This is a genomic window from Priestia aryabhattai B8W22 (genome assembly GCF_000956595.1).
Taxonomy (GTDB): domain Bacteria; phylum Bacillota; class Bacilli; order Bacillales; family Bacillaceae_H; genus Priestia; species Priestia aryabhattai.
Map to the genome: position 1 here is coordinate 1 of NZ_JYOO01000024.1, position 57,671 is coordinate 57,671.

The 57,671-nt window shown below is 38.1% G+C and carries 53 protein-coding genes and 1 pseudogene (1 of these 54 running past the window's edge); 25 read left to right on the forward strand and 29 right to left on the reverse strand.

Features of this window, described 5'->3' with window-relative positions; all coding sequences use genetic code 11:
* Positions 1-18: 18 nt before the first annotated feature.
* On the reverse strand, positions 19-531 hold the full coding sequence (locus N178_RS17870; protein ID WP_045293872.1) for a YwhD family protein: 513 nt from the start codon (positions 529-531) through the stop codon (positions 19-21).
* A 19-nt stretch (positions 532-550) separates the two neighbouring features.
* Entirely contained in the window at positions 551-1,195 is a 645-nt protein-coding gene (locus tag N178_RS17875; RefSeq protein ID WP_045293873.1) for a site-2 protease family protein, read from the reverse strand.
* A 274-nt stretch (positions 1,196-1,469) separates the two neighbouring features.
* Here N178_RS17875 and N178_RS17880 point away from each other — a divergent pair, with 274 nt between their 5' ends.
* On the forward strand, positions 1,470-1,655 hold the full coding sequence (locus tag N178_RS17880; RefSeq protein ID WP_045293874.1) for a 2-hydroxymuconate tautomerase: 186 nt from the start codon (positions 1,470-1,472) through the stop codon (positions 1,653-1,655).
* A gap of 46 nt (positions 1,656-1,701) precedes the next feature.
* On the opposite strand, the gene N178_RS17885 is transcribed toward N178_RS17880, so the two are convergent.
* From N178_RS17885 to N178_RS17895, 3 genes are all read right to left on the reverse strand, one after another.
* Positions 1,702-2,211, reverse strand: coding sequence for a YwgA family protein (locus N178_RS17885; RefSeq protein ID WP_013085498.1), 510 nt, complete (start codon positions 2,209-2,211; stop codon positions 1,702-1,704).
* Between the two features lie 23 nt (positions 2,212-2,234).
* On the reverse strand, positions 2,235-3,542 hold the full coding sequence (locus tag N178_RS17890; RefSeq protein ID WP_013059849.1) for an HD domain-containing protein: 1,308 nt from the start codon (positions 3,540-3,542) through the stop codon (positions 2,235-2,237).
* Between the two features lie 193 nt (positions 3,543-3,735).
* Positions 3,736-3,960 (reverse strand): YuzB family protein, encoded by a 225-nt coding sequence (locus tag N178_RS17895; protein ID WP_013059850.1) that lies wholly within the window; start codon positions 3,958-3,960, stop codon positions 3,736-3,738.
* Positions 3,961-4,161: 201 nt separating this feature from the next.
* Between N178_RS17895 and N178_RS17900 the strand changes: the two genes are divergently transcribed.
* Together N178_RS17900 and lipL are read left to right on the forward strand one after the other, a co-directional pair.
* Entirely contained in the window at positions 4,162-4,836 is a 675-nt protein-coding gene (locus N178_RS17900; protein WP_013085499.1) for an RsfA family transcriptional regulator, read from the forward strand.
* 128 nt (positions 4,837-4,964) lie between these two features.
* Positions 4,965-5,816 carry an octanoyl-[GcvH]:protein N-octanoyltransferase gene (gene lipL, locus N178_RS17905; protein WP_045293875.1) on the forward strand — a complete coding sequence of 284 codons (852 nt, stop codon included), beginning with the start codon at positions 4,965-4,967 and terminating at the stop codon, positions 5,814-5,816.
* A 31-nt stretch (positions 5,817-5,847) separates the two neighbouring features.
* On the opposite strand, the gene pta is transcribed toward lipL, so the two are convergent.
* Positions 5,848-6,819 carry a phosphate acetyltransferase gene (gene pta / locus N178_RS17910; RefSeq protein WP_045293876.1) on the reverse strand — a complete coding sequence of 324 codons (972 nt, stop codon included), beginning with the start codon at positions 6,817-6,819 and terminating at the stop codon, positions 5,848-5,850.
* Between the two features lie 276 nt (positions 6,820-7,095).
* Between pta and hemQ the strand changes: the two genes are divergently transcribed.
* The 3 genes from hemQ to gerQ all read left to right on the forward strand — a co-directional run bounded on the left by hemQ (position 7,096) and on the right by gerQ (position 8,950).
* A complete protein-coding gene (gene hemQ, locus N178_RS17915; protein WP_045293877.1) occupies positions 7,096-7,839 on the forward strand; it encodes a hydrogen peroxide-dependent heme synthase in 744 nt (247 codons plus the stop codon).
* Positions 7,840-8,018: 179 nt separating this feature from the next.
* Positions 8,019-8,441 carry a cell wall hydrolase gene (locus N178_RS17920; RefSeq protein WP_045293878.1) on the forward strand — a complete coding sequence of 141 codons (423 nt, stop codon included), beginning with the start codon at positions 8,019-8,021 and terminating at the stop codon, positions 8,439-8,441.
* 26 nt (positions 8,442-8,467) lie between these two features.
* Positions 8,468-8,950 carry a spore coat protein GerQ gene (gene gerQ, locus N178_RS17925; RefSeq protein WP_045293879.1) on the forward strand — a complete coding sequence of 161 codons (483 nt, stop codon included), beginning with the start codon at positions 8,468-8,470 and terminating at the stop codon, positions 8,948-8,950.
* Positions 8,951-8,974: 24 nt separating this feature from the next.
* On the opposite strand, the gene N178_RS17930 is transcribed toward gerQ, so the two are convergent.
* The 3 genes from N178_RS17930 to N178_RS17940 form a co-directional block, all read right to left on the reverse strand.
* Positions 8,975-9,346, reverse strand: coding sequence for a DUF423 domain-containing protein (locus N178_RS17930; RefSeq protein ID WP_013059856.1), 372 nt, complete (start codon positions 9,344-9,346; stop codon positions 8,975-8,977).
* A gap of 15 nt (positions 9,347-9,361) precedes the next feature.
* Positions 9,362-9,667: a YwdI family protein gene (locus tag N178_RS17935; RefSeq protein ID WP_237758522.1), complete on the reverse strand. Its 306-nt coding sequence runs from the start codon at positions 9,665-9,667 to the stop codon at positions 9,362-9,364.
* 115 nt (positions 9,668-9,782) lie between these two features.
* On the reverse strand, positions 9,783-10,457 hold the full coding sequence (locus tag N178_RS17940; RefSeq protein ID WP_013085506.1) for a uracil-DNA glycosylase: 675 nt from the start codon (positions 10,455-10,457) through the stop codon (positions 9,783-9,785).
* A 177-nt stretch (positions 10,458-10,634) separates the two neighbouring features.
* Between N178_RS17940 and N178_RS17945 the strand changes: the two genes are divergently transcribed.
* Positions 10,635-11,024, forward strand: a complete 390-nt coding sequence (locus N178_RS17945; RefSeq protein WP_237758523.1) for a staygreen family protein — start codon at positions 10,635-10,637, stop codon at positions 11,022-11,024.
* Between the two features lie 363 nt (positions 11,025-11,387).
* Positions 11,388-12,890 (forward strand): glucose-6-phosphate dehydrogenase, encoded by a 1,503-nt coding sequence (gene zwf, locus N178_RS17950; protein ID WP_013085508.1) that lies wholly within the window; start codon positions 11,388-11,390, stop codon positions 12,888-12,890.
* A gap of 43 nt (positions 12,891-12,933) precedes the next feature.
* Here the strand turns inward: zwf and gndA are convergent, their stop codons facing one another.
* Positions 12,934-14,346: an NADP-dependent phosphogluconate dehydrogenase gene (gene gndA / locus N178_RS17955; RefSeq protein ID WP_013059861.1), complete on the reverse strand. Its 1,413-nt coding sequence runs from the start codon at positions 14,344-14,346 to the stop codon at positions 12,934-12,936.
* 396 nt (positions 14,347-14,742) lie between these two features.
* Here gndA and N178_RS17960 point away from each other — a divergent pair, with 396 nt between their 5' ends.
* A complete protein-coding gene (locus N178_RS17960) occupies positions 14,743-15,978 on the forward strand; it encodes a PucR family transcriptional regulator (RefSeq protein ID WP_025752458.1) in 1,236 nt (411 codons plus the stop codon).
* Between the two features lie 251 nt (positions 15,979-16,229).
* A complete protein-coding gene (gene ald, locus N178_RS17965; RefSeq protein ID WP_045293883.1) occupies positions 16,230-17,363 on the forward strand; it encodes an alanine dehydrogenase in 1,134 nt (377 codons plus the stop codon).
* 62 nt (positions 17,364-17,425) lie between these two features.
* On the opposite strand, the gene N178_RS17970 is transcribed toward ald, so the two are convergent.
* Positions 17,426-18,217, reverse strand: a complete 792-nt coding sequence (locus tag N178_RS17970) for a hypothetical protein (protein WP_045293884.1) — start codon at positions 18,215-18,217, stop codon at positions 17,426-17,428.
* Positions 18,218-18,605: 388 nt separating this feature from the next.
* On the opposite strand from N178_RS17970, the gene pdxK reads away from it, so the two are divergent.
* A complete protein-coding gene (pdxK, locus tag N178_RS17975; protein ID WP_045293885.1) occupies positions 18,606-19,430 on the forward strand; it encodes a pyridoxine/pyridoxal/pyridoxamine kinase in 825 nt (274 codons plus the stop codon).
* A gap of 33 nt (positions 19,431-19,463) precedes the next feature.
* Here the strand turns inward: pdxK and N178_RS17980 are convergent, their stop codons facing one another.
* Together N178_RS17980 and pgmB are read right to left on the reverse strand one after the other, a co-directional pair.
* A complete protein-coding gene (locus N178_RS17980) occupies positions 19,464-20,333 on the reverse strand; it encodes a Cof-type HAD-IIB family hydrolase (RefSeq protein ID WP_045293886.1) in 870 nt (289 codons plus the stop codon).
* A gap of 88 nt (positions 20,334-20,421) precedes the next feature.
* Positions 20,422-21,129 carry a beta-phosphoglucomutase gene (gene pgmB / locus N178_RS17985; RefSeq protein WP_045293887.1) on the reverse strand — a complete coding sequence of 236 codons (708 nt, stop codon included), beginning with the start codon at positions 21,127-21,129 and terminating at the stop codon, positions 20,422-20,424.
* Between the two features lie 275 nt (positions 21,130-21,404).
* On the opposite strand from pgmB, the gene N178_RS17990 reads away from it, so the two are divergent.
* The 9 genes from N178_RS17990 to N178_RS18030 all read left to right on the forward strand — a co-directional run bounded on the left by N178_RS17990 (position 21,405) and on the right by N178_RS18030 (position 31,474).
* The gene (locus N178_RS17990) at positions 21,405-23,042 is read left to right on the forward strand and encodes a PTS transporter subunit IIBC (RefSeq protein WP_045293888.1); all 1,638 of its coding nucleotides are present in this window, start codon (positions 21,405-21,407) and stop codon (positions 23,040-23,042) included.
* A 4-nt stretch (positions 23,043-23,046) separates the two neighbouring features.
* Positions 23,047-23,832: an endonuclease/exonuclease/phosphatase family protein gene (locus N178_RS17995; RefSeq protein ID WP_045293889.1), complete on the forward strand. Its 786-nt coding sequence runs from the start codon at positions 23,047-23,049 to the stop codon at positions 23,830-23,832.
* Between the two features lie 290 nt (positions 23,833-24,122).
* A complete protein-coding gene (locus N178_RS18000) occupies positions 24,123-25,223 on the forward strand; it encodes a glycosyltransferase family 4 protein (protein ID WP_045293890.1) in 1,101 nt (366 codons plus the stop codon).
* Positions 25,220-26,158 (forward strand): glycosyltransferase family 2 protein, encoded by a 939-nt coding sequence (locus N178_RS18005; protein ID WP_013059871.1) that lies wholly within the window; start codon positions 25,220-25,222, stop codon positions 26,156-26,158. The genes N178_RS18000 and N178_RS18005 overlap by 4 nt, the downstream gene beginning before the upstream one ends.
* Before the next feature lie 2 nt (positions 26,159-26,160).
* Positions 26,161-27,879 (forward strand): DUF6020 family protein, encoded by a 1,719-nt coding sequence (locus tag N178_RS18010; protein WP_045293891.1) that lies wholly within the window; start codon positions 26,161-26,163, stop codon positions 27,877-27,879.
* On the forward strand, positions 27,879-28,214 hold the full coding sequence (locus N178_RS18015; protein ID WP_045293892.1) for a DMT family transporter: 336 nt from the start codon (positions 27,879-27,881) through the stop codon (positions 28,212-28,214). Before N178_RS18010 ends, N178_RS18015 begins: the two co-directional genes overlap by 1 nt.
* Complete coding sequence (locus N178_RS18020) at positions 28,207-28,539, forward strand: EamA family transporter (protein WP_014457712.1); 333 nt, start codon at positions 28,207-28,209, stop codon at positions 28,537-28,539. Before N178_RS18015 ends, N178_RS18020 begins: the two co-directional genes overlap by 8 nt.
* Before the next feature lie 30 nt (positions 28,540-28,569).
* Positions 28,570-30,072 carry a murein biosynthesis integral membrane protein MurJ gene (gene murJ, locus N178_RS18025; protein ID WP_045293893.1) on the forward strand — a complete coding sequence of 501 codons (1,503 nt, stop codon included), beginning with the start codon at positions 28,570-28,572 and terminating at the stop codon, positions 30,070-30,072.
* Between the two features lie 25 nt (positions 30,073-30,097).
* Positions 30,098-31,474: an O-antigen ligase family protein gene (locus N178_RS18030; protein ID WP_045293894.1), complete on the forward strand. Its 1,377-nt coding sequence runs from the start codon at positions 30,098-30,100 to the stop codon at positions 31,472-31,474.
* A 27-nt stretch (positions 31,475-31,501) separates the two neighbouring features.
* Here N178_RS18030 and N178_RS18035 read toward each other — a convergent pair whose 3' ends face one another.
* The 9 genes from N178_RS18035 to N178_RS18075 all read right to left on the reverse strand — a co-directional run bounded on the left by N178_RS18035 (position 31,502) and on the right by N178_RS18075 (position 42,952).
* Positions 31,502-33,301 carry a cation:proton antiporter gene (locus tag N178_RS18035; protein WP_045293895.1) on the reverse strand — a complete coding sequence of 600 codons (1,800 nt, stop codon included), beginning with the start codon at positions 33,299-33,301 and terminating at the stop codon, positions 31,502-31,504.
* 225 nt (positions 33,302-33,526) lie between these two features.
* A complete protein-coding gene (gene cydC / locus N178_RS18040; RefSeq protein ID WP_052942415.1) occupies positions 33,527-35,275 on the reverse strand; it encodes a thiol reductant ABC exporter subunit CydC in 1,749 nt (582 codons plus the stop codon).
* Positions 35,272-36,984 (reverse strand): thiol reductant ABC exporter subunit CydD, encoded by a 1,713-nt coding sequence (cydD, locus tag N178_RS18045; RefSeq protein WP_045293897.1) that lies wholly within the window; start codon positions 36,982-36,984, stop codon positions 35,272-35,274. The genes cydC and cydD overlap by 4 nt, the downstream gene beginning before the upstream one ends.
* Entirely contained in the window at positions 36,984-38,000 is a 1,017-nt protein-coding gene (gene cydB, locus N178_RS18050; protein ID WP_045293898.1) for a cytochrome d ubiquinol oxidase subunit II, read from the reverse strand. Before cydB ends, cydD begins: the two co-directional genes overlap by 1 nt.
* Positions 37,987-39,393 carry a cytochrome ubiquinol oxidase subunit I gene (locus N178_RS18055; RefSeq protein ID WP_045293899.1) on the reverse strand — a complete coding sequence of 469 codons (1,407 nt, stop codon included), beginning with the start codon at positions 39,391-39,393 and terminating at the stop codon, positions 37,987-37,989. The genes cydB and N178_RS18055 overlap by 14 nt, the downstream gene beginning before the upstream one ends.
* A 300-nt stretch (positions 39,394-39,693) precedes the next feature.
* Positions 39,694-40,149, reverse strand: a complete 456-nt coding sequence (locus N178_RS18060) for a threonine/serine exporter family protein (protein WP_013059882.1) — start codon at positions 40,147-40,149, stop codon at positions 39,694-39,696.
* Positions 40,150-40,163: 14 nt separating this feature from the next.
* Positions 40,164-40,925 (reverse strand): threonine/serine exporter family protein, encoded by a 762-nt coding sequence (locus tag N178_RS18065; RefSeq protein ID WP_013085528.1) that lies wholly within the window; start codon positions 40,923-40,925, stop codon positions 40,164-40,166.
* A 144-nt stretch (positions 40,926-41,069) separates the two neighbouring features.
* On the reverse strand, positions 41,070-42,080 hold the full coding sequence (locus N178_RS18070) for a LacI family DNA-binding transcriptional regulator (protein WP_045293900.1): 1,011 nt from the start codon (positions 42,078-42,080) through the stop codon (positions 41,070-41,072).
* Positions 42,081-42,175: 95 nt separating this feature from the next.
* The gene (locus N178_RS18075) at positions 42,176-42,952 is read right to left on the reverse strand and encodes an alpha/beta hydrolase (protein ID WP_045293901.1); all 777 of its coding nucleotides are present in this window, start codon (positions 42,950-42,952) and stop codon (positions 42,176-42,178) included.
* Positions 42,953-43,142: 190 nt separating this feature from the next.
* Between N178_RS18075 and N178_RS18080 the strand changes: the two genes are divergently transcribed.
* Positions 43,143-44,528, forward strand: coding sequence for a sugar porter family MFS transporter (locus N178_RS18080; protein ID WP_045293902.1), 1,386 nt, complete (start codon positions 43,143-43,145; stop codon positions 44,526-44,528).
* A 63-nt stretch (positions 44,529-44,591) separates the two neighbouring features.
* On the opposite strand, the gene N178_RS27185 is transcribed toward N178_RS18080, so the two are convergent.
* The 3 genes from N178_RS27185 to proB all read right to left on the reverse strand — a co-directional run bounded on the left by N178_RS27185 (position 44,592) and on the right by proB (position 46,941).
* The gene (locus N178_RS27185) at positions 44,592-44,738 is read right to left on the reverse strand and encodes a hypothetical protein (protein WP_169746690.1); all 147 of its coding nucleotides are present in this window, start codon (positions 44,736-44,738) and stop codon (positions 44,592-44,594) included.
* A 128-nt stretch (positions 44,739-44,866) separates the two neighbouring features.
* Complete coding sequence (locus tag N178_RS18085) at positions 44,867-46,111, reverse strand: glutamate-5-semialdehyde dehydrogenase (protein WP_045293903.1); 1,245 nt, start codon at positions 46,109-46,111, stop codon at positions 44,867-44,869.
* Complete coding sequence (proB, locus tag N178_RS18090) at positions 46,108-46,941, reverse strand: glutamate 5-kinase (RefSeq protein ID WP_014457700.1); 834 nt, start codon at positions 46,939-46,941, stop codon at positions 46,108-46,110. The genes N178_RS18085 and proB overlap by 4 nt, the downstream gene beginning before the upstream one ends.
* A 244-nt stretch (positions 46,942-47,185) precedes the next feature.
* Here proB and cstA point away from each other — a divergent pair, with 244 nt between their 5' ends.
* On the forward strand, positions 47,186-48,994 hold the full coding sequence (gene cstA, locus N178_RS18095; protein ID WP_045293904.1) for a carbon starvation protein CstA: 1,809 nt from the start codon (positions 47,186-47,188) through the stop codon (positions 48,992-48,994).
* Between the two features lie 274 nt (positions 48,995-49,268).
* The gene (gene katA / locus N178_RS18100; RefSeq protein WP_045293905.1) at positions 49,269-50,729 is read left to right on the forward strand and encodes a catalase KatA; all 1,461 of its coding nucleotides are present in this window, start codon (positions 49,269-49,271) and stop codon (positions 50,727-50,729) included.
* A 324-nt stretch (positions 50,730-51,053) separates the two neighbouring features.
* Here katA and N178_RS18105 read toward each other — a convergent pair.
* A pseudogene (locus tag N178_RS18105) lies at positions 51,054-51,200 on the reverse strand (ATP-binding protein); the annotation flags it as partial.
* A 283-nt stretch (positions 51,201-51,483) separates the two neighbouring features.
* On the opposite strand from N178_RS18105, the gene N178_RS18110 reads away from it, so the two are divergent.
* Positions 51,484-52,935, forward strand: coding sequence for an alpha-amylase (locus tag N178_RS18110; protein WP_045293907.1), 1,452 nt, complete (start codon positions 51,484-51,486; stop codon positions 52,933-52,935).
* A 27-nt stretch (positions 52,936-52,962) separates the two neighbouring features.
* Here N178_RS18110 and N178_RS18115 read toward each other — a convergent pair whose 3' ends face one another.
* The 3 genes from N178_RS18115 to N178_RS18125 form a co-directional block, all read right to left on the reverse strand.
* Complete coding sequence (locus N178_RS18115; RefSeq protein WP_045293908.1) at positions 52,963-54,396, reverse strand: anion permease; 1,434 nt, start codon at positions 54,394-54,396, stop codon at positions 52,963-52,965.
* A gap of 277 nt (positions 54,397-54,673) precedes the next feature.
* Complete coding sequence (locus tag N178_RS18120; protein ID WP_045293909.1) at positions 54,674-55,873, reverse strand: class I SAM-dependent rRNA methyltransferase; 1,200 nt, start codon at positions 55,871-55,873, stop codon at positions 54,674-54,676.
* A 186-nt stretch (positions 55,874-56,059) separates the two neighbouring features.
* Complete coding sequence (locus N178_RS18125; RefSeq protein WP_045293910.1) at positions 56,060-57,097, reverse strand: PepSY domain-containing protein; 1,038 nt, start codon at positions 57,095-57,097, stop codon at positions 56,060-56,062.
* A gap of 233 nt (positions 57,098-57,330) precedes the next feature.
* Between N178_RS18125 and N178_RS18130 the strand changes: the two genes are divergently transcribed.
* Positions 57,331-57,671 carry the 5' end (the start) of a response regulator transcription factor gene (locus N178_RS18130; RefSeq protein WP_045293923.1) on the forward strand. It continues 343 nt past the right edge of the window, so the window shows 341 of its 684 coding nt (coding positions 1-341); the start codon lies at positions 57,331-57,333; its stop codon lies beyond the right edge, outside the window.

A 57,671-nucleotide genomic window follows, 5' to 3' on the forward strand; every position in this document is an offset into this window, starting at 1 on the left:
CTTAAGCTTTTTTTAGCATTACGATGTTTGAAGCGCTTCTTTTAAGTCATCATTAGATAACGTCCAAACTTCTTCATTATGAGACTTCAAAAACTCGCGAAGCAAAGCCTTAGACTTGTTATCCATCTCTTCTACCATAATGCGTCGTTTTAAAGATTTATCCATTTTGTTCACATGTTCAGGAAGTGACTTATAGCCGCGGCGAATTTCACGATCAACGGTCATTTCACATGCTGTCATACCTGCGTAGTAAGGTCCTTCTTGCTTGCGATCAATCGTTACCCATACGAGCCAATATAACTTGCCGTTTGGCACCTCGTCTTTATTCGGTAAGAACTTAATCCCTTTTTCTACTACACTTCTTGCATGCATCGCACCGATATCCACAAATACTTCTTCGTCGCTCGGACAAACAAAAACGGGTGAAATGTTTTCTAAACTTAACGCTCCAACTCCGTAGCCACCGTGGCCGTCGGTTGAATCGTCTTTTATGATATTAAATCCTATACTTTTCTTTTTTGGCTGAGTCATAGTAAGCCTCCTCTATTCATTAAATCAGTGGTGCTAATATCTGCTGAAAGATATTCATAACAAACGTTGCTGCTCCGTTTAGAAGCGGCCAGATCACAATTCGATCCAGAGGTGTAATCACAAGAATCAAAAACACAAAAATACCCCAAGACTCATACTGCGTCATTTTAGCTCGCGTAGACGGCGGAACGAGATCCTCAATCACGCGGTAGCCGTCTAAAGGCGGAAAAGGCAACAAGTTAAATACACCTAGTGTTAGGTTTATTTGAATAAATAATGTAACAAAACGATAAAGCGCATCGTTGTCCACTGCGGCATTATTCATCGAATAGTAAATAAGCAAGCCGATAAATGCCAATACCAAGTTGCTAAACGGTCCCGCTATCGATACTAGAATACCAGCTAAACGAGGCTTTTTAAAGAAATAGCGATTAACAGGAACCGGCTTTGCCCACCCAAAACCTGCAATAATTAACAAAAGCGTTCCAAATGGATCTAAATGAGCCAGCGGAGAAAGCGTTAGCCTTCCTTGCTTTTTAGCCGTGTGGTCTCCAAATAAATAAGCTACATATGCATGTGCAAACTCATGCAGTGTGAATGCAACAATAAGGGTCATCACCACGTAAGGAAGATCTTGCAATGAAAAAGCTAAAAAATGTTCCACTCTTTATCTCCTTTATTTTAAAATAATTTCTACACATCATATCTACTAAATAAAACGTTTGCTTACGCTAAAAAGGATACAAGGCTTCTTTAATATGGCCTCAAAGGTCTCAAAAACCAAACATGGGCTCCCTTTGGCCACACCTGGTTTTCTGCATCGATGTTATGATAAAAGTATACTACAGATTATGACCTGCATCACTACCTCATACTGTCATTTTATTCAGAAAACGGGTACACTAATCATATACTGACCAAAAAGGAGTGTACACATTATGCCAGTTGTAACTGTTAAGATGCTTGAGGGGCGTACAGATGATCAAAAAAGAGCTCTTGTTGAAAAAGTAACGGATGCTGTTGTAGAAACAACAGGTGCATCACCTGAAAAAGTATCCATTATCATCGAAGAAATGTCTAAAAGCCATTATGCTGTAGCAGGCAAGCGCATGAGTGATCAATAACGCCTACATAAAAAAGATGCCATAGGAGTTGACCTATGGCACCTTTTTAATGCACAGACAGAGTTGCCTGAAGTTTTTCAATATATTCGTATGCTTCTGCAATGTCTTCTTCTGTATAATTTTGCTTACGCTTTAACGTAAACACTTTTTCTTTTACTTCTTCTTTAGGTAAATTATCAAAATATAAAATCGTAGAGACGAGCTCCAAAAATTTAGAGCTTTGTTCGTTCATATCCTTCATACATTCCTGCAAGTGAGGAAGCTCCAAGTCATAATGACTTAAAAATCCTTCTCCCGCTTCTGTTAATACGTAGCGATACTGCATATACCCGCCTTTTTTCTCTTTAATTTCACTTAAAAAGCCTAAGTTACACAGCTCTTCAATTCGAAGCGTTAATTCCTCAGAATAAGGCCCAAAAAAGTGAAAATTATACTTTTCATAAAAAGGAAACTTCAGTTTTTTTCCGATAAATATCATCTTTTGTAACTTTTTTCTGCCAACAACTTCTCCCGCCGCGGAAAATACTTTCACAATCTTTGCGTGATCGTTTAACACAGCCCCTTCAACTCCTATACTATTTAACTCTGATCTCCTTTTAGTAAGTTTATAATCTGATCTTTAACTTTTCGCTTAGACGACAATTGATCAATGAGATCTTGTGGAAAATATAATTTATGATCGGTTCTCTTTTTCCCTGAAATTGCTTCAACAATCTCCGACTGACGTGATAATTCACGCACTTCATTATTTGGCATCAACAGATGAATCGGCAAACGTTCTTCTTCTTCACCCGGTCGATAAAAATCGTATGGTAAGTCGCTTGAAGAATCGACGACTAAATAATAATCTGGGTTAATGCCCGCTTTTTTAAAAAGTGTTGTAAGCTCCATCCACATTTTCATTTGTGAATTTGGATTAAACTCAATGTATTTAAAAAGCTGACGATTCATAAATCTTCGGCATAGATCAGATAAAATTTCATCCTCTTCTTCTTCCCATGCTTGAAAATAAAATAAAATAACAGATTCATCTAATTTCAAATACTCTTTTAGCGATATCTCTTCTTCAAAAATCGAATAAAAATGAGTGGGCTCCTGCTTGAATTCATAGTAATGATGATGGAGCTCTTTCGCACGATGTAAAATTTTTGTCAAAATAACTTCAGCACTTCTCGTAACAGGATGAAAATACACTTGCCAGTACATTTGATAGCGGCTCATAATATAATCTTCAACCGCATGCATACCGCTGTGTTTAATCACGGCTTGATCTTCCCGAGGACGCATAACACGAAGAATTCGTTCCATATCAAAGTGACCGTAGCTTACTCCTGTGTAATACGCATCACGCTGCAAATAATCCATGCGATCTGCATCAATTTGACTGGAAATTAAACTAACGACAAGCTTATTTTCATATGTTTTCGCGATTACTTCGGCCACTTTTTTAGGAAAATCCTTTCCTACTTTCGTTAACACTTGATTTACCTCCGTGTCACCTACGATAATGGCTTGTGTAAATTCTTCATGATCTAAGTGGAAAACCTTCTCAAACGAATGTGAAAACGGACCGTGACCTAAATCGTGCAGTAAAGCAGCACAAAGACAAAGAAGACGCTCATCTTCATTCCATTCAGGGCGTCCTTGAAAGCCGTCATCAATAATACGGCGCACAATTTCATAAACACCTAAGGAATGACTAAAACGGCTGTGCTCAGCCCCATGAAACGTTAAGTATGTCGTTCCTAGCTGTCTAATACGACGGAGCCTTTGAAATTCGGCTGTCCCAATTAGCTCCCAAATAACACGATCTCTTACATGGATATAGCGGTGAACAGGATCTTTAAATACTTTTTCTTCACTGAGTTTTTCATTAGGATATGTCATTTACATACCTCTCTATCTTCACTTTGTTGTTGCTATAATTTTTCGACACTCACTTCCTATTTTCCTATTCAGAATAAAAAATCACCTTGTCAAGCAACCAAGGTGATTTACCTAACAAACAAGGCGATTCTGTTTGTAAGAAGCTCGTTCGACAAATAAGTAGCAGAAAAGCAGCTATTTATTGTTTCACTATCTATTTTTTTACTTTTTTCTCAATCTTCTCGATTAGTTCATCCTCTGTTGGCGCTGCTACAGGACGGTTGTTTACAAATGCAAATGACTTTTTACGTCCGGGCCCACAGTAAGACTGGCAACCGATTTGTACTTCAGCTTGTTCATCTATTTTTTTAAGTCGAGGTAACAACGTTTTGACGTTTGTTGCCTGACAATCATCACAAATTCTAAATTCATTTGCCATGTTGACACAATCCTTTCAAAATTGGTTCATCATTTTGTCTAAGGGGTATTTTACCCCTATTTGAAGTCCGATGCAAGTTAAAGAAAGAAGCAAAATCTATCATACTCCTAGAAGAAATGGTATAAAGTATGGATTTTTTGTACATGATGATACTACAAAACATGATTACTATGAGTCATGGAAAATAGAGGAGTGAACAAAGTGAAAGATAGACAAGATGCTTGGACAGAAGAAAACGACTTATTATTAGCTGAAACAGTATTGCGCCATGTCCGCGAAGGAAGTACGCAGCTGAATGCGTTTGAAGAAGTTGGAGATGAATTAAATCGAACGTCAGCAGCATGTGGATTCAGATGGAATGCTGTGGTACGCCATCAGTATGAAAAAGCACTGCAGCTGGCTAAAAAACAGCGAAAACAGCGCATGCGTGCACTTGGACAAGAGCAAGGCAAAAAGAAATTATTATATACGCCACCAGCATCTGTAGAGCATGTGGAACAAATGATGTCTGCACCTACAGCAACATATAGCTTATCTGAAACACAAGTAGAAAAAAGCAGCAGTGAAGAGCTTTCAATGGCTGACGTTATTCGCTTTTTGCAAACAATGCCAAATCAAGCGAGCAATTTACAGGCATTGCAAAGTGAAAACAAACGCTTGATGCAAGAAAATGCAGAGTTAGCTAAGAAAAACACAGAGTTGGAAAAACAAATTAAACATCTCGAAGCTAATGCTACTACTATTCAAGAAGACTATGAAACATTAATGCAAATCATGAACCGTGCGCGGAAGTTAGCTCTATTTGATGAAGAAGAACGTTCTTCTACTACGTTTAAAATGGATCGTAACGGAAATCTTGAGAAAATGGCTGAATAAGCTATACGAACGAAGAAAGAGAGATGCCAAACTTGGCTCTTCTTTCTTCTTTTTCTATTTTACAGACAATGATATGACGCCTTTATGCTATAATATGTTCGTTTACTGTTTATAAAGGGGTTTGAGATATGCAGCAGAATAGTTTAAAACTTTTAGCACAGCCCGCTTGGCGTATTATTGATCAATCCAGTCTAGGTCCTCATTTTGATGCCCGTCATTCTTTTGCCATCGATGACACGCTTTGTACAACCGTTGGAAGAGGTGAATCTCCAGCTGTCATGCGCTCATGGGTTCATCACGATACGATTGTATTAGGCATTCAAGATACAAAGCTCCCTCACCTAGCTGAAGGTGCAGCTTATTTAAATGAACAAGGGTATAAAACAATCGTCCGCAATTCAGGCGGCCTCGCTGTCGTACTTGATCAGGATGTTCTAAACATTTCTTTAATTTTTCCAGATGCCGAAAAAGGAATTGATATTGATCGTGGCTATGAAGCCATGTTTGATTTGATTAAGGCCATGTTTGCATCTTACGGTACCGCAATTGAAGCGAAGGAAATCGTAGGCTCCTATTGCCCTGGCAGCTTTGATTTAAGCATTCGCAATCAAAAGTTTGCAGGCATTTCACAGCGACGCGTTCGCGGCGGAGTGGCTGTACAAATTTACTTATGCGTTAACGGAAGCGGCTCTAAACGCGCTTCTCTCATTCGAGAGTTTTACAAAAAAGGTCTCCAAAACACAGAAACTAAATTTTCATACCCAGATATCCAGCCTCATACAATGGCTTCTCTATCTGAGCTATTACAGATTGATTTAACCGTTTCTGATGTCATGCTGCTTTTATTGCAAACACTAAATAGCATGAGCTCTTCTCTTGTAAATATGCCTTTAAATGCTACCGAACAAGAGCTGTTTGAGACGCAGCTGCAGCGCATGTATGACCGCAACGAAAAAGCATTGGGTTCATTAGCCGAATAAAAAAACTCCGCCCTAGGACGGAGTTTTTTTATTAAAGTGCTTGAGCTGCTGTGATTAAAGCAAGCTTGTACACATCTTCTTCGTTACAACCGCGAGATAGATCGTTTACCGGTTTGTTTAGACCTTGTAAGATTGGACCTACTGCTTCGAAGTTTCCTAAGCGCTGTGCAATTTTGTAACCAATGTTACCTGCTTCAAGGCTTGGGAATACAAATACATTTGCATCTCCTTTGATCACTGAACCTGGTGCTTTCTTTTCAGCTACAGAAGGAACAAATGCTGCATCGAATTGGAATTCGCCGTCTAATGTTACGCTTGGTGCTAATTCTTTTGCAATTTCTACTGCGTTTGCTACCTTTTCTGTTTCCGGAGATTTTGCTGATCCTTTTGTTGAGAAGCTTAGCATAGCAACACGAGGATCGATATCGAACATTTCAGCTGTACGAGCACTTTCGATAGCAATTTCAGCTAAATCTTGGCTGTCAGGTGAAATATTGATTGCACAGTCAGCAAATACGTATTTTTGGTCGCCGCGAACCATGATAAATACGCCAGATGTTTTCTTAACACCTTGTCTTGTTTTGATAATTTGTAGAGCAGGTCGCACTGTGTCTGCTGTAGAATGCGCAGCTCCGCTTACAAGACCGTCAGCTTTGTTCATGTGAACAAGCATTGTGCCAAAATAATTTTCATCTAATAAAATTTTGCGAGCATCTTCTTCTGTTGCCTTGCCTTTACGACGCTCAACAAATGCTGCAACCATTTCATCAAATTCAGAGTAGCTTTGAGGATCCAAAACCTCAACACCGTCTAATTTTACATTTAGTTCTGCTGCTTTTGATGCTACAGCTTCTTTATTTCCAACAACGATAGGCTTTAAGATATTGTCGGCAGCTAAACGAGAAACAGCACCTAATACGCGCTCATCTAATCCCTCTGGGAATACGATTGATACATCGCTAGCTGATACTTTTTGTTTTAAACCTGTAAATAAATCACTCAAAGTAAATCCTCCTCGATATGTAAAAAACTTTTCTCATAATAGGATACTCCACTTTTTTTAAAAATCAAAGGCATGTCCTTCAAGAATCCATGATTACGAAAAAGTCTTTTAATTCTTAATTTTCCACTAACACCTAAAATAAAACCTGTTTTTACTTTGTGACAATTGTTTAAAGTTTAGTCACAAAATCACAGGTTTTTCATTCCAGATCTTCGGACAAACTATGATATAGTAGAATTGGAATTTATCATAATCGGACAATAGGAGTGAAACGAAATGGCAGAAGCAGCACAAACATTAGACGGTTGGTATGCACTTCATGATTTCCGTTCAATCGATTGGGGCGCTTGGAAGCAGTTATCAAGCGATGATCGTCAAGCGGCTATCCATGAATTTTTAGGATTGATTGAGAAATGGAAAGGAACTGAAGCTGAGCAGCAAGGCAGTCATGCTTTATATACCATTGTCGGTCAAAAAGCAGATTTTATGCTAATGCTTGTTCGTCCTACTATGGAAGAACTAAATGAAATTGAAACAGAATTTAATAAAACAAAGCTTGCTGAGTTTACCATTCCTACTTATTCATATGTATCAGTAGTTGAATTAAGCAACTACTTACCTGCCGGTGAGGATCCTTATGAAAATCCTCAAATCCAAGCTAGACTATATCCAACTTTACCAAAAGCTGGTCATGTTTGCTTTTATCCAATGGATAAACGTCGTCAAGGAAATGACAATTGGTACATGCTTCCTATGGAAGAACGACGCAGCTTAATGCGCAGTCATGGAATGATTGGACGTCAATACGCTGGAAAAGTAAAGCAAATCATCACGGGTTCTGTTGGTTTTGATGATTACGAGTGGGGCGTTACTCTTTTTGCAGATGACGTACTTCAATTTAAAAAATTAGTATACGAAATGCGTTTTGACGAAGTAAGTGCTCGCTACGGGGAATTTGGCAGCTTCTTTGTGGGAAATTTATTAAAAGAAGAAGCTATTGCACGCTTTTTACACGTGTAAACTAAGCCGCAAAAGCGTTCATCTCTTTTGTAACGCCTAGAGCAATGAACATCAATGAGCTTCACCTGTAAAAAACCTGTTTCCAAGTGGAAACAGGTTTTTTATTTTCTAGCCATGGCATATTCGCACTTGCAGGACCATATATATACAACAGTGTCACAAGTAAGCGAGGTGGGATAATGGCAGTCGTTGCACACAACGAAGAAGATGTTAAGCTCCTAGCCAGACTCATTCGAGCTGAAGCTGAAAGTGAAGGAAAACAAGGGATGTTACTGGTAGGAAATGTAGGCGTGAACCGCGCTAAAGCTCCCTGTTTGGATTTTAGAAATATAAGAACCATTCGTCAGATGGTGTTTCAAAACCCAGGCGGATTTGAAGCAACTCAAAAAGGCTACTTTTACCAGCGTGCCCGCCAGTCTGAAATTACACTTGCACGACGTGTATTAAGAGGGGAACGTTTTAACCCCGCGGAAAACTCACTGTGGTTTTTCAAGCCCAGCGGCGACTGTCCTGCTCAATGGTATAACCAAAATAACACAGGACGATTTAAATCTCACTGTTTCTTTGCACCAACTCAAACTGATTGTCCAGGAGTTTACTAATTTCTTTTTGTTTGAAGGAGGTTCCTATGAAAAAACCAAAGTCTAATCAACCGCAACAGCAATATATGCAAAATCCGTATATGAGTCCAAACTACCCTTATTATATGCCTCAGCCGCAGCAGCCCCAACCAGGCGGCCAGCAGGTTCAAGGGCAAAGCCAAGGAGGTCCGCCCCCTACCTCTTCTGGAGGCAGTGGTGCCCCGCAAGACCCAAATCAACTGCCCATTGAAGAATCATATATTGAAAATATTTTACGTTTAAATCGAGGAAAAATAGCGACTGTATATATGACGTTTGAAAATAATACGCAGTGGAACGCGAAGGTCTTTAGAGGAGAAATTGAAGCAGCCGGACGCGATCATATCATTTTAAGTGATCCGCAAACTGGCACCCGTTATTTACTGCTTATGGTTTATCTCGATTACATTACTTTTGAGGGTCCAATCAAATATAATTATCCGTTTAGCGGTGGAGGAGGCCAGCAGTTGAGCAATTATTCTCCGCGTTAAAAAAACCCCTTTTCAGGGGTTTTTTTATAGCCATTTTACAGCTGCAACAACAATTAAAATCCAAGCCACAATAAACGCTACTCCACCTAGGGGAGTAATTGCACCGAGAACTTTAATGCCGGACGTACTTAATACATAAAGACTGCCTGAAAACAGCACAATCCCTGCGAACATAATCCAGCCCGAAGCTGTTAACAAAGAAGACTGAGGAAATTTGCTTAATAGAAACGCAATGACAAACAGCCCCATTGCATGGAACATCTGGTACTGCACTCCTGTTTTCCATACCTCTAAATACTTCTCTGAGATTTTCCCTTCTAACCCGTGTGCTCCAAAAGCACCAAGAGCAACCGCTAACATCGCATTGATTGCACCGATTATTAAAAATAGTTTCATTTTTTTCTCCTCACTTTAGAAATCAAACAAACTATCGCCGTTTGCATCATCTGATTTCAATTTCGTTCCCTCAAAATTAGGTTTGGATGACTGAATAATCTGTTGCTGCATAATCTCAGGCGATTGCATAATTTCCGGTGAAGACATGACAACAGGTTTTGAAACCGAGACAGGTTTCGATACTGGAACCTCTTCATTTTGATCTAATGCAAGCTCACACAGTGCTTTTATGGCAACCAATTGATCTCGAACGTTCGCACTATTCGAATGGTGCTTTGCTTTTTGTACTTCTGCACCAATTTTATCAAGGAGCTGCGCCATTTTTATATCCATGTAGACACCTCATCTTACATTCAATATGACTTTATACAGCTATTTTATCAAAAGATGAAATAGGAGGCTATGTCTGAAGCTAATCTTCATGAAATGCTCACTTTTACACATCATCAATTTGCCAATCGATGGATTGACGTCCGTGTTGGAGCAAAAACTCATTTGCTCGTTGAAAATGATTATTGCCAAAAAAGCCTCGATTAGCTGAAAATGGGCTAGGATGCGGGCTTTCCAAAATTAAATGATGGGAATGATGAATGAGCTCTTTTTTAGCTTGTGCATGTTTGCCCCACAGCAAAAACACGACTGGCTCCTCTTTTTGTGCCACTAATTCAATAATGCGGTCGGTCAGCTGTTCCCATCCTTTTCCTTTGTGAGAATTCGCTTCTCCTTTTCTAACTGTTAAAACAGTGTTAAGCAAAAGAACACCTTGTTCTGCCCATTTGACTAAATAACCGTTATTCGGAATGTGATAATCCATTTCATTTTTCAGCTCTTTGTAAATATTCACTAAAGAAGGCGGTGTTTTTACTCCTGGCTGAACAGAGAAGCTCAGTCCATGCGCTTGATTTGGTCCATGATAAGGATCTTGTCCCAATATGACAACTTTTACATTTTTATAATCCGTATAGTGTAAAGCGTTAAAAATATCATATTTATCAGGGTAAATGGTGTGGTGATTATATTCATCCACTAAGAATTCTCGAAGCTGTATGTAATAGTCTTTTTGAAATTCTTCTTCTAATAAAGGAGCCCAGTCATTTTTTAAAATACTCATTGCTTATCACCTCATAATAATCTTTTTTGTTATTTTATCGTAAACTCTGCCCCCTGCTCAAACGTTGCCTGCTTTAAATATGCTGAGAGCCTGGGCATATTTTAATATTGTCATGTTCAATGAAACTTTGTATACACTTATAAAGAGTGTATTTTTATATTAAAGGAGGGATTCCATATGATCATCAGCAATCCCCACCAAATAGACGTAACCTACAGCCTGGGTGTTACACCCGTTGAACCGATGATACCAAGAAAATACACCGTTTTCCCAGGTCAACACACTTCTGTTCCTTCCATTCAAATCGGCATTGAATTTGCCTACGATCATATGCAAAAAGAGCGGAACGAATATTTAGCATCCTTCGTCTTCGATAAAGGTTTTTATTCCCTTACTGTGTATTATTACATCGGTGCGCATACATCAACAGATGAAACCATTACACGCTACCTTCACTTTTTAGAACAGCTCCCTGTCATTCTATCGTCTATCTATCACGCTGATGCTTCTTTTTTCGAAAAACATCCACTTTTAATGCACTGTCCTACTTTTTATCATTGCCGATAGCCCTGAGCTGCCATTTTCAACAAAAAAATCTATCGGTTCCCTGTATCAATATAAATAAATGAGAAAAGCTACTGTTAAAATAACAGTAGCTTTTTCTCCGTATTCGAAACAAAATACTTTTAAACTTGTTAAAAACATGGAATAATAACTACAAATTGTTTTAATCTATTTGCGTTAACCCTTTAAAATCGTTACAATTTATTAGTAGTTCTATACATAAAGGAAAAGGTAAACAAGCAATCATTCGTTTGTTTATAAAGGCCGGGTTTAACGGGCAATGAATCCCCAGATTTCATTTAAGTGTTGTCTGTTAAAGCGGAAAAAAATTGAACGTAACTACGACAAAGTGAGGTCCTAGAAGTAATGACAAATGTACAACCAAAATCCATTATCGTAATTTTTGGCGCTACAGGTGATTTAGCAAAACGCAAGTTATTCCCCTCTATTTTCCGCTTATATAAAGCGAACAAACTATCGGAAGATTTCGCTGTTGTTGGTGTCGCAAGAAGACCTTGGACTAATGACGAATTACGCGAAAATGTAAAAAAATCAGTGAGCAGTTTCAAAAACAGTGACGCTGACATTGAAAAGTTTGCTTCACATTTTTATTACCAACCGTTTGACGTAACAGATGTCGCTTCTTATCAAGAATTAAAAAGCCTAACAGAAAGCCTTGATGAGCAATACAACGTGCCTGGAAATCGTATTTTCTATCTAGCAATGGCACCTGAATTTTTCGGAACAATTGCTTCGAATTTAAAAAATGAAGGTTTAACACAAACAGAAGGTTGGAGTCGCCTAGTCATTGAAAAGCCGTTTGGCCATGATTATCCTTCTGCTAAAGAATTAAATGAACAAATTCGCCATGCATTTAAGGAAGATCAAATTTATCGTATCGACCACTACCTCGGTAAAGAAATGGTGCAAAATATCGAAGTTATCCGTTTTGCAAATGCTCTATTTGAACCGATGTGGAACAATCAATACATTTCAAACATCCAAATTACGTCTAGCGAGACGCTTGGTGTAGAAGATCGTGGCCGTTACTATGAATCTTCAGGCGCCCTTCGAGATATGGTACAAAACCATATGCTTCAAATGGTGGCCCTGCTTGCAATGGAACCGCCGATTAAATTAACACCGGAAGAAATTCGCAGTGAAAAAGTAAAAGTACTGCGTGCTCTTCGCTCTTTATCAGTGGATGAAGTAGATGATTATTTTGTACGAGGCCAATACGGCAAAGGTGTACTTGAAGGAGAAGAAGTTATCGGCTATCGCGAAGGAAACTCGGTTGATCCTGAGTCTAATACCGCAACGTTTGTATCTGGTAAGCTTATGATTGATAACTTCAGATGGGCTGGCGTACCGATTTATATCCGTACAGGTAAACGCATGAAAGAAAAAGCAACGACAATTGTTGTACAGTTCAAAGACTTACCAATGAACCTGTACTTCAATAAAGATAAAGAAATTCATCCAAACTTGCTTGTCATTCATATCCAACCGGAAGAAGGCATTACGCTTCACTTAAACGCGCGTAAAACGCCAGGTGCCACATCATCCACACCGATTAACTTGAACTATTGCAATAACTGTGGAGATAAAATGAATACACCGGAAGCTTATGAACGCCTTATTTATGATTGCATGCTTGGAGATGCAACGAACTTTACTCACTGGGATGAAGTAGCCCTTTCTTGGAAATTTGTTGATACTATTTCAGAAGCATGGGAAAGTACAAAAGCACAAAACTTCCCGAACTACGAATCAGGTTCAATGGGACCAAAAGAATCAGACGCATTGCTCGCTGAAGACGGTTTCCACTGGTGGCCAGTCGGAGAAGACAACTTCTCACCTAAAGAGTAAATAAAAAAAAGCAGCTGTAGTATACAGCTGCTTTTCTTATTTTTTATTTTAACCACTCAGTATGGAATACGCCCTCTTTATCAACACGTTGATATGTGTGAGCTCCGAAGTAGTCACGTTGCGCTTGTAAAAGGTTCGCTGGTAGCGTTTCTGTACGGTAGCTGTCATAGTAAGCTAATGCACTTGAGAAACTTGGTACAGGAATACCTTGTTTAACCGCAATTGAAATAACTTCACGAAGAGCCGATTGATAGCCTTCTACAATATCCTTGAAGTATGGGTCTAACAATAAGTTTGTTAGATCTGCATCGCGATCGTAAGCTTCTTTAATTTTTTGTAAGAATTGTGCACGGATGATACAACCACCACGGAAGATCATTGCAATATCACCGTACTGTAAATTCCAGTCATATTCTTCAGAAGCTGCTTTCATTTGAGCAAACCCTTGCGCATATGAACAAATTTTACTCATGTACAATGCTTTACGAATTGCTTCTACTAATTCGGTTTTATCGCCTTCAAATGCAGCTGCATTAGGACCGCTCAATACTTTGCTTGCTTTTACACGTTCTTCTTTCATAGCTGAAATAAAGCGTGCAAATACAGATTCCGTAATGATTGGTAGTGGTACACCTAAATCAAGCGCACTTTGGCTTGTCCATTTACCTGTACCTTTTTGACCTGCAGTATCTAAAATAACGTCTACAAGTGCTTTTCCTGTTTCTTCATCTTTTTTCGTAAAGATATCAGCTGTGATCTCAATTAAGTAGCTATCTAGCTCGCCTTTATTCCATTCAGCAAATACTTCATGTAATTCATCTGTTTCTAAGCCTAATACGTTTTTCATAATGAAGTATGCTTCACAAATTAACTGCATATCGCCATACTCGATACCGTTATGAACCATTTTCACGTAGTGACCTGCACCATTTGGTCCAATGTACGTGCAGCAATCATCGCCTTCAACTTTCGCTGAAATAGCTGTTAAGATTGGTTTTACAAGTTCATATGCTTCTTTTTGTCCGCCAGGCATGATTGAAGGTCCTTTTAATGCGCCTTCTTCTCCGCCGGATACGCCTGTACCGATGAAATGGATACCTAATTCTTCTAGCTCTTTGTTACGACGAATTGTATCCTGGAAGAATGTATTTCCGCCATCGATTAAAATGTCGCCTTTTTCTAAGTATGGTTTTAACGAATCAATTGTTGCATCTGTAGCAGCACCAGCTTTAACCATTAATAAAATTTTACGCGGTTTTTCAAGAGAATTAATAAACTCTTCCACACTGTATGTACCTGCAAAATTTTTACCTTCTGCTTCTGTTTTTAGGAACTCTTCTGTCTTTTCAGGAGAGCGGTTATAAACTGAAACAGAATAGCCTCTGCTCTCAATGTTTAGCGCCAAGTTTTTCCCCATAACCGCTAAACCGATAACACCGATTTGTTGTTTTGCCATGTTAAATTCTTCCCTTCATGTGTAATATGAATTGGTCAACCTAATCGTAACTGAACATATCATAAAGAAAGTTACAGATTCAAGTTTGATATAACCATAATCATACGTTTTATTATACACACTTGAAAAGAATCATGCTCACCGAACATTGATTATTTTGAAGAAAATTTCGATAAAATAAGTGAAATGAACGCAGTTACTAATCATCCGTACATTCTTAACTACTTTTAGACGCATTTTAACATTTTCTTAAACAATTACTTTTGTTAAAATATTAAGCAGTTAATCATTTCAACGAATTGATGATCAACACGGTTGTTACCGTTTTACTATATTTACTGCAGCTAAAAAGGCCGCACTAGTACTTATTTTGTTTTATGAAGAGGGATTTTATATATGACGAAACCAATCAAAGATCCGTTCAAAGAAAATTTTGATACGCTTGAAGAATTCGCTGATCGCATTAGCGAGGTATTGAATTGTCCTATTACGATTGAAGATGCTAATCATCGCTTATTAGCTTATAGCACCCATGACGAAAGAACGGACCAGGCGCGTATTGCCACGATTATTGGAAGAAGAGTTCCGGAAAAAGTCATCAACAACTTATGGAAAGAAGGCATTATTCCTAAACTACTTGAGACAAATGAACCTGTGCGAGTGAAAAATATAAATGAAATTGGGCTTGGAGATCGTATAGCTATTTCCATCTGGAAAAATGAAGAAGTTCTAGGATTCATCTGGGCTGTTGAAATTGAGAAAGCCTTAGGCGATGAAGAAGTAGAACTATTAAAAAAAGCTGCGAATGTATTAAAAAACAAATTGCTGCAGCTTCAAATTCGAAAATATAAACGAGAAGAGCGCTCACAGGAATTTTTCTGGAAATTATTAACTGGTCATATTAAGTCTCGCCAAGAAATTTCAGAAGCGTTTTATGAAGCTCAAATTACGGCTCCATCAACGTTTTCCATTGCTATCTTCCGCTTCCAAGAAGATATTACGCCTGAAGCTGAACGCCAAATCTCGTATATGTTAAAAACAATGCATCGCTTGAAAATCGTTCTTTATACGATTGATTGCAATGATTTAATCTTACTGCTTTCTTTGGATGCGGTTGAAAATCCTCTTGATGAACAGCGAGATTTTGTAGACTATTTTAGAGGTAACATGTATGAACGCTTTGATGTTACTCAAATTAAAGCCAGCTGCAGCAGTATTTATTCATCGCACGATCATATCGAAAAAAGCTATAAAGAAGCCTTGAACGTATTAGATATGAAAAGTAAGTTTCCAGAAGAAACGAAAGAGATTATTAACTATCAAGAATTAGGTATTTATCAATTTCTAGATGTTATTTTAGACAAGCGCGTGCAAGATCAATTTGAAAACCATTCTTTAAAGAAGCTAACTGATTACGATCTTCGTCATAATAGCAACTTGGTGGAGACTCTCGAAGTATTTTTAAATAATGATAATAACATTAACGAAGCAGCCAAAGAATTAAATGTGCATATGAATACACTTAGCTATCGGTTAAAGCGAATTTCCGAGATTGGTGATATCAACTTAAAGGACGTTAATCAAAAAATGACTCTTTATATTGATATTAAGTTAATGAAATATAAAAAATAACAGATAATGTAACTTCTTTTAACATTGAGCTATTCATTTATTAGAAAATAAATGAATAGCTCTTTTTTTACCTTTTATTTCCTTATGATGTTAGGTGGCCTTACATAAAAACCAAAAATTCCGATAAGTAAGCGTTTACATTTGTGTGTTTAAACAAAAACCACTTCTTCAATTCTTCTTTCTAGACAAAGAAATTCCACAAAACTTTCTTTATACTAAAGGTACACAAACGACCAAGGGGGAAATTAATCATGATTATTGGCGTACCAAAAGAAATCAAAAACAACGAAAACCGAGTAGCGATTACACCAGCAGGCGTAGCATCATTTGTTGGTACAGGTCATCGTGTATTAATTGAAAATGAAGCGGGTATTGGAAGTAACTTCACAAATGAAGATTATGTAAAAGCTGGAGCTGAAATTGTTGAGACAGCAGCTGACGTTTGGGCACAAGCTGAAATGATCATGAAAGTAAAAGAACCATTAGCAAGTGAATACGGTTATTTTAGACCAGGTCTTATCTTATTCACATACCTTCACTTAGCAGCTGAACCAGCACTTGCAAAGGCATTAAAAGATAGCGGCGTAACAGCTATTGCTTATGAAACAGTGGCGGTAAATCGTACATTGCCTCTATTAACACCTATGAGTGAAGTAGCAGGTCGTATGGCTGCTCAAATCGGTGCACAATTCCTTCAAAAATCAAACGGTGGAAAAGGAATTTTATTAGCAGGCGTTCCCGGAGTTAGCCGCGGAAAAGTAACGATTATTGGAGGCGGCGGTGTTGGTACAAATGCTGCAAAAATCGCAATCGGCCTCGGTGCTGATGTAACAATTATTGATTTAAGTCCTGAACGCCTACGTCAATTAGACGATATCTTTGGCAACCAAATCAATACGCTAGTTTCAAATCCTTATAATATTGCGGATGCAGTAGCAGAGTCAGATTTAGTGATTGGCGCAGTATTAATCCCAGGTGCAAAAGCTCCAAAACTAGTAACAGAAGAAATGGTGAAATCAATGAAGCCAGGTTCTGTTATTGTTGACGTAGCAATCGACCAAGGTGGTATCGTTGAAACAATCGATCACATTACAACACACGATCAGCCGACGTATGAAAAGCACGGTGTTGTACACTATGCAGTTGCAAACATGCCGGGAGCTGTTCCTCGCACGTCAACGATTGCTCTAACAAATGTAACGGTACCTTACGCACTTCAAATTGCTTCTAAAGGTGTTCACAAAGCAATCGCTCAAAACGAAGCGTTAAAATTAGGAGTGAACGTTGCAAACGGAGCCATTACGTACGAAGCAGTTGCACATGATTTAGGTTATGATTATGTATCAGTAGACGTAGCTCTTGAAAAAGAATTAGCTTCTATCTAATAAATAGTGAAAAACGTCCTTAACCCTCTGTTAAGGGCGTTTTTATTTTGAATGAACAACAATTAGCTGTAAAAAACGCGACTATTTAAAGCTTTGTATATCTGTTCACCGGTAATCTCCGGTACTATTGGCCAGAATTCAGGAGTAGGAAACATAAGGTTACCAGGCGTTCTGTTATGATTTCTATCTAGTTCATGAAAAGGTTCTGGATCATCCGTCTCGCTAAACCGATTCGTAATAAACATAAAATGACCTAATTCATGTGCGAGGAGATACTCATCTGTACTTGCATTTGTCATAATAATAAGCGGAAAAGAGTTATATGTTACAGCAAGAGTAGATGAATAGTCAAAATTAATAGGCCCAAATCTGTTTCCATTCATATAAAACACATATACATCAGCGTTTTGACAAATTTTTCGGCCAGTTTTAAGCATTGCTTGTACCATTGTGAGATGACTAGCCCCTCCAATTGGAAAGTTTTCCGCATTGCTAACAATGCCACTGATGTTTTCTAAAAAAACAAATGAACGTGTAATGGTAAATGTAACACCTTGGATTAATCGGTTTTTCTCATATTGTTTCCATATCCTATTAGCAGCCGCTATGTCTCTTTTTACACGGTTGGGAACTATAGACTGATTATCTTTGGAATTTCGATCAACTTTAGCTCCTGGTAATACGATTATACAAACATTTAAAGTACCTGTCTTAATAGTTTTGAAGTTATCGCTTATTAAATTCGATTTTATATAACAATCTTTGTGATCTTTCTTTTGAAGTTGTGACTGATTAGAAGAATCCGGGCCGTCTTTATAACTGTCATGATTATAATGTTTTTTTATGTGAATCACCCTTTCTTAAGTTTCTATTTATTTTATTCATTAAGAAAAAGAGTGCTTGTACAATAAGGTAAAAAGCCTTTTAATAAGAGGTTTTTTAGCATACGATTACTTCTGAAGGTGGCTACCCTTAAGTTTATGTAAAGTAAATGTTCAAGCCACCTTACATTTCATTCGTTAACTTTCATTTAACTCATGCTTCACAGTCAGTCATAATAATTCTAAATTACACTTAGGATTCATACAGTTTTTAGAAATTGAATATCTACATTAAAAGCGATAAAATAGAAGAAAAAGTGAATGGAAGAAATTTATCTAAAACACATTGGGCAACTAAAAGCCGCCCGGTAGAAATTTTACTCGATTTTCTCTATGAACTTAAAATACGGGAGGATTTTTTATGACAATGAATAAAGCATTAACCATTGCCGGTTCTGATAGCAGCGGCGGAGCTGGTATTCAAGCGGATTTAAAAACATTCCAAGAACTTGGTGTTTACGGAATGACAGCTTTAACAACAATTGTAACAATGGATCCCGATAACAGCTGGTCTCATAACGTATTTCCACAAGAAACTGCAACCGTTGAACAGCAGTTGAAAACAATTGTAAAAGGCGTAGGCGTACAAGCTCTAAAAACTGGTATGCTTGGCTCAGTGGAAATTATTGAACTAGCCGCAAAAACAATTGAAGAATACGATTTAAAAAATGTTGTAGTAGATCCTGTGATGGTATGTAAAGGAGAAGATGAAGCGCTTCACCCGGAAACAACTGTCAGCTTGCGTGATGTACTAGTTCCAAAAGCAACAGTCGTAACCCCTAACTTATTTGAAGCTAGTCAATTAAGCGGACTTGGCCCTATCAAAACGGTTGATCAAATGAAAGAAGCAGCCGTGAAAATTTCTGAACTTGGTGCCAAATATGTATTGATTAAAGGTGGAAGTAAATTAGCACACGAAAAAGCAATCGATTTGCTTTATGATGGAAAGACGTTTGAGATCTTAGAGTCTGAACGTATTGAAACGACATTTACACACGGTGCTGGATGCACATATTCAGCTGCGATTGCTGCTGAATTGGCAAAAGGCAGTGACGTCAAACAAGCTATTTATACAGCAAAAGAGTTTATTACAGAAGCAATTCGCCATTCATTTGCTTTAAATCAATATGTCGGACCAACAAATCACGGTGCATACCGTCGTAAAAAAGAAAAAGTAACAAACTAAAAGCATGCCTAAAGGCATGCTTTTCTATTTTGCTTATTGTTTGACTGTTTCAAGCGCATTTAAGATAGCTTGAGCTACGCCGTGCTCGTCATTGGTTCCTGTTACTATATGGGCAAACTCTTTAATTTCTTGAGGAGCATTTCCCATCACTACGGCACGTCCAACTCGCTGAAACATCGATACATCGTTATAATTGTCTCCAATGGCCATCGTTTCTTCTAAAGAAATATAGCGTTCTTGAACAAATGAGGTAACCGCAATTCCTTTTTGAGCATTTTCATCATTTATTTCAATATTTTCTTTACCAGATGCACTGACTGCAATAGAATCTAACTTCACAAGTTCTATTTTTGCCTGTTCTAACTTTTCTTCATCAAAAGAGAAAGCAAGCAGCTTATAAATGTCCTTGTTTGGATCTTGAAACAACGCTTCATACTCTTCAATAAGCTTTACTCTGCCGCTATTGAAACGCTCTTTTGCCGCTTCTAACGATTTTTCATAATTATCTTTTAAGCTAGCACTTAAATAAATATCCATTAATACGGACAAAGCTTTTTCGTAGTCATTTGAATACGTACCTTCACTTGTATAGACTTCAAAGTACAGCTGAAACTTCTTAAAAATATCTTCTACTTCGCGAATAGATTCCATCGTCATGCCTACTGAATATTGTTTTTCCCCTTGTGGATTGCGAAGCTCTGCTCCGTTTGCACAAATTAAATATGTATGAAGTCCTGCTTCTTCTAAAACATAACGGGCTTCTTCATAAGAACGTCCCGTAGCAACAACAACTTCCACCCCTGCCTTTTGAGCTGTCTTAATCGCTTGGGCATTTTCTTTACTTACAACTTGTTCACTATTTACTAGCGTTCCATCCATATCGATCGCAATACATTTAATCATGATGTACCCCTTCCTATGTATCTTTGCTCTCTTATTGTATTCTAGCATATGTTTTTTAGCGCTTTGCTACTTGCATGTAAAAGATTTACTAATTTTTTGTATACGCGCTGTTATAATCTGTTCCTTTTCTTGCTTTTTCGAAAACCTCTTTGACCGTCTTTAAATGCAAATCAGCTGTTGAATATACGTGAAAATTTACATCCTCTTCCCTCAGATGCTTACCAACGCCGATAGAAACCATATCTGTTTGATTAATAGCTTTTATACCTGCCTCTCCATCTTCTATTGCCACACATGCATAGGGTTTTACTTTTAATTGATCGGCAGCTGTCAAAAATATTTCTGGATCTGGTTTTCCCTTCTTGATTTTTCTCACATCCACAATACAATCAAAAAAAGAGCGTATTCCTAGCGCATCTATTACAGTATTTGCATTTGAACTAGAAGAAGCAATTCCCATTTTAATGCCTTGTTTTTTACAATCCTCTAACAACAATTGTATTCCTGGAAGTAAATGATCCCTTGTCATTTCCCTTATTAATGCTTGATAATGCTTATTCTTTTCATAAGCAAGCTGTTCTTTTTTTTCCTCTGTCAGCTTTACATTGCCTTGTGCAGCAATGAGTTCTACAGTTTTCACTCGGCTGATGCCCTGCAGCTGCTGATTCAGTTCTGGAGAAAATGAAACGTTAAGTTGATCTGCTACTTTTTTATTTGCTCTATAATATAAATGCACCGTATCTGCAATAACACCGTCTAAATCAAAAATAATCGCTTGTAGCTCTTCTTTTTTCATATTATCCTCCTCTGTACTTATCTTTATGCCATTACTTAAATGCTTTTATTACATTCCATCATGTTAAAATACCGTTGATATCGTTCACTTTATCATAAAAATTTTTTCATCATTTGTAATTCACGAATAATTTTTTCAAAAAAAGAGAAATTACAGTATTGCATTATGAAAGCCCTTTTATTACAATAGGTTTATGCAAACGGTTGCACTATCTTAAAGATATAGTTTATCAAAAAATAAAATGAAAACCCATACATAGGGGAAGGGGAAAAACTATGAAGAAGTTCTTTTCATTTGATTTTTGGCAGAAATTTGGTAAGGCTTTATTAGTAGTAGTAGCGGTTATGCCCGCAGCTGGTATTATGATTTCACTTGGAAAACTAGTTGCGATGACTGGGGGAGACATCACTGCTGTACAAACAATTGCACGAGTGATGGAAGATATAGGATGGGGCATCATTACAAATCTTCACATCTTGTTCGCTGTTGCCATCGGGGGATCTTGGGCAAAAGAACGTGCTGGCGGTGCATTTGCTGCACTCATTGCATTCGTTCTTATTAATCGAATTACAGGAGCCATTTTTGGAGTTAAAGCAGAAATGCTCTCAGATTCAAAAGCAACGGTTCAATCACTATTTGGACAAGAATTAGTTGTAAAAGACTACTTCACATCTATTTTAGGATCTCCCGCTCTTAACATGGGAGTATTCGTAGGAATTATCGCTGGTTTCTTAGGCGCAAATTTATTCAACAAATATTACAATTATGATAAATTGCCTGAAGCCCTTTCGTTTTTTAACGGCAAGCGCTTCGTACCATTTGTGGTCATCGGTGGTTCAGTTGTAACGGCACTGCTTTTATCCATTGTGTGGCCGTTCATCCAAGGTTCGCTAAACAGCTTCGGACAGTGGATTGCAACATCTAGAGATACAGCTCCTATTCTGGCACCATTTATTTTCGGAGCATTAGAGCGTCTCCTTCTTCCGTTTGGTCTACATCATATGCTGACAGTGCCTATGAACTACACGGAGCTGGGCGGTACGTACAAAATTTTAACGGGTTCTGGAGCAGGTTCCACTGTTGCCGGTCAAGATCCTTTGTGGCTTGCGTGGATTGCAGACTTAAACAACTTCCGCGCTGCAGGAGATATGGACAGCTACAAGCAGCTCTTACATGACGTTACACCTGCACGATTTAAAGTAGGACAAATGATTTTATCTTGTGCGTCATTAATTGGAATCGCTTTAGCAATGTATCGCAACGTAGATCCTGACAAACGTTCAAAATATCGTTCAATGTTCTTTTCAGCTGGACTAGCTGTTTTCTTAACAGGCGTAACAGAACCGATTGAATTTATGTTCATGTTCGCGGCGCCTCTTCTATACGTCGTATACGCCATTATGACGGGACTGGCTTTTGCCATTGTTGATATTGTTCATGTTCGTGTACATTCATTTGGCGTAATTGAACTATTAACACGTACACCAATGATTATCAAAGCGGGACTATGGGCTGACTTAATGAATTTTGTCATCGCCTGCCTTGTATTCTTTGGCTTAAACTTTGGAGTGGCAAACTTCTTAATCAAACGTTTTAACTTCCCAACGCCGGGACGCAACGGAAACTATATTGATGAAGAAACAACTGCAACAAGCAGCAAGCAGGTGAAAAATGATTCGCTTGCCCCAGTCATTATTAGACTGCTTGGTGGAGAAAACAATATTGAAGACGTTGATGCTTGTATGACTCGCTTACGTGTAACGGTAAAAGATATACATGCCGTTGCAGGAGAAAGTGAGTGGAAACAAAACGGAGCCCTTGGTTTAATCTTGAAAGATAAAGGGGTACAAGCTATTTATGGACCTAAAGCGGATGTTTTGAAATCCGACATTCAAGATTTGTTAGGAGCTTAACATAATGAAGCTATTAACGTTAAATTGCCACTCTTGGCAAGAGGAAAATCAGCTAGACAAGTTATCTTGTCTAGCTGAAGTAATTAAAAAAGAAAAATATGATGTCATTGCTTTACAGGAAGTAAGCCAAAAAATAGACGCACCTTATGTACATGACTACATTCGTAGCGATAATTACGCTTGGCTTTTAGCAAAAGAACTGGGTAAACAAGGTGAAGACTATCAATTGGTATGGGATTTATCTCATATAGGCTATGAAGTATATGAAGAAGGAATTGCCATTTTAACGAAACACCCGATTATTGAAGAGCATTCATTTTTTGTTTCACAGACGTCAAATATTGACTATTGGAAAACAAGAAGAATTGTTGGAGCAACAATTGAATATGAAAAAGAGCTCCTTACGTTTTATTCTTGTCATCTCGGCTGGTGGGATGACGAGGAAGAGCCATTCAAGCAGCAAGTTGATACACTGCTGGCTCATGTACACAAAGATAACCCGTTTTTCCTACTTGGAGACTTTAATAATGACGCTCATAGACGAAATGAAGGTTACGACTACCTGTTGAGTCAAGGCCTCTATGATACGTATACTCTATCGAACAAAAAAGATAGCGGTATTACAGTTAAAGGGAACATTGCTGGATGGGATGATAATGAACGGGCACTGCGCCTTGATCTAATTCTATCGAGTCATGCGCAGGATATTCAATCATCGACTGTAGTTTTTAACGGCATCCATTATCCCGTTGTTTCTGACCATTTTGGGGTAAGCGTTGAAGTGAAATAAGTGACATAAAGCGAACGAATAGCGTTCGCTTTTTTCTTGTGATTATGATTATGTGAAAATCATCTTCTTTACTGCTTTATCTATCGTTTTAGAAGTGTCCGATAAACTTTCGCATTTTAAAAAGTAGGTGTGCTATAATATTGTGATGTTGACGATATGCAACCCATTTTTGCATGTTTATCAATGAAATCGCTCAACTTAATAGTAAGATGATACATGTAAGCTCTATTTAAATGAACACCCGTTGTCATTATCATAAACTAATAAAGAAAAATAGGTGTGAAACAATCATGAAAATTTTGTTGATTTCAAATATGTATCCTTCTGAACAATTCCCGAGCTATGGTGTATTTGTTCAAAACACTGAAAAAATTTTAGTTCAACATGATATTCAAGTTGATAAAATTGTCATGCAAAAAAAGACAAGCAAATTGAGCAAGCTTTTTAGCTATGCTTCTCATTATGCTAATGTCATTGTGACGGGCTTAACAAAAAACTACGACTATCTTTACGTACATTATGCATCTCATAATGCTCTTCCGCTGCTGATTCTCAAAAAGCTAAAGAAGAATGTGAAGATTGTGACAAACGTGCATGGTTCAGATGTTGTACCTGAAGTAGCTTCACAGGAAAAATATCAGCCTAGAGTAAATGACTTATTGCACCATTCCACTAAAATTATTACTCCTTCTCCCTACTATAAAGGGCTCGTTGAAGAGAAATATAAGATTCATAACCCAATCTATATTTTTCCAAGCGGAGGAGTGAATAAAGATCTGTTTCATCCTTATGCAGATAAAAGCCAAGCTTATCAAGAATTAAACTTGGACCCTACTATCCGTTATATTGGATGTGTAAGCCGCATTGATGTGGGTAAAGGATGGGAATACTACCTTCAAGCAATTGCAAAAGCTGAACAACAAACTCCCTCTTCTTACAAATACCTATACGTTGGAAGCGGAAAAGACGAAGCTGCATTTAAGGAAATGATCAAGACTCTAGGTCTAGAGGAAAAAGTCATCCATTTCCCTCTGCTCCCTCAGTCTTCTCTTGCTTACGTATATAATGCGATTGAAGCATTCGTGTTTCCGACCGTAAGAAAAGGAGAAAGTTTGGGCTTAGTCGGCCTCGAAGCTATGGCTTGCGGAGCACCCGTGATTGGGAGTCAGATTGGTGGTCTAAAAGATTACATTATAGACGGAAAGAATGGTCTATTCTTTGAGCCTAAAAATGTAGACGAACTAGCTTCACAGCTACAGGCTTTTATTAATCTTCCTGAAGATGTGAAACAGCAAATGTCTCAACAGGCGTTACAAACAGCAAACCGCTACACAGTAGATGTAATTGCTGAACAGCTCCCAACAATTTTTTTTGATGAGGTGGAAAAATGAAAGTCGCAGTTTTAATTCCTTGTTATAACGAGGAAGTAACAATTGGAAAAGTAATTGACGATTTCAAACGCGAACTGCCTAGTGCAGATATTTATGTATACGACAACAATTCAAAAGATCGTACAAGTGAAATTGCACTTGAACACGGCGCAATCGTCAAAAAAGAATTCAAGCAAGGAAAAGGAAACGTTGTACGTTCAATGTTCCAAGAAATTGATGCAGATTGCTATGTCATGGTAGATGGGGATGATACGTATCCTGCAGAATTTGTTCATCAATTAATTGAGCCTATTAGAAATCGAGAAGCTAACATGGTCATTGGAGATCGCTTATCAAACGGAACGTATCTCGAAGAAAACAAACGTGCTTTCCATAATTTTGGTAACAACTTAGTACGTTCTTTAATTAACGGCCTGTACAAAAGTAACATTAAAGATATCATGACAGGTTATCGTGCGTACGATAAATTATTTGTAAAATCAATTCCTGTGATGAGTCCGGGATTTGAGATTGAAACAGAAATGAGTCTTCATGCGTTAGATAAACGATTCCGCCTAAAAGAAATCGCGATCGATTATCGCGATCGACCTGAGGGCAGCGAATCGAAACTTAATACGTTCTCTGATGGATTTAAAGTGTTACGAATGATTTTTACGTTATTTAAAGAGTACAAGCCGCTTCAGTTCTTCTCCATTTGGACAGTGTTGTTTATTGTCGCAGGATTAGCTGTTGGTGCTCCGGTACTTTATGAATTTTTTGATACAGGCTTTATTACGAAAGTACCTTCATCTATCTTAGCAACTGGATTGATGGTGTTAGGTGTTTTATCTTTCGTCTGTGGATTAATTCTAGATACAATCGCTTCATTAAATCGCAAGCAGTATGAATTAGAACTAAATAAAAAAATTGAACAGATTGAACAAGTAGGAGAATAACAATGATGAAGAATAAAAAAAGTATTTTACTGCTTATAGTAACAGCTTTAATTATTCTTATCGGTTTAAGTATTGGTAATCCAGACGGTGTTCACTATCTTTCCCTTTTTGCTGCACTTGTATTTACCAGCATAAGCTCTATTTTTATTTATAAAAATAGAGCTTATGCTTCATTTAAACCGCTAGAATGGCTATTGCTGATTGTTTTTTCGTTTATCGTACAGTTTTCACTTTTAGATAACTTACATATGACGAGCTCAACTATTTTTTCACTCGTTTTGTATGCCATCAGCCGTACTTTATTGGCAATGCTGCTGACGGCCGCTGTACTCAGCGCTATCAAACAGATAAACGATTTTCATTATACATTTGCACACCCAAAGCGGTATCTAGGAATTGTTACGATTCTTATTTTAGCCGTTAGTCTATATTACTGGTTCGCCTTTTTCCCAGCGGCCATGACTCCCGATTCATTAGCACAGTGGAGACAGGCACATAACGGAGAATTTAACGACTGGCACCCTATTATGATTACGTGGCTCATTATGCTGCTGACAAAAATATGGGATAATCCAGGCATTGTAGCGTTCACACAAATTGTTGTTGTAGTGAGCATATACGCCTATACGTTTGACTTTTTCATTAAACGCAAAGCACATCCTGTTATGATTGGACTTTTAACAGCTATTATTGTCATTATTCCAAGCTTTTTAATCTTTTCAATTATTATTTGGAAAGACATTTTATACAGTGCTTTTCTGCTGTTTTTTACGGTTAACATTGCAAAAATTTATCTGTCAAAAGGTGCTTGGGTTAAAAGTAAAGCGAGCTTTTTCTTACTTTTACTTTCCGCATTTGGAGTAGCTTTCTTTAGACATAATGGTTTTCCTGTATTTGTTTTGACTTTCCTTTTAATGATCGTCTTATTCAGAAAAAATTGGAAACCTCTTGTCACGATTTTTTTAGTCGTCTTTATTTTACAAAAGATTGTTACAGGACCTGTGTTCACGTGGCTTGATGTAAAACCTTCAGATCCAAATGAAGCTTTGTCTATTCCAACTCAACAAATTGCAAACATCATTTCAAATGATGGGGAGATGTCAAAAGAAGAGCGCGAATATTTTAATAAAGTGCTCCCTATTGAATTGTGGAAAGAAAAGTATAATCCATACAAAAGTGATCCCATTAAATTCACGTGGAAATACTATGACCGCGAATTTATTTTTAATGATTTAGGCCTTTACTTTAAGAACTATGCTAGCATTGTCATCAAAAATCCTTATCTAGCCACGGAAGGCTTTCTCAAACAAACAGCTTTAGTATGGCAAATCAATCCTTTTAAAGATGGCTACACGGATACGTATGTAACCAACATTTATTACGGCAATGATTTAGGTCTTAAAAATAAAGTAATCGAGCCTTTTATTACACATACTGCTAATGCTTATTTAGCTATTTTTAAGCACCCTGTTTTTACATTCTTATGGAAACCAGCTTTTTATCACTGTGTCATTTTATTATTTTCATTAATGCTAGTGGTTCGAAGAGGAATTACGTCACTTATTATCGTCATTCCGTGGGCTCTTAACACGCTTTCTGTTCTTGCAGCATTGCCGGCTCAAGATTTTCGATATTTATTAGCAAGCGTATTTGTGTCTTTCTTCTTTATTGGTCTTCCTTTTATCCGATTTGATCAGAAAGAAAAGGATGTGACCTCCTGATGGAGAGCAATTACAACAAAAAGCTAGGAATCACGCTCATTATCGTGGCTTCCCTGTTTACAGCTGTTGGACAACTTTTTTGGAAGTTGTCCGAAGCTTCATTTAACTTAAATTTAATTATTGGTTTTTTCCTTTATGGATTAGGAGCGGTGTTTATGATTGCCGCTTTTAAATTTGAAAGAGTTTCCTTGCTTCATCCATTTTTAAGCCTAGGATATGTAATCAGCATCGCTCTTGGTTTCTTTCTATTAAATGAAACCATTAGCCTTATGAAGCTGGTCGGTACTCTTATTATTATCGTAGGTGTAATTTTAGTAGGTGGCCAAGATGAATAGTATCCCACTTTTAATTATTATGACTCTTTTAGGTTCAGTTGGAGCTGTCTTTTTCAAGTATATTTCTACGTATTTAAATGAAAAAAAGATAAAGCTAGCGCTCATTTGTTTTGTGGGTGGCGGCCTTTTTTACGGGGCAGCAGCTCTGCTTAATGTGTATGTTTTAACGCTGTTACCTTATTCTATTGTATTTCCGCTCACGTCTATTACGTATATTTGGACATTAACTTTCGGTTACTTTTTAATTAAAGAAAAAGTTACAACAAAACAAGTTATCGGCTGTATTCTTCTAATTGTCGGATGCTTCTTTATTGCTAATAGTTGATGAGATAACTTGAAAAGGTAGGAGTTTCGCATGAAAAACTTAAAATTCGCGAGCATTTTACTGCTCATATCAACATTATTTTTGAAATTTTCTAGTATGATTCGTGATTTAGTTATTGCTAACTATTTCGGTACAAGTTATATCGTCGATTCATACAACGCAGCAATGATTATTCCAAACGCTTTTATTTTATTTATGTTAACGGGGATGAAGGATGCGTTTATCCCTAGTTATTTACGTTATGAAAAAGAAAATAAAGGAAAGGTTCATTTGACTAATATTGTTAAATCAACCTTTCTTATTTGTTTCATTATTTCGGTTCTCGGATCAATTGCTGCTTTCTTTTACTTTCCCGCTTCGTATTCTAATTTTTCCAAAGCAGCAATTGAACTAGGAATTTATACGGGCGTTATGTACTTCTTATCTCTTTCATTAGTTGGAGTGAATGCCGTATACGAAGGTGTATTTGATGCACGAAGTCAATATTCTTTCTCTGTGTTTTCTCAAACGGTTGTTGTACTATTTACGATTTTAAGTACAATCCTATTACATTCAATTATGGGCGGCTACGCAATTGCTCTTGGCTATTTTGTAGGAACAATTGCTTCTTTCTTAATTAAAGTTGTCTATTTTAAACCGCAGCACCTGCTGTTATGGAAGCAAAAAATTGACCGTGATGAAGTAGTGGCTTTTTATAAAGTATTCATCCCTGTTGGTGTAACCATTATGGTCGGTCAAATTAATTTAACTGTAAACTTCTTCTTTGCTGGTTCCTTTGGCGAAGGTGTTATTTCATACTTGAATTATGCTTTCAGACTTGTAAGTATTCCCCAGGCAATATTCGGGGTTACGGTCGCAACCATTATTTATCCGCTGATTGCAAGAGCCATTTCTGAAAAAGATGAAGAGCGCTTTAAATCGGGAATTGAAAAAGGGATTACGTTTATGCTGATGCTGCTGATTCCGACGATTGTTATCATGATCTTTTATATGAAAGACATTGTAATGATTGCTTACCAGCGCGGTGCATTTGACGCACATTCGACGTTAAAAACAACGGATGTATCTTATTATTACCTAGGTTCGGTGTTTTTCTATTCGCTGCAAGCTGTTCTTGCAAAAGGATTTTATTCTCTTCAAAAAGGTTATCTTATTATGAGAGCAGGCTTATTATCCATTGTGTTAAATATCATCTTTAACATGATTTTCACTAAATTTATGGGATACCAAGGATTAGCACTTTCCATGTCAGTGGTTGCCTTTTTCTATACGGCCATCGTATTCGTTATGCTGGCAAAACAAATCAATCACTTCCATTACGGATATCTAGTGAAAGAAACAGGAAAAATTCTTTTAGCTTCCGTACCTGTTGCTATCGTCATGTTCTTCTTAAAGGACATCGCATTTTTGAATTCATTACATGTTATCTTACGATTTGGTATTGTCTGTATTGCAGGTGGTTTAGTATACTTAATGTCGACGCTATTATGCAAAGTAGAAGGTGTTATGCTTTTAGTTAAAAGAAAACGTTAATTCACGTAAAACAGGAGAGTACTATATGAAGAACACATACTGGTTATTTTTTCTGTTCGTTGGTTTTATTTCAATTCAGCCGATTATTGATATGCTAACGACGTACATGGTTTTGAACATGGATAGTGGTCTCTCAATTGGGGTTGTTATTCGCTTTCTATATATGATTTTTGCAGGTGTCCTACTTTTAGTGTTTGCCAAACAATCAAAATGGGCTAGATATTCGATTATCTATCTTATTGTTTTTGCACTCTTTCTTGGACTCAATATCTACTTAAATCATCAATGGAAAGATCCTTATTATATTGGGCAAGAAATTAAATTTTTCAATAAAGTTGTTTATATGAACGTTACGCTGCTTGGAATGATTGTGATGTTTTCACATTATCGATCGTCTGTCGATGTAAAAAGAATACTGAGCAAAAACTTATTGACTGCTTCACTCATCATCAGTATCGTTTTTATCGGTACAATGCTAACAGGTACAGCACTAGAGAGTTATCAGTATAATAAAATCGGATTTAAAGGCTGGTTTTATGCAGCGAATGAGCTAGGAGCAACCATTGCTATTTTGCTTCCTCTCACACTGCTTTTAGCTTTAGATAAAGTACGTTCGTTTTCAAAAGCTTATTACTGGATTCCTTTTATCTTGTTAGCCGTTTCGTCCATCATGCTTGGAACGAAAGTAGGCTTAGGTGCCGTTATTCTTTCTTTGGTTGTAGCAACAGTTGTCTTATTTGCCAAATTATTTACGAATAAACGTAGCTTAATTAAAGCCAACTTAGTAATCTCAATTCTGCTTTTAATTATAACCGGAGCAACTACTCCGATTTCTCCAGCTTATAAAAACACATATACGCACATCGATATGTTAGAGGCTAAAAAAGAGAAAACAAAGCAAGAAAAGCCGGAAAAGAAAGAAAAAGAAAAGCCTGCTAAAAAGAAAAAACAAAAGGAATCAAATTTAGATGACAAAGATATTCAAAATCTGATTCTAAGCAGCCGTGAGCAATTCTTAGCTCATCATAAGGAAGAGTATGCAAAAGCACCTATTGCACGAAAAATGATAGGCATGGGCTTTTCTGGTGACTATACAAAACAGCTTCCGCCAAAGATGATTGAAATGGACTTTTATGATTTGTTTTTCTCTTTAGGTATCATCGGATTTTTACTATGGGTTCTTCCACTTCTAGTAGTTGGTTTAACCGTATTGGTTCGATTATTTAAAGAGCCATCACAACTTCTTGATGAAAGCTTTATGATGTATAGTACAGCAATTGTATTAGCTCTTGGAATTGCTTTTGTAGCTGGGCATGTCTTTACAGCACCAGCCGTTACCATCTATTTTGCAGCAGCTGCTGCTTATCTGTTCGTCATTCATTTTAAACAAAGACAAGCATAAAAAAACAGGCCATTAAAGGCCTGTTTTTTATCTTTTTAATGGCTGAAGGCTTAATACCGTATCGCCCGCATTGACGTTTATTTCTTGATCATGAGCAAAAAAACTCAATGCCTTTCCTTGCGTACTCACTGCTAGTAAAAGAGAATCATCGCTTTTCTCCTCAAGATATGTTTCATACGTATATTCATCCGTGATTTTTGTATTGTAAATCGTATATCCATGCTCCATTTTATGATGCAGAAACTCCCACGTAATTCCTTTCTTAAAGAGCATACGTCCTCTTACTGTATGCATAATTTCATCGACATCTTCTCTTGAATCTTCTTGGTCACGAATGCTCAATTGAAAAACATTATTCCGTCCCATATCTTGAAGAAAAGCAGTACAAACAAGCGCATTATATGCATCTAACTCAGTTGCAGCAATCACATATTCATAAGGAGTTAAGTCTAGATGATATTCCGTTTGCTCAGCTAGAACTTCTCCGTGATACACATCTACCTCCGCTCTGCGCGCAACTCTTAACCGCTCCCACGAAGAATCAGCAACTAATACTGGATAGCCTAGCTGTTTTAACTTTGAAGCAAAGGCAACCGTAAAATCATTGCTTCCCACAAGCAAAATACCAGGTTCTTCGCCAATCGATAAATCCAGCTTTTTAGCTACCCATGAAAGGGAAAAACCGTGTGCACAAACCGTAGCAAACACTAAAGCAAATGTCAGCGTTGTAAGGATGGAAGCATCTTTAAATCCTTCATCAATTAGTACTTTCGCAAAGTAGCTCGAGACCGTTAACGCCACAATTCCGCGCGGGGCAATCCAGCCAATCAGTATTTTTTCTTTTATAGATAAATCTGTCCCTACCGTTGATAAAAAGATGGAGACAGGTCTGACAATAAACAGCATAAGTAAAACAAACAAAATAATATTCCAATGAAAAATTTCAGTAATGGTCTTCATCGTCAGTCCAGCCGTTAACATGATAAAAATAGTAGAAGTTAATAGAACCGAAATATTCTCTTTAAAGTGTCGCATATCACTAATAGATGAAATATGCATATTAGCAAGGGTAATCCCCATCGCTGTTACTGCTAGAAGACCTGTTTCATGCTTAATTTCATCAGCTACTGTGAAGCAGGCAATAACGACAATAAATACGACCGGAGATTTTAAATACTCTGGAATATGCCCCTTTTGAAACATCCATCCTATTCCGCGGCCAAGAATCCATCCTATTAAAACGGCAATAATAGAGGCCACGAAGAAAAAGAGAATTGTTTTTCCACTCACTTCTCTCAGCACTAAAAATTGAACAATTTCAAACGAAAAAACGGCCAGCAATGCACCAAATGGATCGACAATAATACCTTCCCATTTTAAAATCGCTGCTGGTTTTGGTTTTAATTTAGCTTGTCGTAAAAGAGGTAAAATCACGGTTGGACCCGTCACAATAAAAAGCCCTCCGATAACAATTGCCACCGCCCAGGATAAATCTGCTATATAATGAGCAGCTAAAGAGCCTAAAATCCAAGCTAGCATAGCTCCCAATGTCACAATGCGAAACACGGGCTTTTCGATTCCCCTTACCTCTCTCATGTCTAAGTTCAAGCTGCCTTCAAATAAAATAACAGCTACAGCAATCGATACAAAAGGATCAAAAAGCTGAGCAAATTGTGCTTTAGGATCAATTAAACCTAAAATAGGGCCTGTTAGCAGTCCGATAATCGACATCACGACAATTGCTGGGAGCTTAAATCTCCAAGCCAGCCACTGAGATAGAACTCCTAGTCCCACTACAAGTGTGATATGTATAAGCATAGGTTCCATTGTATCTTCCTTCTCTCGTTCGCATAATGTGTATATATTTTCCCTAAAATAAACCGATGTTATACAGGGAGAAACAAACACTACCTTGTTTTACCACTTTTTCAAAAGTGCTAAACGCATCTCCTCTCTTTGAATCCAAGCTATTTTCCTTCGTTCGACACGTATCTTACTTGTGTTTGTCGAATTTCACGTTAGTATAAAATAATAAAAAGCCTTTAGCTGCTGCTAAAGGCTTTTTGCCGGATGATCCAGTTCATATAGCTTTTGATAGTGACTGTTCGTAGCAAGTAATTCCTCATGCGTTCCGCGAATTGCTACCTTTCCATCTTGTAGGAATAAGATTTCATCCATCTTTTCCATCCCAACTAAATTATGCGTAACCCAAATTAAAGTTTTGTCATGAAGAGTTTCAAAGATAGTGGATAACAAACGATTTTCAGTCACGTTATCCAACCCTGCAGTTGGCTCATCCAGCATAACAATTGGCGTACGCTGAAGCAGAACACGTGCTAACGCAATCCGCTGACGCTCTCCTCCTGAAAAACGCTGACCTGTTTCGAGCATGGACGTTTGATATCCTTGGTGCAAACCTTCTACAAGGGAGTGCATATTGACTTGCTTCATTGCCTCAACTACCTCTTCTTTTGTGGCCTCTTCATTAGCTAGTAATAAATTGTTTGCTACGCTTGTATTAAATAAATAAGGATTTTGATTTAATACAGAGATGAGTTTTGGTACATCTTCACGAACTTCATCAACAGACTGACCGTTTAGTTGAACTATACCTTCTGTAGGCAATAAGGAGCCTTGCAGCAGCTTTAACAGAGTCGATTTTCCAGCTCCGCTCTTGCCAAGAATCGCAATTTTCTTCCCTTGCTCGACTTGAAATGAAAGATCATGAATAACTGACTCTTCCTCATTGCTATAGCGAAAGCTTATATGCTCGACTTTTAAGCTAACCGAGTCCCATGAACCTTTATAAGGTAGGGAAAGAGTATGTTTTTTCTTTTCATTCACATTTTCCCAGTTCTTTTCCATTTCCTGCACTCTATTTAATGACTCTTCAAATTGAGGAATTTTTTCTACTGCATTAGATACTGGCAGCAGTGCTTCAGATAAAGGAAATACTACTAAAATAAAAGCAGCAATAAAAACACCTGCAAGCTCTTTGTCTGCAAAAAGAGAAGCCCCAAACCAAATCATTGTGACAATTAAACCTGCTACGATAACCTGGCCAATCAATTCTCGGTAATACGTCCATAGTTTAAGCTTGCGATCCATGCGGTCTAGCTCATCTTCCGTTTTGTTATACGAATGAAAAAATGACTGCTGCTGACCGCTTAACACCCAATCAGCAACTCCTAAAAACCCGTCTGTGACCTTGGCATATAACCGTGCTTTGCTTGATTTATATCGCTGATTGGCCGCTTTCATATGCCAAAGGGAAAAAAGCGGCATCACTGCTACTAATAAAAATAAATAGACGGCAATCAAACACGCAAATTTCAGACTAAAGAATCCTAAAGCTACAATCGAAATAACGTATAAAATAACAGCTGAGATTGTTGGAAGAATGGTACGTAAGAACAAGTCTTGTAAACTTTCAATATCTTCAGCGAGAACCGCTAAAACATCTCCCGTTCGATAGCGAGATGCAGCAACTAACGGTTCAATCAAATGATAAAGACGTGTACGCATTTTAGCTAAAATCCGAAGAATAAAATCGTGACTAACAAGACGCTCCGCATAACGAAAGGCTGCTCGGCTTAAACCAAATGTACGCACAAGTACAATGGGAACGTAGACTAGTAAGATTGTTTCCGGCCGTAAGGAAGAAGCTGAAATCAAGTAACCTGATGTGAACATTAGCGCACAAGCAGAACCAATCGTTAACAAGCTTAATAATAAGATAGAAAAGATACGATATTTATATGTTTTAAAGTAGGGCCAGATCCAACTTTTATATTTCATCATACCTCCTCCTCTTTATGTAAAAATTGATAGTAAGCCCCTTTTTTTTGAATCAGTTCTTGATGATTGCCGACTTCTGCAACCTTTCCGTTCTCTATTACAACAATTAGGTCCATATCTTTCATCCAATGCAGACGGTGCGTAGCTAAAATAAATAACTTGTCTTGAAACATCGTTAAAATATCTTGCTTTAATTCATATTCCGTTTCAATATCTACTTGCGCCGTTGGTTCATCAAGCATAATAATAGGACGATCGCTTAGAAACGCCCTAGCTAGGGCAATCCTTTGAGCTTGGCCGCCGCTAAGCTGCCGTCCTCCATCTCCTATCATTTCATTTTCCTTCTTAGGCATCTGTTGAATCGTAGATAAAAGTCCTGCTTTCGTTAAAGCATCTTCATAATCATAAGAACCGCCTCTATCCTGATAAAATTCAATATTTTCTTTCACTGTTCCATTAAAAATAAATGGGTGCTGAGGGATATACGTAATCTGCTTTTGCCAAGCATCTGAGCGTAAATCAACCGGCACGCCGTTTACTTCAGCAGACCCCTCTGTAAATGGTACAAAGCCACTCAGTATATCAATAAGCGTCGATTTTCCAGCTCCGCTTTTTCCTATAATCCCAATTTTTTTACTTCCTTTAACATGAAGTGACACATCTTCGAGAGAAGGCGGCTGCTCTTCGTCATATTTTACGGTGATATGACGTAATTGAATTTCACTGTTTTCAGTCCAATTAGGAACATCTTCTTCTTTAGCCGACGGTTTTTCAGCCTGCTTTACAATCTTAATTAATGCATCTCCGGATTCTTTTCCGTCCAATGTTGCATGATAATCGTTTCCGACTTCCCTTATCGGCAGGAAGTATTCAGGCGCCAGCAATAAAATCATAAGTGCAGGCTCTAACGTCATCGAACCGTTCACCAGTCGCAAGCCGAGCATAACAGCTACGATGGCTACAGATAACATCGTAAAGAAATCGAGAGCAAACGTAGATAAAAAAGCAATTCGGAGCGTTCCCATTGTGGCTTTTCGATAACGGTCACTGACTCTTTCAATCGTTTCAGCATGCTCCTTACTTTTCCCGAGAAATGTTAACGTTTCTAATCCTCGAAGCGAATCTACAAAGTGATTGGACAGCACATGATATGTCTCCCATTGACTATCTATTTTTTTCTGGGCAGCCAGTCCAAGTAAAATCATAAATAAAATTAGAATTGGCATAGTTACAAGCAAAATAATGCCTGAAAGCCGATCATGGTACCAAACGAAAGCGAGCACTAGCCAAGGTGCAACGCTGATGGCGGCCAGTTTAGGCAAAAACAGCTCGAGATAAGCACGAAGCTTCTGTAGGCCTGTGGTGATGAGCGTCACCACGTTTCCTGTTCCTTCATTTTTGGTAAAGCGAGGTCCTAATGCAAAAATGCTTTTCATGACTATCAAACGAAGTTCCTGAGTCGTTTTGACTCCAAATTGATATGCCGTTTTTTTCACTATAAAACTTATGATCTGACGAACCATAAAGGCAGACAAAAACAATCCGATTGTTTTTGTCTGCGAAGTTAAACTTTCACCATGAAAAAGAGCAGTAATTACTTCGGCAAGCCACTTAGCTTGAAAAATAATGGCTACACTTTGAATAGTAATAAGCCCTATTAACATGGCAAGAACCATTTTTATTCCGTTGTAAACCATTAAATTTCTACCCATTAGTACTCCATATGCTCCTTATGATCTACACGTTTTCTAAAAACGTAGTAGCTCCAAATTTGATAACCTAACACAAAAGGCAGCAGCGCAATAGCAGCGTAAGACATAATTTTTAAGGAATAATTCCCTGATGCTGCATTATGAATCGTTAAACTATAGCTTTCATTAATTGAACTAACTAAAACGGTTGGAAACAATCCTGCAAATATAGAGGAAATTGATAAAATTAAAATTAAGCCAGACATAGCAAATGCCCATCCGTCTTTTTTTCGTGTAAGGAAAAATCCTGCTAGTAAATACACGAAAATACCGATAAAAAATGTATATAGCATCAAGCGGCTATGATTACTGAATAAATCTGTTTCAAAAAACGTCATGCCTGAAAAAATAAGAAGCAGCAAGGCATTCATAGGCAAAAGCTTCATAGCCACTTTTCGTGAACGATCTCTGATGTCGTCCATCGTACGAATCGTCGCAAAAATAAGTCCGTGCCATAAACAAAGCATTGTTAAGGTCACACCGCCTGTTATGGTATATAGATTCACAATATCCGAAAAGCCGGCATTCATTTGCATGTTGCTCTCAACAGGCAAGCCTTTCATTAGTGCTGAAAATAAGATGCCAAAAATGAGCGGTGGAAAAAGACTTCCGAAGAATATCACCCAATCCCATGCATTTTTCCACGCTTGTTTTTCAACTTTTCCTCGAAATTCAAATGCTACACCGCGTCCGATAAGGGAAAGCAAAAGAAGAACGAAAAGAACATATGACCCGCTTAATAGCGTCGCATACCAGTTTGGAAAAGCAGCAAACATAGCACCGATTGCTGAAATTAACCAAACTTCATTTGCATCCCAAAAAGGACCGATTGTATTAATAAAAGCTCGTCGCTCTAAGTCGTTTCTTCCTAAAAAACGAGACACCATTCCAATCCCGAAATCAAAGCCTTCTAAAAAGATAAAACCAACAAACAGAATGGATACTAGTAAATACCAGAATTCATTAAGAGAAAACATTGTATCCCTCCTTTGTAAACGGATCAGTTGATGTTACTTTTGTATGTGCTTCGTGATCATGATCTGGACCTTTTTTAATTTCTTTAATAAATAAGAACACCATAATCACAGCTAAAATTAAATAAAAGAACGAAAACGAGATAATAGAAAACAACAATTCACCTGCTGTTACACCAGGAGACACGGCATCTTCGGTTTTCATATAGCCAAATACAACCCACGGCTGACGGCCAATCTCTGTCATAATCCAACCTGCTGAGCTTCCAAGGAACGGAAAGGCAATGGCAATCGTCATAATACGTAAAAATAGTTTGCTTTCTTGAAGTTTTTTACGAGAAAGCAAGTACGTACCCCAAATGCCCAACGCACATAATACGCCACCTAGACCAGCCATAATGCGGAAACTCCAAAACGTTGTGCGAACGGGTGGAATATAATTTCCTTCCCCGTATTTCGCCGTATACTGCTCCTGCAGCTCGTTCATTCCAGGAACCGAACCTGAAAACTTACCGTATGATAAGAAGCTTAATAAGTAAGGTATTTTGATTTCACTCGTATTTTTCTTTTCATCAGGGTGAATATTTGCTGTTACCGTCCAAGCACCTGGACTTCCGCTGTTTTCCCATAACCCTTCACTTGCCGCCATTTTCATCGGCTGTGTTTTGACTAAATATCCAGCCTGTTCATGACCAGATAGCGCAATTCCTACACCTGAAATTAACCCTACAAGGATAGCAACTTGAAATGATTTTTTGGCAAAAGCCACATGTTTTTTCTTTAAGAGCATAACGGCACTGACACCCGTGATAAAAAAGGCGCCTGTTGCAAACGAACCTAAAATTGTATGAGGGAATTCAACCCACAGCTGACCGTTTGTTAACAATTTAAAGAAGTTATTCATTTCTAAACGGCCATTATTCAGCTCCATTCCGACCGGATGCTGCATAAAAGAATTAGCCGTTAAAATAAAGAACGCTGAAAAGATAGTACCTAGACTAACAAGCCAAATACATAGACAGTGCAGCCATTTAGGCAAACGATCCCACCCGAAAATCCACAGTCCAAGGAAAGTGGACTCCATAAAAAACGCTAGCAGTGCTTCAATAGCAAGCGGCGCACCGAATACATCTCCTACAAACCGTGAGTACTCTGACCAGTTCATGCCAAACTGAAATTCTTGTAAAATACCTGTTACGACTCCGACAGCAAAGTTAATCAGGAATAAGTGCCCCCAAAACTTTGCCATCTTTTTATACTGTTCATCTTTTTTTACTACGTACATCGTTTCCATGATCGCTACTAAAAAGACAAGGCCGATAGACAGCGGTACAAAGATAAAATGAAACAGCGTCGTTGATGCAAATTGAATACGTGATAGTATGACTGTATCCATCTTCTTTCTCCTTTCATATATAAGAACATTCATCGTTTCCATAGATACTTTGCTCATTTCTGAGCATCTTTTACTTATATTGTGAAACATTGAGCATAATAATTCGAGAAATATGCTCAATATTTCACAAACATATGTAATGACTCTCTTTCTATTTACATAGTATAGTCTATTTTTTTAGCTGTGCACGTACATTTTTTGAACGTTTTTAGACTAAAACGTGACTTTCTTGTGACAAAAAAGTGAAGGATCCCTTTATTTTTTCATAAAAAAAGCACGCTCTGATTTGAGCTTGCTTCTCTACGGTCGATATTTTGCTTTGGCATTTAATTTAGATTGACGAATGATTTGGTTAATGACTTCAGAAAATACAATACCAATGGCAATTGAACCTGAAATCATAAAGGCCTTTGCTGCAAGACTAATGGCTTCATTATAGTTATTTTCTACAAAGTTACGCATGGCATCGTATGCTGTTCCCCCTGGAACGAGCGGAATAATACCTGCTACGGTGAAAATAATGATCGGTGTGCGATAAATTTTTGCGTAAATTTGACTAATAATAGCAATAAAGAAGGCCGATGCAACGGTGCTTGGAATTTCATCTACACCATAGAACGTTAGCAAATAGTAAATGAGCCAGCCAATCATTCCGACAAATCCACTTTTTAATAATGATTCACGTGGAACATTAAAAATGATCCCAAACGCTGCTGAAGCAATAAAACTTGTAATTATCTGCTCTACGATATGCATATGATGCCTCCCTCCTATAGAAGCGTAAATACAATGGCAATACCTGCACCAATAGCGAATGCCGTCAGAAACGCTTCTGCTCCTTTTGATAATCCAGACAGTAAATGTCCCGCCATTAAATCTCGCACTGCATTGGTAATGGATAAGCCAGGAACGAGAGGCATAACGGATCCAATAATAATTTTATCAATTTGCGTGCCCAGTCCTGAAGCGACTAAAAGAGCTGATAAAAGGCCAATAACTAACGAAGCGGTAAACTCAGCAAAAAAGCGAATCGGAATAAGACGATGGAAATACACCACGGTTAAAAATCCGAGACCTCCTGAAAACATGGCTGGAATAAAGTCCGTCCATAAACCTTGAAACATGATTAAAAAGCATCCGCTAGAAATGGATGCAGCTGCAAGTTGAACCCATAGTGGAAAAGCTACGTTCGTTGCTTCAATTTCTTGTAGCATTTCATACGCTTCCTCCAAGGAGATGTTTCCTTGACTGATTGTTCTTGAGACGCTATTTACCATGGTTACTTTTTTCAAATCGGTCGTTCGTTCGGAAATACGAATTAACTTCGTTTTCGTCGGTTCTTTCGTTTCAAGTGAAAACATAATCCCTGTTGGCGTCACATAGCTGTGGGATTTTTTTATACCGTAAGACGCTGCAATCCGCATCATTGTGTCTTCTACTCGATACGTTTCTGCTCCGCTTTCTAACATAATTTTACCTGCTAGTAAGCTAACGTCCATAATTTCATATTTATCTAATTTTTGTTGTGTCATCAAATCGCTCCAAACATATTAAAGCTTGGTTTTTTCCCCTACAGCATACAGTGTATAAGAAAGAGGGAAGTAGACGCAATGGTTAATGCAAAAAAGTGTGGACTTTTTGTCTCACACTTTCAGGAATAGTATATACATTCCTTATCAATTCATACGTTTTGTGGTCTCACGCTCTACTAATAAAGGTGCCATTTTATACTGTACCTGATCTATTTCTTGCTGATCCTGAATTTGCTGAAGTAAGAGGTTTACTGCTTTTTCAGCCATTTTCTCCATCGGTTGACGGATGGTTGTTAGTGGAGGATGCGCTTCACTAGCTTCTGTAATATCATCAAACCCTATAACAGACAAATCTGCTGGAACGTGGAGCCCGTTTTGCCACGCACAGTGTATCACTTTCAGAGCAATGTAATCCGTAGCACAAATAAGCGCAGTTGGGGGCTCTGGATGATGAGCTAGCTCATTTATAAACTGATATAGTTCATCTGAGTTATTCATATCTTCTTTTACAAACTTTGCGTTTGCTGACGGTACATACTGATGAAAAAGAGACAGACGGTGCTCGACTCCGCTTACAGCTTTTCCAACGAACCCGATATTCTTATGACCAAGGTCCGTTAAGTGAGCAACAGCTAATTGTATTCCCACCGCATCATCTACATGTACAATCGGCCAAAGTGCAGAAGAGCCGTCTCCTGTAAGAGAAACGTAGGGCGTTTGATATTCTTTTAATATGTCTACAAAAGGATTCTGAGCGGCTACATAATCTAATAAAATGACTCCATCAAACCAATGGTTCATCATAACATTTAATTGACGCTCAGCCGTTGTTTCTTGGTAATCCGTATGTCCAATAAGAACATCCATCCCTCGACTTTGGACTTGTTGCTGTACCTTTTTTAATAGTTCAATTAAAAACGGATCTTTTAAGTCTCTAATTAATATCCCGATAATCCCTGTTTTTTGGGCCCGCAGAGCTGCCGCAAATGGATTCGTCTGATACCCTAAATGAGCTGCTGCTTTTAGTACTTTTTGCTTGGTTTTTTCACTGATTTTAATTTTACCGTCTTTATTATTGAAAATTCTTGATACCGTAGCTAATGAAACACCCGCTTCTTTCGCTACTTCTGTAATCGTGACTTTTTTTCTCCCCATTCGTACCGACTCCTATTTCCTTTTAGTCTATCGACCAAGTAAACATTTTTCTTTATTATACTACTAGAAGTCGGAACCACCGAAACCTACCTTCCCTACTTTTCACTAAACAGCCACTTTAACACATCTTGAATTTTTTGATCCCAATATGCCCAGTCGTGACTTCCTTTTCCTTCTTCATATGTAAAACAAATAGGCTCTTGCTTACATCGCTCGGAAAAACGTTTATTTTCCTGATATAAAAAATCTTCTGTTCCACAGCATTGATAAATACGCGGAGTCACTTCTCCATAGCGCCGGCGATTTCCAAGCAGCCAGAACAGATCATCCTCAGGTCTAATAACAGGCGGCAGGCCAAAAATCAAAGGATAATCTAAGAACTGAACTTCTCCTCGCCCTCCAAGCCCTTCAACGTCCATCACTCCTGATAAACTGGCAGCTGCAGAAAATTGATATGGTTTGCGAAACGCCCATTTTAAAGCGCCGTACCCTCCCATAGAAAGACCAGCTACAAAATTATCTTCTCTTTTTTCCGATAACGGAAAGAATGATCTAGCCAATTGAGGAAGTTCTTCTGTTACAAACGTCCAATACTTCTTTCCATAAGCCATATCTCTATAAAAGCTACGATCTACATTTGGCATTACAACTGCAAGCCCTAATTCTGATGCGTAACGTTCAATCGAAGTTCTTCTCATCCATATCGTATGATCATCAGAAAGACCATGTAATAAATAGAGCGTAGGGTGTTTCTCACTTCTTGTATTGGTTTGTAAACCAATTTGAGATTTTGTTTGCTGCGGTATCAAAACGTTCATTGAAGTACTTATTTGCAATACTTCTGAAAAAAAATCACATTGTATAAATGCCATATTTCTTTTCCCCCCTACTTTTTCTTCCCTATTGATTGATAACAAAACGTACATAATTCATATAAAAGTTAAAAAATAATTTGATTATTTTCAATTTTTAGTTTAACATAAAAACATCTTTCATGAAAACGTTTTACGTATAACGTTTTTTTAATTAAAATAGTGAACGCGATTCAAAGGAGGAATTTATATGGGGATAGTAAAAGTAACTTCTGACGAGTGTACGGAGCAAAAAGGAAATCTATTTTTTGTTATTTTCATTTCATGTGCAGCTGCTTTTGGAGGGTTACTTTACGGCTATGACACAGCCGTCATTTCAGGGGCTATTAGGTTGATGGAAGTGCATTTTAATCTCAGTCCAACGATGGTAGGTTTTGTTGTATCTAGTTTGCTGCTCGGTGGTGCCGTTGGGGTACTTGCTTCAGGAAAACTGAGTGATCGATTCGGTAGAAAAACCATCTTACTTTTAGCAGCTTCTTTATTTATCGTATCCGCAATTATGCAAGCGCTATCTTCATCTATCTCTTTTGTGATTGTTTCTCGAATTATTGGGGGACTAGGCATTGGTATGGCTTCTGTTCTTTCTATTACCTATATTTCTGAAATAGCCCCTCCGCACATGCGCGGCCGCTTAGGCTCTCTTTATCAATTTGCTGTTGCCGTTGGAATTGTTTCTGTCTATTTTGTAAATGACTACATTTTATCTATTGGAGAAGACGCTTGGCAGAATTCCACAGGATGGCGCTACATTATCGGTGCTTCTGGCATTCCAGCTCTTTTATTTCTTCTTATTCTTTCTCCTGTTCCTGAAAGTCCAAGGTGGCTGGTAAAAGCAAACCGCACTTTAGAAGCTATGGACATTTTAATTAAAATCAATGGTACACGCATTGCACGCCAAGAGCTGTATCATATTGAGCAATCGTTAAAAGAAAATCAACCGGCTTCTCTTTCGCTTTTTAAAGAGGCAGGCCCTCGTAAAGCGTTGCTTATTGGTATTCTACTTGCAGCCTTTCAACAGCTTGTCGGAATCAATGCCATTATTTATTACGCCCCGCAAGTTTTTGAAGCAGCTGGAGCTAGAGGAGATTTATCACTCCTTGTTACGTCTATGATTGGTGTAGCTGCCTTTTTAGGCGTTCTTTGTTCCATGTGGCTTATCGACCGGATTGGCCGCAAAGCTTTATTACTTACTGGCACAGCTGGTATGGCCGTTACGCAGCTTCTCGTTTCTTTTGGATTTCATTCACAGGGTACTGAAGGCTTGACTACTAGTTTACTTATTGTTTTTTATTTATTTCTTTTTAATATTTCTATGGGACCCGTTGTATGGGTTGTGATTTCTGAAATTTTTCCTAATCATGCAAGAGGCTATGCAATGTCTATTTCCACCTTTTTCTTGTGGATAGCTAATTGGTTTGTGTCTCAGTTTTTTCCTATTCTTTGGAACAAAGCTGGAGGATCTTTTACCTTTTTATCTTTTATGATTATGTGTATCGCTTCGTTTTTGTTTATATGGAAGTGGGTGCCAGAAACAAAAGGAAAGTCACTTGAAGAAATTGAACATATATGGAAATAAAGGAGGATGTTAGGGCACTACTGAATGAAGCTAATCTAAAGACGAACAAATGTGATACATGAGCTAAACTGCTTGTGACACCGCAGGTAATTTCCGTGCAAGACTTCGCTTTCCGCGGGCGGCCGCTGAGCCTCCTCGTCGCTTGTACTCCTGCGGGGTCTCATCTGTTCCGCTTTTCCCGCAGGAGTCTTCGTCTCTCCCTCCGATCAACTGCTAGAAGAAGCTAAACAGATGAAACCTACGTTCACTCTAATAAAAAAACGAACCACTAATCAAAATTTTGATCAATGGTTCGTTTTTCACTTCGTCTAAAATACTTTTGGCTCAGCCTCTTCTTTTTATCGAATTTGTCCATTTCCGTAAATAATATATTTTAATGTTGTTAATTCTTTTAATCCCATTGGTCCGCGTGCATGAAGCTTTTGTGTACTAATCCCGATTTCTGCCCCGAAACCAAACTCTTCTCCGTCCGTAAACCTCGTCGAAGCATTCACATACACAGCAGCTGAATTAACGCGCTGTAAAAAACGCTGAGCATGAGCATAATTTGTTGTTACAATCGCTTCGGAGTGATGTGAACTATGAACATTAATATGGGAAATCGCTTCATCGATATCATCTACGATTTTAACCGCCATGATGAAATCCAGATATTCTTTCTTCCAATCCTCATCCCCTGCTGGAACAAGATCTGGAACGATTGTTAGCGCACGGCCATCACCGCGTACTTCTACACCTCTCTCTCGTAGCGCTTGAACAATAATCGGCAAAAATTCATAAGCCGCTCGTTCATGAATAATCAGCTTTTCGGCTGAGTTACACACCGCTGGACGAGATGTTTTTGCATTAATGACAATATTAGCCGCCATGTCACGGTCATATTCGTCATCAACATAAATGTGGCAGTTCCCGGTTCCCGTTTCAATAACAGGAACCGTTGCATTTTTTACCACCGCTTCAATTAAACCAGCACCGCCTCGAGGAATTAATACATCGATATATTCATTTAGTTTCATTAACTCCAGTGCTGTTTCTCTCGACGTATCTTCAATAAGCTGGACGCTATGCTCAGGCAATCCTGCACTTGCCGCAGCTTGAGATAATACAGAAACAATCGCTTGATTCGAATAAAATGCCTCACTGCCTCCGCGCAAAATAACCGCATTTCCTGCTTTTAAGCATAAGCCTGCTGCATCACATGTAACGTTTGGACGCGCTTCATAAATAATTCCTATGACACCAATAGGTACACGCTGCTGCCCAATTTGTAAGCCATTTGGCCGTTTGGCCATAGACAGTACTTCTCCTACTGGATCCGCAAGCGCAGCTACTTGGCGCAGGCCGTCTGCCATTCCATGAATCCGCTCTTCATTTAAAGATAGGCGATCTAACATCGCTTTTGACGTGCCTTTTTGAACCGCTTTTTCTACGTCTAATTCATTTGCTTTTAAAATCGCTTCTTGCTGACTCAATAAAGCAGCCGCCATTTTATAAAGCGCTTGCTGTTTTTGTTCGCTCGTTACATTTCCTAAGAAATAAGAGGCTTCTTGTGCCTGCTTTCCTTTAAGCTGCAATTCACTCATTTCATTACTCCTTCAGCTTGTTTTAAGAATAACGTTCCAATTTCTTGGCCTTCAATAATATCTCGCAAAATACTTGGCTCTTTACCATTTGCTAAGATTAAGCTCACGCCTGCACTTGTAGCTGTTTTAGCAGCGGTAAGCTTTGTGACCATTCCGCCTGTTCCAACGTCAGTTCCACTATCTCCAGCAAAATTCTCAAGCTCCGGCGTGATGCCATCTATTACTTTCATTAATTTAGAGTTAGGGTTTTTTGTGGGATCTGAATCAAAGAAACCGTCAATATCAGATAAAATAACGAGTAAATCTGCGTGAATCAAAACTGAAACAATGGCCGATAAATTATCGTTATCTCCAAAACGCACGATGTTTTCAATCTCATCGATTGCAACTGTATCGTTTTCATTCACAATAGGAATCACTTTGTCTTCAATTAATTTTTCAAACGTGTTCACAACGTTATTGCGCACATGTTCATCTTCGATTACATCTTTTGTTAACAGTACTTGACCAACAATGTGACTGTACTCACCAAAGAATTTACTGTAGATATGCATAAGCTCACATTGCCCGACAGAGGCTGCTGCTTGTTTTTCTCGAATAGAAGTTGGCTTTTCTTTTAACTTTAGTTTTTTTACTCCAACTTGAACGGCACCTGATGTAACAAGCACAACTTCTTTTCCTGCATTCATTAAATCAGATAAAACACGCGCTAGTTTTTCAATGCGTGCTAAGTTAATATCTCCATTATCATAAGTCAACGTAGAGGTCCCTACTTTGACTACAATACGCTTGCTATTTTGTAACTCTTGACGATGGTTCACTCTTTTCATCTCCCTAACTAAAAACACCTAAATGCGTACTAATTTTTTTAAAAATTATAGCAGAGATTATGCGAAAAGTCTTATAGTTTTTCAAAGGGAATTTGAACTTTCTAATTTTTAAAATAATTAAGGGAAAAACTGGTGATAAAAGCGCTTTCTTCTTTTATAATGAAAGTTGTAAGGGGAACACACAATTACATAACGTTGTGTAGTAGTACAAACATCAGACAACTAAGGGATAGGGGGATTTTTAATGAATGCGGTTACGATTGTTATTGGATCTATCTGTATTTTAATGATTGCGTATCGGCTTTATGGAACATTCATGGCTGTTAAGGTCTTGAAGCTAAACGATGCGCAACAAACGCCGGCACATGAGCTTGAAGATGGAAAAGATTATGTGCCAACCAACCGATGGGTAACATTTGGTCATCACTTTGCAGCTATTGCAGCTGCGGGTCCGCTTGTTGGACCTATTTTAGCGGCTCAGTTTGGCTATTTACCCGGACTGCTCTGGCTTTTAATCGGAGCTGTAATCGGAGGAGCCGTTCACGATGCAGTTGTGTTATTTGCATCTATGCGCCAAAAAGGCCAGTCGCTTTCAGAAGTGGCTAAAAAAGAGCTAGGACCCGTCGCTGGTTTTTGTACAGGTTTAGCTATGCTTTTTATCATTACCATCACAATGGCCGGTTTATCTATGGTCGTGTTACACGCACTTGAGAAAAATCCTTGGGGTACATTCGCTGTTGGAATTACGATTCCGATCGCAATGGGGGTAGGTATTTACCACAAAAAAACAGGTAATTTAAAAGCGGCTTCTACCGTCGGCTTCATTTTAATTTTAATTGCCGTATTTAGCGGTCCTTATATTCAAGGAACAGCTTTAGGAGATTTTTTAACGCTAGATATTAAAACACTTTCAATTATTCTTCCCGTTTATGCATTTTTCGCAGCGGCCTTGCCCGTTTGGCTGCTTTTAGCACCTCGAGATTACTTAAGCAGCTTTATGAAAATTGGTGTCTTTATCGCGCTGATTGTAGGCGTGTTTTTCGTAAATCCAGCAATTCCATTTCCTGCAGTTACTGAATTTATTCACGGAGGCGGCCCTATTTTAGCAGGACCTGTGTGGCCGTTCATTTCCATTACGATCGCCTGCGGTGCTATTTCTGGCTTCCATGCATTTGTTGGTTCAGGAACAACCCCTAAGATGCTTGATCGTTGGAGTGACATTAAAGTTGTAGGCTTCGGCGCGATGTTAGTCGAATGCTTAGTAGGAATTATGGCATTAATTGCAGCAACAGCTTTACATCCTGGAGACTATTTTGCAATTAACTCTACACCTGAAGTGTTCAAAACGCTTGGCATGAATGTAACAGCTCTTCCTCAGCTTAGCCAAGAGATTGGTCTAAACTTAGAAGGCCGCACAGGCGGCGCTGTTACACTGGCTGTAGGAATGACGTATATCTTCACGGAAATTCCTTGGTTCAGCCACCTGTCTTCTTATTTTTTCCAATTCGTCATTATGTTTGAAGCAGTGTTTATTTTAACTGCTATCGACGCTGGCACACGCGTTTCCCGCTATTTAATTCAAGACTTTTTCGGTGAGTTTTATAAACCTTTAAAGCGAGTAGACTGGCTTCCGGGGTCAATTTTTGCAAGTGCCCTAGCCTGTTTTATGTGGGGGTACTTATTGTTCTCAGGAGATATTGGCTCCGTTTGGGCGCTGTTCGGCGTATCGAATCAGTTAATGGCCTCTATTGGTTTAATTATTGGAGCAACCGTCATTCTTAGAATTGCAGATAAACGCTCCTATATGCTTACTTGCCTTATTCCACTAGCCTACCTTTACGTAACGGTTAACTATGCGGGTTATTGGATGGTTAAGAATGTGTATTTAAACGAAGCTGCGGCAGGTTACAGCATATTAAATGCGACTCTTTCGATCATCATGCTTATACTTGGTCTCATTATTATGATAGCCGCGATTCAAAAATGGACACAGCTTTGGCGCACGCCTCAGGCTGAGCTGGCAGCAAAAGCAAATTTATCACAAAATATATAAAACGAACACGCTTGCTTATATAAGCAAGCGTGTTTTTAATGTAGTAATAGCCGTTCAAAATAATTACACACCAGGCATTTTTATCATTAAACTAAATATACTATACAGAAAATTTTAAAAATAGTTCGTACATTCCACATGCGTATCCCCCACTGATTACATCTCAGAATACACAGGTTAAATTATAATAATTATAAATTAGTATTGATTTTTTATTTAAAAATGTTATCATTATTTCTAACATAACAAAATTCAAATAAGAGGTGGTTCTAAGATGACAACAAACAAGAATAACCTAACGACTAGTTGGGGAGCTCCGGTTGGAGATAATCAAAATTCAATGACCGCTGGTTCACGCGGTCCTACTTTAATTCAAGATGTTCACCTTTTAGAGAAATTAGCCCATTTTAACCGAGAGCGTGTTCCTGAACGTGTCGTGCACGCAAAAGGCGCCGGCGCCCATGGTTATTTTGAAGTGACAAACGATGTTTCAACCTATACAAAAGCAGCTTTCCTTTCTGAAGTAGGAAAACGAACACCTCTATTTGTTCGCTTTTCAACAGTAGCTGGTGAAAACGGCTCAGCAGATACCGTTCGCGACCCTCGCGGATTTGCTGTTAAATTTTATACAGAAGAAGGAAACTACGACTTAGTCGGAAATAATACACCTGTATTTTTCATCCGAGATGCGATTAAATTTCCCGATTTTATTCATACACAAAAACGCGATCCACGCACGCATTTAAAAAATCCGACGGCCGTGTGGGATTTCTGGTCCCTCTCTCCTGAATCTTTGCATCAAGTTTCTATTTTGATGTCTGACCGAGGTATCCCGGCAACGTTACGCCATATGCATGGATTCGGCAGCCATACATTTAAGTGGGTTAACGCCGAAGGAGATGGCGTTTGGGTGAAGTATCACTTTAAAACAGAGCAAGGCGTGAAAAATCTGGCTCCAGACGTAGCCGCCAAGATAGCTGGTGAAAATCCAGATTATCATACCGAAGATTTATTTAATGCCATTGAAAAAGGCGATTTGCCTTCATGGAAGCTGTACGTTCAAATTATGCCGTTAGAAGATGCTGATACGTATCGCTTCGACCCGTTCGATGTAACAAAGGTATGGTCACAAAAAGACTATCCACTAATTGAAGTAGGTCGCATGGTATTAGATCGCAATCCGGAAAATTATTTTGCAGAAGTGGAGCAAGCTACATTCTCACCTGGAACGCTTGTGCCGGGAATTGACGTATCACCTGACAAAATGCTGCAAGGTCGACTATTCGCATACAGCGACGCCCATCGCTACCGCGTCGGCGCTAATCATCAAGCGCTACCGATCAATCGTCCCCGCAGCGAAATAAATAACTATCAACGTGACGGTCAAATGCGCTTTGACGATAACGGCGGCCGTTCTGTTTACTATGAGCCAAACAGCTTTAGCGGCCCGACAGAATCTCATGAAAACAAACAAGCGGCATACCCTGTTTCAGGCGTTGCTGATAGTGTTGCATATGATCACAACGATCATTACACACAAGCAGGTGATTTATACCGCCTTCTAAGCGAAGACGAGCGTACACGCTTAGTTACAAACATCGTTGAAGCTATGAAGCCTGTAGAAAAAGAAGAGATTAAACTGCGCCAAATTCAACACTTCTACAAAGCGGATCCAGAGTATGGAAAACGCATTGCAGATGGTTTAGGATTGTCTGTTCCACAGCAAGTAAAATAAATTTATCAGTTTTCTAAATGAAAAAATAAAGAGATTTTTCTCATTATAGATTCTCGTTTATTCTCAATTAGTTTAATATTTTATCATTAAATAAGTATCCGTATTTTATGGATACTTATTTAAATTCCTGTAAAAAGAGGAAGGGATGAAGAAATGATTGGACAAGAAATAAGATGTAATCAGTGTCATAGAGAAATAAAAGTACTAAAGCACAGTACGCTTTGCGGTTGCGGAATAAAATTAAGAACGTTAAAAAAAGAGAAGCAACCAGCATAATGAGGTTGCTTCTTTTTTTACTAGATATGCTGTTTATATTCACTCACATTAAAGAGTAATTGTTATTTTAAATAAATCTCCGTCAATTTCAATATTCAGTTCTCCTCTGTGCAAATCAATAATTGATTTAGCAATAGCTAAGGAGCCATCGGTTTGTCTTGAAGTGTCACCTCTTTTAAATCGTTCAAACAGCTTATTGTTTACAACTAAAACCACATATTCGTCCATTGCTTTCTCAGTCTCCTTTCAAAAGTATGTCATGGGTCATTTCGTCTATGGGTTTTATTGTAAACTGCATTTTTTAAGAAAAAAGCAGAGAAAATTTTAAGATTTTCTTAAGCGACATATATTGAAAAAGGTTTAAGGAATAGGGATAACAGGAACGTTAAAAGAAAAAATATAATCAATTCCTCATTTGATTCTAAAGAACTATCCGTGAGCGATTATATCTTTTTATTTAAAAGGAGGATGATTTAACTTGGAACGGAATCATACAATTATGCAATTTTTCGAATGGCATGTGCCAGCTGATGGTGAGCATTGGAAACGCCTCAAAGAGCTCGCTCCTCAACTAAAAGAACAAGGAATTGATTCCGTGTGGATTCCCCCGGTTACAAAAGGTGTTTCATCAGAGGATAATGGCTACGGCGTTTACGACTTATACGATCTTGGCGAATTTGATCAAAAAGGAACCGTTCGTACAAAGTATGGAACCAAACAAGAGCTGCATGAAGCGATTGATGCCTGTCATAATCATGGAATTAATGTCTATGTGGATGTTGTAATGAACCATAAAGCCGCAGCAGATGAAAAAGAAACGTTCCACGTCATTGAAGTGGACCCCATGAACCGAACAGAAGAAATTTCTGAACCTTTTGAAATTGAAGGATGGACAAAGTTTACATTTGAAGGGCGCGGCGATCAATATTCTTCTTTCAAATGGAACTTTAATCATTTTAACGGCACTGATTACGATGATAAAAATGGAAAAGAAGGCGTTTTTCGTATTGCCGGAGAAAACAAAAGCTGGAACGAAAATGTGGATCAAGAGTTTGGCAACTACGATTATTTAATGTTTGCGAATATTGATTACGATCATCCTGAAGTTCGAGAAGAAATGATCAAATGGGGAAAATGGTTAGCAGACACTCTGCAGTGCGACGGTTATCGATTAGACGCCATTAAACATATTAACCACGATTTTATTAAAGAGTTTGCCCACGAATTGTCCTCTTCTCAAGAAAAGCCCTTTTATTTTGTGGGAGAGTTTTGGAATCCAGAGTTAACAGCCTGTCAGGAATTCCTAGACGTGATTGATTATCAAATCGATTTGTTTGACGTATCGCTGCACTATAAACTGCATGAAGCCTCTCAGCAGGGAAGAGATTTTGATTTAACCACGATTTTTGATGATACATTGGTTAAGACTCATCCGTTGAATGTTGTCACATTTGTAGATAACCATGACTCTCAGCCAAATGAATCTTTAGAATCTTGGGTAGAAGATTGGTTCAAACAAAGTGCTTACGCTCTAATTTTACTTCGTGAAGACGGCTATCCTTGTGTGTTTTACGGAGACTATTTTGGGATAGGCGGAGAGCACCCAATTGAGGGAAAAGAAAAAGATATTTCCGCTCTCTTGCATGTGCGGTATGACAAAGCATACGGCCAGCAAGACGATTATTTTGATCACCCGAATACCATTGGATGGGTAAGGCATGGTGTAGAGGAATTTGAGAAGTCTGGATGCGCTGTGGTGATGTCAAACGGCGAAGATGGCGAAAAGAGAATGTTCGTCGGCGAACACCGAAGTGGACAAACGTGGATCGACTTCACAAATAACCGAGAAGACCAAGTTGTGATTGAAGAAGACGGCTACGGACACTTTCCTGTAAATGGCGGCTCTGTATCCGTTTGGGCTGAAGCATAAAAAAACAGTGGCCTGCGCCACTGTTTTTTACCATAGACCTATCAGTTTCCACCACAAGCCGCCAATTCCAATCCAAATGATAATATGAATAATTGAAATTAAAAAGCCGAGCGACCACCATTTTTGCTGCGTTACATATCCACTACCGAAGAACACCGGTGCCGGTCCACTGCCGTAGTGAGTTAAACAGCCAAATAAATTGCTGAAGAACGCTAAAATTAATGCTGACAGTAACGGAGGCGCACCAGCGGCCACGATGACAGATAAAAATGCTGCGTACATAGCGCTGACGTGAGCCGTATTACTGGCAAAAAAGTAGTGAGAATAAAAATACGCAATAGCTAGTACAATTAACGCCGTCATCCAAGACATATGACTAACAGTGCCTTTCATCAGATCACTGAACCAAGGAATCATGCCTAGATCATTTAAGAAAGTTGCCATCATAACCAAAACAGCAAACCAGACTAATGTATCCCATGCTCCCTGTTCTTTTTTGATGTCCGACCAGCTTAATACTTGTGTTAAAAGCAGCGTACATAGACCAATAAAAGCAGTTGTTGTTGCATTAATATTTAAATTAGCTCCAAAAATCCAAAGCACAAGAAGAAGTAAAAATACGCCAATCATGTACCATTCTTCCTTCTTTAGTGGCCCCATTTCATTTAATTTTTTCACTGCAATTTCAGATGCTTCCGGTGTTTCTTTTAATTCTGGGGGATACAGCTTATAAATAACAAGCGGAATCACAATTAAACTAATAATTCCAGGTACAATTGCAGCCGCTGCCCAGCCAACCCATGAAATAGTCTTGCCTGTAATTTGTTCCGTCATTTTAACAGCAAGAGGATTGGCCGCCATTGCGGTTACGAACATAGCGGATGTAATCATATCTCCTTGAAACGATACTTTTGTTAAGAAAGCACCGACTCTGCGCTCCGTACCGTCTCCAGTTCTCGATCCGTATGTTTCAGATAAAGAACGAATGATTGGAAGAATAATTCCTCCAGCTCGTGCTGTATTAGACGGCATTGCAGGTGATAAAAGTAAATCACTTACGATAAGAGAATACGATAGTCCCAACGTCTTTTTACCGAACAAACGAACAAAGATATAGGCAACCCTTGTTCCTAGACCAGTCTTAATAAAGCCTCTAGAAATAAAGAATGCAATAACAATTAACCAAATCGTCGTATTTTGAAAACCGCTGAGCGATTGTTCAAGTGTTAATGTATTAGTTAATACAATAATGGTTAAAGATAAAATAGCTACACTGCCTAATGGCAATGGTTTAATGATAAGCCCTACGATAGTAGCCACAAAAATAGCGAATAAGTGCCAAGCCTTTACATCAAGTCCGGACGGAGGTGTAATAAACCATAAAATAAGTCCGATTGCCAGACAAATTAATAAAGGAATAAATTTCACTTCGCCGGCAGGCTTTTTTGTTATTTCAGCCATAATCTTTCTCCTTTCATGTTTTTAAATAATAGTAGTAGTATGCTCTTTCCACTTCGTACCCAATCTTATCCCATTCAAAATAAAACAATTGTAAAAATACGTTTCTTAAGGATGATATTGTAAAATTGTGAAGTGTTGAGCATAATTCCTTTATTATTTTATCATACATATTGACAATATTTATCTTTCACCTTCATTTTATTCCCTTCAAAATAGCTTGTAAGCGTTATTTCATCACAATAAATAAGCTGCATGAGTTCATCATGCAGCCTTGCATTTAGCGATTTACTTTTTGAATAAACACGACTTTGAGATAATCACCTGACTTAAATTCTTTTATTGTTTTAAAATCAGCTGGAAGAGAGAACTGCTCCATCATTTTGTAGCGTTCCCCTTTTTCATCAAAAGCTTTTTCAATAAACGAATGAAATTTTTTCATATCAAAATTACTTGCATTCGTAGATGCTACAATGACACCATTTGGCTTTGTAAGAGCAATGGCTTCTTTTAATAAATCTTTGTAGTCTTTTGCCGCACTAAACGTATGCTTTTTCGATTTAGCAAAGCTCGGCGGATCTAGCACCACAAGATCAAACGTCATGTTCTTCTTAACCGCATATTTAAAATACTTAAAAACATCTTCTACAATAATGTCCTGTGCCTCATGATCAATTCCATTTACACTAAATTGCTCAATTGTTTTTGCCAAGCTGCGATTGGCTAAGTCGACACTTGTTGTTTTCGCAGCTCCTCCAAGAGCGGCCGCCACTGAAAATGCGCCTGTATATGAGAACATATTTAAGACGGTCTTTCCCTTTGCATATTTATCTCGAATCGTTTTACGGACGTCTCGCTGATCTAAAAAGACCCCAACCATCGCTCCGTCATTTAAATAAACAGCAAAACGAATACCATTTTCTTTTACAATTAAAGGGAATTCACCTTTATTTCCTGTGACAAAATCATCTTCTTCAATATACTGCCCTTTTACGTTGAAACGTTTTTTCTGGTATAGCCCTTTAAAGTTAGGCGCAGACTTTAAAGCTTCAATAACGGATTCTTTAAATTGATAAATTCCTTCACTATACCAACTCGTGACGTAATATCCGTCATAATAATCAATGATTAAGCCGCCAATTCCGTCACCTTCACTATTAAATACACGAAAAGCAGTTGTATCTTCAGACGCATAAAAATCGTGACGAGAGGCAATCGCTTGCTGAATTTTCCGTGCAAAAAACGCCGCGTCAATTTGTTCACTTTTCTTCTTCGTCAGAATCCAGCCGTAGCCTTTGTTTTGCTTTCCATAATAGCCTTTGGCTAAAAATTGATTCTTCGGAGTGACTAAGTTAATAATAACGCCTTCTTCTTGCAGTTTATGACCATCAACAAGCGCATCTTTTTCAATGAGTGGATAACCTTTGTTCACTTTTTTAATAAAAGCTTCTTTGGCTATAACTTGTACTTCTTTTCTCATGTATACACCCTATCTATTTAATTTAGTTCATTCTAGTTTTATCCATTTTATAAGAATAATCTACATTTATCTTAACATAGATAACCGTTGATGTTTCCAGTTACAAAATAGAAAAGCAGAGGGTGCTTTGAAGCATCCTCTGCTTGATATGAATGAAAAATGAAATGTATATTTTAAGATAAAAAGTTATGAACACTCTTGTCCCGTATAAGCATCGAACTTAAGCGTCTGCTGCTTGCTTCCGCTCACTATCGTTACTACGTATACAGTTATTGAGTTTTCCGTTGTAAGCTCAATATGCTCTACTTTTCCTTCTTGATGTTTTAAAGCAAGAACTTTTACAGCGTTCTCCGTTAACGGCTGAAGCTTATCTTGTTTTACATATGTGATTTTACCCGAAACCGCATCGATTCTGACTGTGTATTCCGTATTGCCTTTGATTACTTTCACTGTGAAAATTGCTGTGTTTTGATCATATTCTACCATTTTCACCTTACCTGCATATGTAGCCAATGCAAGATCTTTTGCATCTTGTCTCGTTAATAGCTTTACTTCTTGCTGAGAAGTATTAACTACTGTTCCAGTGAAAGCATCTAACGTTACGGTATATTGAGTGCCATCTTTAAGAATCACTGCGATATACTGACTAGTGGCTTCTTTAAACTCTAGACTATATACGTAACCACTATACTGTTTGACAGCTGCTTCTTTTATTTTTTGCTCTGGCATTAGCTGCAGCTCTTTTTTATTTTCATGAATGACTTTCCCCGTTAGACCATCCATGGTTAGCGTATATTCTACTTTGCCATCTACTACAATAACATTATATTCAAGCATTTCTTTGTTAAATATAATAGATTGAATGGCTCCTTTATAGTTCTTAGAAACAGATTCTTTCACTTGATTTTGTGTCCATAGCTTCACTTCTTGCTTCTTTACTACTTTTCCAGTGCTCGCACTTACTTCTACGATTCTTTGCTCCAGGTTATTCGTTACAATGGTAATTACATACACACTTGATTCCTGCTTAAATTCCGTAGATGTGACCGTCCCGTCGCAATCTTGCAAAGCAATACCTTTCGCCTGAGCTTGCGAGATACTCACATGTTCAGTTGTCTCTGCTTTCGCTGTCTTCATTTCTGCAGCGTGACTCGTTGTAATAGAGCTAAATGCAATTGCAGTTCCTAAAGCAGATGTAGACAATACTTTTGCCCATTTAATCATCTTTAAATTTCCTCCTCTTTCACCATTAGACTTTCCGTCCAATTTATGGTGTTTTATCTAGTACGCCGTTCATTATGCAAAAGATTTCTGAGAATAAGACGAATAGAAGCTTAAAGTTAGCTGAAGATATAAGAATAGCTACTATTTTTCAGCTGGCTTTCAGCTATTATTCAGTGCTGTTTCAGATAAAAAAGCATAATAGAAAGTAGAGGAGCAAAGGAGTTTTCACCATGATGGATCAACTAAAAGGAATTAAAGTCTTGCTTATAGATGACGAACCAACTATTTTACAGTTTTTATCTTTAGGTTTAACGAATGAAGGATTTGATATCAAAGCTGCCCAAGACGGAATTGAAGGAATTAATATAGCCAAAGAATTCAAGCCTCATATCGCTATTGTAGATGTTATGCTTCCGGGAATGGATGGATTTGAAGTATGCCGCTTGTTGAAGAAAATGGGGAATATCGCTGTCATCATGCTAACAGCAAAAGATCAAGTAGACGATCGAGTAAAGGGGCTGACCATCGGAGCAGATGATTATATGGTTAAACCTTTTAGTTTTGAAGAACTTCT

Coding starts and splice junctions, on each gene's coding strand:
- lipL (WP_045293875.1), top strand. CDS start 4,965: ATGCAGCAGAATAGTTTAAAACTTTTAGCACAGCCCGCTTGGCGTATT.
- cydB (WP_045293898.1), bottom strand. CDS start 38,000: ATGTTTTCTCTTAATGAATTCTGGTATTTACTAGTATCCATTCTGTTT.
- gerQ (WP_045293879.1), top strand. CDS start 8,468: ATGAAAAAACCAAAGTCTAATCAACCGCAACAGCAATATATGCAAAAT.
- N178_RS17995 (WP_045293889.1), top strand. CDS start 23,047: ATGAAGCTATTAACGTTAAATTGCCACTCTTGGCAAGAGGAAAATCAG.
- pgmB (WP_045293887.1), bottom strand. CDS start 21,129: ATGAAAAAAGAAGAGCTACAAGCGATTATTTTTGATTTAGACGGTGTT.
- gndA (WP_013059861.1), bottom strand. CDS start 14,346: ATGGCAAAACAACAAATCGGTGTTATCGGTTTAGCGGTTATGGGGAAA.
- proB (WP_014457700.1), bottom strand. CDS start 46,941: ATGAAAAGAGTGAACCATCGTCAAGAGTTACAAAATAGCAAGCGTATT.
- N178_RS18065 (WP_013085528.1), bottom strand. CDS start 40,925: ATGACACAACAAAAATTAGATAAATATGAAATTATGGACGTTAGCTTA.
- N178_RS17930 (WP_013059856.1), bottom strand. CDS start 9,346: ATGAAACTATTTTTAATAATCGGTGCAATCAATGCGATGTTAGCGGTT.
- N178_RS18070 (WP_045293900.1), bottom strand. CDS start 42,080: ATGGGGAGAAAAAAAGTCACGATTACAGAAGTAGCGAAAGAAGCGGGT.
- N178_RS17960 (WP_025752458.1), top strand. CDS start 14,743: ATGACGAAACCAATCAAAGATCCGTTCAAAGAAAATTTTGATACGCTT.
- N178_RS18125 (WP_045293910.1), bottom strand. CDS start 57,097: ATGATTAAATGGGCAAAAGTATTGTCTACATCTGCTTTAGGAACTGCA.
- N178_RS18115 (WP_045293908.1), bottom strand. CDS start 54,396: ATGGCTGAAATAACAAAAAAGCCTGCCGGCGAAGTGAAATTTATTCCT.
- N178_RS17980 (WP_045293886.1), bottom strand. CDS start 20,333: ATGATTAAATGTATTGCGATCGATATGGATGGAACGCTAGTAAATAGT.
- murJ (WP_045293893.1), top strand. CDS start 28,570: ATGAAAAACTTAAAATTCGCGAGCATTTTACTGCTCATATCAACATTA.
- zwf (WP_013085508.1), top strand. CDS start 11,388: ATGACAAATGTACAACCAAAATCCATTATCGTAATTTTTGGCGCTACA.
- N178_RS17920 (WP_045293878.1), top strand. CDS start 8,019: ATGGCAGTCGTTGCACACAACGAAGAAGATGTTAAGCTCCTAGCCAGA.
- N178_RS18010 (WP_045293891.1), top strand. CDS start 26,161: ATGATGAAGAATAAAAAAAGTATTTTACTGCTTATAGTAACAGCTTTA.
- N178_RS18060 (WP_013059882.1), bottom strand. CDS start 40,149: ATGCATATCGTAGAGCAGATAATTACAAGTTTTATTGCTTCAGCAGCG.
- pdxK (WP_045293885.1), top strand. CDS start 18,606: ATGACAATGAATAAAGCATTAACCATTGCCGGTTCTGATAGCAGCGGC.
- N178_RS17990 (WP_045293888.1), top strand. CDS start 21,405: ATGAAGAAGTTCTTTTCATTTGATTTTTGGCAGAAATTTGGTAAGGCT.
- N178_RS18000 (WP_045293890.1), top strand. CDS start 24,123: ATGAAAATTTTGTTGATTTCAAATATGTATCCTTCTGAACAATTCCCG.
- N178_RS18035 (WP_045293895.1), bottom strand. CDS start 33,301: ATGGAACCTATGCTTATACATATCACACTTGTAGTGGGACTAGGAGTT.
- N178_RS18085 (WP_045293903.1), bottom strand. CDS start 46,111: ATGAGTGAATTGCAGCTTAAAGGAAAGCAGGCACAAGAAGCCTCTTAT.
- N178_RS17880 (WP_045293874.1), top strand. CDS start 1,470: ATGCCAGTTGTAACTGTTAAGATGCTTGAGGGGCGTACAGATGATCAA.
- cydC (WP_052942415.1), bottom strand. CDS start 35,275: ATGATGAAATATAAAAGTTGGATCTGGCCCTACTTTAAAACATATAAA.
- ald (WP_045293883.1), top strand. CDS start 16,230: ATGATTATTGGCGTACCAAAAGAAATCAAAAACAACGAAAACCGAGTA.
- N178_RS17870 (WP_045293872.1), bottom strand. CDS start 531: ATGACTCAGCCAAAAAAGAAAAGTATAGGATTTAATATCATAAAAGAC.
- N178_RS18030 (WP_045293894.1), top strand. CDS start 30,098: ATGAAGAACACATACTGGTTATTTTTTCTGTTCGTTGGTTTTATTTCA.
- N178_RS18075 (WP_045293901.1), bottom strand. CDS start 42,952: ATGGCATTTATACAATGTGATTTTTTTTCAGAAGTATTGCAAATAAGT.
- N178_RS17890 (WP_013059849.1), bottom strand. CDS start 3,542: ATGACATATCCTAATGAAAAACTCAGTGAAGAAAAAGTATTTAAAGAT.
- N178_RS18055 (WP_045293899.1), bottom strand. CDS start 39,393: ATGGATACAGTCATACTATCACGTATTCAATTTGCATCAACGACGCTG.
- katA (WP_045293905.1), top strand. CDS start 49,269: ATGACAACAAACAAGAATAACCTAACGACTAGTTGGGGAGCTCCGGTT.
- N178_RS18020 (WP_014457712.1), top strand. CDS start 28,207: ATGAATAGTATCCCACTTTTAATTATTATGACTCTTTTAGGTTCAGTT.
- N178_RS17895 (WP_013059850.1), bottom strand. CDS start 3,960: ATGGCAAATGAATTTAGAATTTGTGATGATTGTCAGGCAACAAACGTC.
- N178_RS18120 (WP_045293909.1), bottom strand. CDS start 55,873: ATGAGAAAAGAAGTACAAGTTATAGCCAAAGAAGCTTTTATTAAAAAA.
- N178_RS17945 (WP_237758523.1), top strand. CDS start 10,635: ATGATCATCAGCAATCCCCACCAAATAGACGTAACCTACAGCCTGGGT.
- cstA (WP_045293904.1), top strand. CDS start 47,186: ATGAATGCGGTTACGATTGTTATTGGATCTATCTGTATTTTAATGATT.
- cydD (WP_045293897.1), bottom strand. CDS start 36,984: ATGGGTAGAAATTTAATGGTTTACAACGGAATAAAAATGGTTCTTGCC.
- N178_RS17935 (WP_237758522.1), bottom strand. CDS start 9,667: ATGGCGCAGCTCCTTGATAAAATTGGTGCAGAAGTACAAAAAGCAAAG.
- N178_RS17940 (WP_013085506.1), bottom strand. CDS start 10,457: ATGAGTATTTTAAAAAATGACTGGGCTCCTTTATTAGAAGAAGAATTT.
- N178_RS18080 (WP_045293902.1), top strand. CDS start 43,143: ATGGGGATAGTAAAAGTAACTTCTGACGAGTGTACGGAGCAAAAAGGA.
- N178_RS18005 (WP_013059871.1), top strand. CDS start 25,220: ATGAAAGTCGCAGTTTTAATTCCTTGTTATAACGAGGAAGTAACAATT.
- N178_RS18015 (WP_045293892.1), top strand. CDS start 27,879: ATGGAGAGCAATTACAACAAAAAGCTAGGAATCACGCTCATTATCGTG.
- hemQ (WP_045293877.1), top strand. CDS start 7,096: ATGGCAGAAGCAGCACAAACATTAGACGGTTGGTATGCACTTCATGAT.